At 66.6% G+C, this 57,045-nt stretch carries 51 protein-coding genes, 1 tRNA gene and 1 pseudogene (1 of these 53 only partly in view); 23 read left to right on the plus strand and 30 right to left on the minus strand.

Annotated features, from left to right (window positions below):
* From G1H10_RS26830 to G1H10_RS26840, 3 genes and pseudogenes are all read left to right on the plus strand, one after another.
* Positions 1–127 (plus strand): annotated as a pseudogene (locus G1H10_RS26830) (IS630 family transposase); the annotation flags it as partial.
* Between the two features lie 9 nt (positions 128–136).
* On the plus strand, positions 137–787 hold the full coding sequence (locus tag G1H10_RS26835; protein ID WP_163743775.1) for an SAM-dependent methyltransferase: 651 nt from the start codon (positions 137–139) through the stop codon (positions 785–787).
* Positions 788–905: 118 nt separating this feature from the next.
* Positions 906–1,265, plus strand: coding sequence for a VOC family protein (locus G1H10_RS26840; RefSeq protein WP_163743777.1), 360 nt, complete (start codon positions 906–908; stop codon positions 1,263–1,265).
* Positions 1,266–1,410: 145 nt separating this feature from the next.
* On the opposite strand, the gene G1H10_RS26845 is transcribed toward G1H10_RS26840, so the two are convergent.
* The gene (locus G1H10_RS26845; protein WP_163743779.1) at positions 1,411–2,409 is read right to left on the minus strand and encodes a carbon-nitrogen hydrolase family protein; all 999 of its coding nucleotides are present in this window, start codon (positions 2,407–2,409) and stop codon (positions 1,411–1,413) included.
* A gap of 281 nt (positions 2,410–2,690) precedes the next feature.
* The gene (locus tag G1H10_RS26850; protein WP_163743781.1) at positions 2,691–3,200 is read right to left on the minus strand and encodes a GNAT family N-acetyltransferase; all 510 of its coding nucleotides are present in this window, start codon (positions 3,198–3,200) and stop codon (positions 2,691–2,693) included.
* A 448-nt stretch (positions 3,201–3,648) separates the two neighbouring features.
* Between G1H10_RS26850 and G1H10_RS26855 the strand changes: the two genes are divergently transcribed.
* Both G1H10_RS26855 and G1H10_RS26860 read left to right on the plus strand, forming a co-directional pair.
* Positions 3,649–3,876 (plus strand): hypothetical protein, encoded by a 228-nt coding sequence (locus tag G1H10_RS26855; RefSeq protein WP_163743782.1) that lies wholly within the window; start codon positions 3,649–3,651, stop codon positions 3,874–3,876.
* Positions 3,877–3,892: 16 nt separating this feature from the next.
* Positions 3,893–4,165 (plus strand): sigma-70 family RNA polymerase sigma factor, encoded by a 273-nt coding sequence (locus G1H10_RS26860; protein ID WP_163743783.1) that lies wholly within the window; start codon positions 3,893–3,895, stop codon positions 4,163–4,165.
* Between the two features lie 276 nt (positions 4,166–4,441).
* On the opposite strand, the gene G1H10_RS26865 is transcribed toward G1H10_RS26860, so the two are convergent.
* The 4 genes from G1H10_RS26865 to G1H10_RS26880 all read right to left on the minus strand — a co-directional run bounded on the left by G1H10_RS26865 (position 4,442) and on the right by G1H10_RS26880 (position 7,944).
* A tRNA-Phe gene (locus G1H10_RS26865) sits at positions 4,442–4,517 on the minus strand.
* Between the two features lie 54 nt (positions 4,518–4,571).
* A complete protein-coding gene (locus G1H10_RS26870; RefSeq protein ID WP_163743785.1) occupies positions 4,572–6,584 on the minus strand; it encodes a bifunctional copper resistance protein CopD/cytochrome c oxidase assembly protein in 2,013 nt (670 codons plus the stop codon).
* Positions 6,585–6,588: 4 nt separating this feature from the next.
* Positions 6,589–7,248, minus strand: coding sequence for a copper resistance CopC family protein (locus tag G1H10_RS26875; RefSeq protein ID WP_163743787.1), 660 nt, complete (start codon positions 7,246–7,248; stop codon positions 6,589–6,591).
* Positions 7,249–7,377: 129 nt separating this feature from the next.
* Positions 7,378–7,944, minus strand: a complete 567-nt coding sequence (locus tag G1H10_RS26880) for a hypothetical protein (RefSeq protein WP_163743789.1) — start codon at positions 7,942–7,944, stop codon at positions 7,378–7,380.
* A gap of 190 nt (positions 7,945–8,134) precedes the next feature.
* Between G1H10_RS26880 and G1H10_RS26885 the strand changes: the two genes are divergently transcribed.
* Entirely contained in the window at positions 8,135–8,794 is a 660-nt protein-coding gene (locus tag G1H10_RS26885; RefSeq protein WP_163743791.1) for a class E sortase, read from the plus strand.
* Positions 8,795–8,940: 146 nt separating this feature from the next.
* On the opposite strand, the gene pepE is transcribed toward G1H10_RS26885, so the two are convergent.
* On the minus strand, positions 8,941–9,660 hold the full coding sequence (gene pepE, locus G1H10_RS26890) for a dipeptidase PepE (protein ID WP_163743793.1): 720 nt from the start codon (positions 9,658–9,660) through the stop codon (positions 8,941–8,943).
* A 30-nt stretch (positions 9,661–9,690) separates the two neighbouring features.
* A complete protein-coding gene (locus G1H10_RS26895) occupies positions 9,691–10,551 on the minus strand; it encodes a DUF3152 domain-containing protein (protein WP_216853698.1) in 861 nt (286 codons plus the stop codon).
* A 420-nt stretch (positions 10,552–10,971) separates the two neighbouring features.
* On the opposite strand from G1H10_RS26895, the gene G1H10_RS26900 reads away from it, so the two are divergent.
* From G1H10_RS26900 to G1H10_RS26910, 3 genes are all read left to right on the plus strand, one after another.
* Complete coding sequence (locus G1H10_RS26900; RefSeq protein ID WP_163743794.1) at positions 10,972–12,330, plus strand: dihydrolipoyl dehydrogenase family protein; 1,359 nt, start codon at positions 10,972–10,974, stop codon at positions 12,328–12,330.
* Positions 12,331–12,385: 55 nt separating this feature from the next.
* Entirely contained in the window at positions 12,386–13,120 is a 735-nt protein-coding gene (locus G1H10_RS26905; protein ID WP_216853699.1) for an NAD-dependent epimerase/dehydratase family protein, read from the plus strand.
* Between the two features lie 288 nt (positions 13,121–13,408).
* A complete protein-coding gene (locus G1H10_RS26910) occupies positions 13,409–14,299 on the plus strand; it encodes a hypothetical protein (protein ID WP_163743798.1) in 891 nt (296 codons plus the stop codon).
* A gap of 69 nt (positions 14,300–14,368) precedes the next feature.
* On the opposite strand, the gene G1H10_RS26915 is transcribed toward G1H10_RS26910, so the two are convergent.
* Together G1H10_RS26915 and G1H10_RS26920 are read right to left on the minus strand one after the other, a co-directional pair.
* Complete coding sequence (locus tag G1H10_RS26915) at positions 14,369–16,948, minus strand: ATP-dependent Clp protease ATP-binding subunit (RefSeq protein WP_163743800.1); 2,580 nt, start codon at positions 16,946–16,948, stop codon at positions 14,369–14,371.
* Between the two features lie 181 nt (positions 16,949–17,129).
* Entirely contained in the window at positions 17,130–17,711 is a 582-nt protein-coding gene (locus G1H10_RS26920; RefSeq protein ID WP_163743802.1) for a TetR/AcrR family transcriptional regulator, read from the minus strand.
* Between the two features lie 93 nt (positions 17,712–17,804).
* Here G1H10_RS26920 and G1H10_RS26925 point away from each other — a divergent pair, with 93 nt between their 5' ends.
* The gene (locus G1H10_RS26925) at positions 17,805–18,812 is read left to right on the plus strand and encodes an ATP-binding cassette domain-containing protein (RefSeq protein ID WP_163743804.1); all 1,008 of its coding nucleotides are present in this window, start codon (positions 17,805–17,807) and stop codon (positions 18,810–18,812) included.
* The gene (locus G1H10_RS26930) at positions 18,809–19,633 is read left to right on the plus strand and encodes an ABC transporter permease (protein ID WP_163743806.1); all 825 of its coding nucleotides are present in this window, start codon (positions 18,809–18,811) and stop codon (positions 19,631–19,633) included. Before G1H10_RS26925 ends, G1H10_RS26930 begins: the two co-directional genes overlap by 4 nt.
* A gap of 17 nt (positions 19,634–19,650) precedes the next feature.
* On the opposite strand, the gene G1H10_RS26935 is transcribed toward G1H10_RS26930, so the two are convergent.
* Genes G1H10_RS26935 through G1H10_RS26945 form a run of 3 tightly spaced genes read right to left on the minus strand, consistent with a single transcriptional unit; the run spans position 19,651 to position 20,779 of the window.
* Positions 19,651–20,115: an SRPBCC family protein gene (locus tag G1H10_RS26935; RefSeq protein ID WP_163743808.1), complete on the minus strand. Its 465-nt coding sequence runs from the start codon at positions 20,113–20,115 to the stop codon at positions 19,651–19,653.
* Positions 20,112–20,426: an ArsR/SmtB family transcription factor gene (locus tag G1H10_RS26940; RefSeq protein WP_163743810.1), complete on the minus strand. Its 315-nt coding sequence runs from the start codon at positions 20,424–20,426 to the stop codon at positions 20,112–20,114. The genes G1H10_RS26935 and G1H10_RS26940 overlap by 4 nt, the downstream gene beginning before the upstream one ends.
* Complete coding sequence (locus tag G1H10_RS26945; RefSeq protein ID WP_163743812.1) at positions 20,423–20,779, minus strand: VOC family protein; 357 nt, start codon at positions 20,777–20,779, stop codon at positions 20,423–20,425. Before G1H10_RS26945 ends, G1H10_RS26940 begins: the two co-directional genes overlap by 4 nt.
* 219 nt (positions 20,780–20,998) lie before the next feature.
* On the opposite strand from G1H10_RS26945, the gene G1H10_RS26950 reads away from it, so the two are divergent.
* Positions 20,999–21,595 carry a DinB family protein gene (locus tag G1H10_RS26950; RefSeq protein WP_163743813.1) on the plus strand — a complete coding sequence of 199 codons (597 nt, stop codon included), beginning with the start codon at positions 20,999–21,001 and terminating at the stop codon, positions 21,593–21,595.
* Positions 21,596–21,778: 183 nt separating this feature from the next.
* Positions 21,779–22,954, plus strand: coding sequence for a cysteine desulfurase family protein (locus tag G1H10_RS26955; RefSeq protein ID WP_216853700.1), 1,176 nt, complete (start codon positions 21,779–21,781; stop codon positions 22,952–22,954).
* On the opposite strand, the gene trxA is transcribed toward G1H10_RS26955, so the two are convergent.
* From trxA to G1H10_RS26985, 6 genes are all read right to left on the minus strand, one after another.
* Positions 22,937–23,290 (minus strand): thioredoxin, encoded by a 354-nt coding sequence (gene trxA, locus G1H10_RS26960; protein WP_163743815.1) that lies wholly within the window; start codon positions 23,288–23,290, stop codon positions 22,937–22,939. The two genes, G1H10_RS26955 and trxA, sit on opposite strands and share 18 nt — an antisense overlap.
* 87 nt (positions 23,291–23,377) lie before the next feature.
* Positions 23,378–23,800, minus strand: a complete 423-nt coding sequence (locus G1H10_RS26965; RefSeq protein ID WP_163743817.1) for a MerR family transcriptional regulator — start codon at positions 23,798–23,800, stop codon at positions 23,378–23,380.
* 143 nt (positions 23,801–23,943) lie between these two features.
* Positions 23,944–25,104: a hypothetical protein gene (locus tag G1H10_RS26970; RefSeq protein ID WP_216853701.1), complete on the minus strand. Its 1,161-nt coding sequence runs from the start codon at positions 25,102–25,104 to the stop codon at positions 23,944–23,946.
* Between the two features lie 167 nt (positions 25,105–25,271).
* Positions 25,272–26,354, minus strand: coding sequence for a hypothetical protein (locus G1H10_RS26975; protein WP_216853702.1), 1,083 nt, complete (start codon positions 26,352–26,354; stop codon positions 25,272–25,274).
* A 163-nt stretch (positions 26,355–26,517) separates the two neighbouring features.
* On the minus strand, positions 26,518–27,555 hold the full coding sequence (locus G1H10_RS26980) for a LacI family DNA-binding transcriptional regulator (RefSeq protein ID WP_216853703.1): 1,038 nt from the start codon (positions 27,553–27,555) through the stop codon (positions 26,518–26,520).
* A 68-nt stretch (positions 27,556–27,623) separates the two neighbouring features.
* Entirely contained in the window at positions 27,624–29,123 is a 1,500-nt protein-coding gene (locus tag G1H10_RS26985; protein ID WP_163743818.1) for a sulfatase family protein, read from the minus strand.
* A gap of 249 nt (positions 29,124–29,372) precedes the next feature.
* On the opposite strand from G1H10_RS26985, the gene G1H10_RS26990 reads away from it, so the two are divergent.
* From G1H10_RS26990 to G1H10_RS27015, 6 genes are read left to right on the plus strand one after another with little or no spacing between them, the layout of a single operon-like run.
* Entirely contained in the window at positions 29,373–30,914 is a 1,542-nt protein-coding gene (locus G1H10_RS26990) for an ABC transporter substrate-binding protein (protein ID WP_163743820.1), read from the plus strand.
* Positions 30,915–30,919: 5 nt separating this feature from the next.
* Positions 30,920–31,885: a carbohydrate ABC transporter permease gene (locus G1H10_RS26995; RefSeq protein ID WP_163743822.1), complete on the plus strand. Its 966-nt coding sequence runs from the start codon at positions 30,920–30,922 to the stop codon at positions 31,883–31,885.
* Positions 31,882–32,796 (plus strand): carbohydrate ABC transporter permease, encoded by a 915-nt coding sequence (locus G1H10_RS27000; RefSeq protein ID WP_216853704.1) that lies wholly within the window; start codon positions 31,882–31,884, stop codon positions 32,794–32,796. Before G1H10_RS26995 ends, G1H10_RS27000 begins: the two co-directional genes overlap by 4 nt.
* Before the next feature lie 37 nt (positions 32,797–32,833).
* On the plus strand, positions 32,834–34,489 hold the full coding sequence (locus tag G1H10_RS27005) for an alpha-L-arabinofuranosidase family protein (protein WP_163743824.1): 1,656 nt from the start codon (positions 32,834–32,836) through the stop codon (positions 34,487–34,489).
* A gap of 37 nt (positions 34,490–34,526) precedes the next feature.
* On the plus strand, positions 34,527–35,966 hold the full coding sequence (locus G1H10_RS27010; RefSeq protein ID WP_163743826.1) for a sulfatase family protein: 1,440 nt from the start codon (positions 34,527–34,529) through the stop codon (positions 35,964–35,966).
* Positions 35,967–36,019: 53 nt separating this feature from the next.
* On the plus strand, positions 36,020–37,852 hold the full coding sequence (locus G1H10_RS27015) for a glycoside hydrolase family 2 protein (RefSeq protein ID WP_163743828.1): 1,833 nt from the start codon (positions 36,020–36,022) through the stop codon (positions 37,850–37,852).
* A gap of 207 nt (positions 37,853–38,059) precedes the next feature.
* Here G1H10_RS27015 and G1H10_RS27020 read toward each other — a convergent pair whose 3' ends face one another.
* The 8 genes from G1H10_RS27020 to G1H10_RS27055 all read right to left on the minus strand — a co-directional run bounded on the left by G1H10_RS27020 (position 38,060) and on the right by G1H10_RS27055 (position 44,896).
* Complete coding sequence (locus G1H10_RS27020) at positions 38,060–39,475, minus strand: aldehyde dehydrogenase family protein (protein ID WP_163743830.1); 1,416 nt, start codon at positions 39,473–39,475, stop codon at positions 38,060–38,062.
* Between the two features lie 12 nt (positions 39,476–39,487).
* Complete coding sequence (locus G1H10_RS27025) at positions 39,488–40,600, minus strand: tartrate dehydrogenase (RefSeq protein ID WP_163743832.1); 1,113 nt, start codon at positions 40,598–40,600, stop codon at positions 39,488–39,490.
* Positions 40,597–41,457, minus strand: coding sequence for a DeoR/GlpR family DNA-binding transcription regulator (locus tag G1H10_RS27030; RefSeq protein ID WP_163743834.1), 861 nt, complete (start codon positions 41,455–41,457; stop codon positions 40,597–40,599). The genes G1H10_RS27025 and G1H10_RS27030 overlap by 4 nt, the downstream gene beginning before the upstream one ends.
* Positions 41,454–42,353 carry a hypothetical protein gene (locus tag G1H10_RS27035; protein WP_163743836.1) on the minus strand — a complete coding sequence of 300 codons (900 nt, stop codon included), beginning with the start codon at positions 42,351–42,353 and terminating at the stop codon, positions 41,454–41,456. Before G1H10_RS27035 ends, G1H10_RS27030 begins: the two co-directional genes overlap by 4 nt.
* 360 nt (positions 42,354–42,713) lie before the next feature.
* Positions 42,714–42,995, minus strand: a complete 282-nt coding sequence (locus G1H10_RS27040) for a ribbon-helix-helix protein, CopG family (RefSeq protein WP_163743838.1) — start codon at positions 42,993–42,995, stop codon at positions 42,714–42,716.
* Positions 42,992–43,276: a hypothetical protein gene (locus G1H10_RS27045; RefSeq protein ID WP_163743840.1), complete on the minus strand. Its 285-nt coding sequence runs from the start codon at positions 43,274–43,276 to the stop codon at positions 42,992–42,994. The genes G1H10_RS27040 and G1H10_RS27045 overlap by 4 nt, the downstream gene beginning before the upstream one ends.
* 127 nt (positions 43,277–43,403) lie before the next feature.
* Positions 43,404–44,345, minus strand: coding sequence for a phosphotransferase enzyme family protein (locus G1H10_RS27050; protein WP_163743842.1), 942 nt, complete (start codon positions 44,343–44,345; stop codon positions 43,404–43,406).
* 11 nt (positions 44,346–44,356) lie between these two features.
* Complete coding sequence (locus G1H10_RS27055; protein WP_163743844.1) at positions 44,357–44,896, minus strand: DinB family protein; 540 nt, start codon at positions 44,894–44,896, stop codon at positions 44,357–44,359.
* Positions 44,897–45,203: 307 nt separating this feature from the next.
* Between G1H10_RS27055 and G1H10_RS27060 the strand changes: the two genes are divergently transcribed.
* Positions 45,204–48,452 carry an AfsR/SARP family transcriptional regulator gene (locus G1H10_RS27060; protein ID WP_312856645.1) on the plus strand — a complete coding sequence of 1,083 codons (3,249 nt, stop codon included), beginning with the start codon at positions 45,204–45,206 and terminating at the stop codon, positions 48,450–48,452.
* 20 nt (positions 48,453–48,472) lie between these two features.
* Here G1H10_RS27060 and G1H10_RS27065 read toward each other — a convergent pair whose 3' ends face one another.
* Both G1H10_RS27065 and G1H10_RS27070 read right to left on the minus strand, forming a co-directional pair.
* On the minus strand, positions 48,473–48,859 hold the full coding sequence (locus G1H10_RS27065; RefSeq protein ID WP_163743847.1) for a PIN-like domain-containing protein: 387 nt from the start codon (positions 48,857–48,859) through the stop codon (positions 48,473–48,475).
* Positions 48,849–49,490, minus strand: coding sequence for a DUF433 domain-containing protein (locus tag G1H10_RS27070; protein WP_163743849.1), 642 nt, complete (start codon positions 49,488–49,490; stop codon positions 48,849–48,851). Before G1H10_RS27070 ends, G1H10_RS27065 begins: the two co-directional genes overlap by 11 nt.
* Positions 49,491–50,156: 666 nt before the next feature.
* Here G1H10_RS27070 and G1H10_RS27075 point away from each other — a divergent pair.
* Together G1H10_RS27075 and G1H10_RS27080 are read left to right on the plus strand one after the other, a co-directional pair.
* Complete coding sequence (locus G1H10_RS27075) at positions 50,157–51,965, plus strand: translation initiation factor IF-2 N-terminal domain-containing protein (protein WP_163743851.1); 1,809 nt, start codon at positions 50,157–50,159, stop codon at positions 51,963–51,965.
* Complete coding sequence (locus tag G1H10_RS27080; protein ID WP_163743853.1) at positions 51,962–53,071, plus strand: hypothetical protein; 1,110 nt, start codon at positions 51,962–51,964, stop codon at positions 53,069–53,071. Before G1H10_RS27075 ends, G1H10_RS27080 begins: the two co-directional genes overlap by 4 nt.
* Positions 53,072–53,108: 37 nt before the next feature.
* On the opposite strand, the gene G1H10_RS27085 is transcribed toward G1H10_RS27080, so the two are convergent.
* Positions 53,109–53,375: a helix-turn-helix domain-containing protein gene (locus G1H10_RS27085; protein ID WP_216853705.1), complete on the minus strand. Its 267-nt coding sequence runs from the start codon at positions 53,373–53,375 to the stop codon at positions 53,109–53,111.
* 517 nt (positions 53,376–53,892) lie between these two features.
* On the opposite strand from G1H10_RS27085, the gene mobF reads away from it, so the two are divergent.
* Positions 53,893–57,045, plus strand: partial view of a MobF family relaxase gene (mobF, locus tag G1H10_RS27090; protein WP_163743855.1) — the 5' portion only. It continues 396 nt past the right edge of the window; only the first 3,153 of its 3,549 coding nucleotides appear in the window; its start codon is at positions 53,893–53,895; its stop codon lies beyond the right edge, outside the window.

Genomic DNA, 57,045 nt, shown 5'->3' on the forward strand with positions numbered 1-57,045 from the left:
CAACGCCAAAATCCGCGCCTTCATCGACGGCTGGAACGACCGCTGCCACCCCTTCGTCTGGACCAAGACCGCAGACGAGATCCTCAAAAAAGCCAACCGTCAGCCAACTTCAAACACGGATCACTAGAGTTGCCAGGTGGATTGGCACCGGTGGCATCAGGGCTATCAAGAGGGCGGCAAGCTGCAGGAACGCCTGCGGATCGTGCAAGATCAGCTTCGCCTTGCGCTTGCCGCGGTGCCGCCCGGTCCTGTGCAGATCATCAGCGTATGCGCGGGGCAGGGACATGATGTCGTAGGCATGGTCTCCGGCTCAGAACGGCGTGGTGATGTCCGTGCATGCTTAGTCGAGCTCGACGGCCGGAACGTCGCGGAGGCGCAGAGACGGATCGACGACGCCGACCTGCAGGGTTTCGAGGTCCGGCAGGCCGACGCCGGGATCACGGACACTTACGATGGCGCTGCGCCTGCTGACATCGTCTTGCTATGCGGCGAGTTCGGAAGTCTTACTGATGACGATGTCGAGTCGACCGTCGCCACGCTTCCACAGCTATGCAAAGAGCGAGGACAGGTCATCTGGACTGCGCACCGTGCGGCGCCAGGTCTGTTCGAGCACGCATCGGCGGCATTTGAGCGGCACGGCTTTGTTCCGGTCTGGAAGGACCCAAATGACCCCTTCGGCGTTGCCAGGGACCAACTCGTCGCTCGGCCGCGTGAGTTCCGGACTGGCCAACGCATGTTCAGCTTTGCCGACGAGCAGACGCTCATCGCCCTGGGCCGCACCATTTGATCGTGGAACCTGTGTGTGCGTGTCAGCGTGGCGAGCGATGCGTTCTTCAAGGAGGCTGTCGGTAATCGACATCGTGTGCTGAGGTCGTGAGGCAAACGTCGCTGAGGAGGAGAGGCGGATGGGTGTTTTCATAGGGGCCGTGGTGCTGAACGCGTCGAACAACAGAAGGGCAGCGGCGTTTTGGGCCGAAGCCCTCGGATATGTTCGAGAGCCCCGGAATCCTGACTTCCTTCACCCGGAGGAATGGAGTCCTCCGTCGGCTACTCGACAAGATCACGGCCCTGGCGCACACGTTCATCTGGACAGGGACGACAAGATGCATCTCGACCTCTGGGTTGACCAGGACTCCGATGTGCACACCGAGGTAGAGCGGCTCGTCTCTCTCGGCGCCAAACGGGTCGACTGGGTGTATCAGGACGGCGCTCAGCACGTGGTGCTCGCTGACACCGAGGGCAACCTGTTCTGTCTCTGCGCCTGAACGGCGAGATTGTGGACGGCAACGAACACATCCTGGAGATCAGGTGATGCGGCGATCGCCCTGGGGAACGGAACGTCAGGGCGATCGCCGAATGCACACGCCTGCTTTATGAACTGTTCGTAGCCGCCCCGCGGCTGTTCGGTTGCTAGACGACGCTCCGATCATCGCTTCGTGGATCGTTGTGGACCACGTGATGTTCGTAGATGCCTGTACGGGCCTTCCGTCTCCAGGGCCGTGCGAAGTCGTTCGGATCATCGTAGATCTCGGTGGTGGTCACGGAGGGCAACTTCTCATATGAGCATTGGGCCGGCCACTCGCCTCGTGGAGAGATCACGCCCGACGGTGAGTCGGCCGCGTGGCGCGCGTCCACCGCAAAGCTGACCCAAAAGCTATTCGTGACCGCATGGGCTTGGGCTTCGGTCGCGAAGATCTGTGCTCCCGGTTCGGGAGGGCCGGCGGTAGAGAAGAGCACACAGTCGACGTCGAGCCGCTCATACTCGATGAAGATCTCCGGGAAATGCACCTCTATGCCCAACGAAAGGCCGAACCGTATGCCGTCGACATCGAACGTCACCGGCACCGACCCCGGTGAGTACATGTAGGTGATCTTCGTATTCGACAGCAGGCGCTCGTCGTAACGCGTTGCAACTTTTCCCCGATCGGAAATGACATACAGGCTCAGGTGCGGACGGTGTGGCGGCGTGAGACGGTGGATCGAGCCGACAACCGTCCAGAGCCTGAGCTTCCCCGCTAGTTCCACGATCTGGGCCAGCTCATCGCGCAACACGTCCCAGTTGGCCCGGTTCCAGTCGGCCGGGCCGATCTCCTCCGGGCCATTGACGGACATCTTGAGCTTGTGTGCCCAGCACAGTGCCCCTTCGGGGAAGTGAATCAGGCGCGCGCCCAAGTCGCGCGCCTCGCGCATCAGGCGTCGGATCTCCTGTCCACTCGCGCGTATCGCGGCTACGTCGCTGGGGTCGTCACCAATGACGACCTGTGCGACCGCAATGCGCATGCGCTTTGTCTCCGGCATGACATCTCCATTCGCCGTTGATCGGAAGTGCCGGAGGGCAGCGGTGTACGACTCGCCGGTCTTGGCAGCTCGAGCTCGGACACGGCGCTTGAAGTTCCTGTTCGCTGTCATCTGGCCTTCCATGCCTCGTACGCCGATCCCCCAGCGATCATGGCGTCCGAGACGGACAGACCAGGACAACGACCCTGAGACGCATCATCCCTTTGCCTCCGGAGAACGACCATGCTGGGGATGCTCGATGGAGGTTAGGCGTAGGGCCACGCCACGATGGACGCTACCAACCTCCGCCGCATCGGACAACCGACCCGCCGAGCCGACGCGCAAGTCCGATCGAGAGCTGCACATCGGTCCGCGGGGGAAGCGGGCGGCGCGGGTCTGTTGTCGACAGTGACCTATTCTGTTCCGTGGCTATCGGTCAGAAGTGGCTTCTCGAAGTGGACCACCGTCCAGTGCCATTCGCGACGCGTTTCCGTGCGGACGTCGTGGTAACCCAGCGCGCGGTAGAACGCTACCGCTTCCGGCTGGTTGGTGGCGGTGTTCAGCACGGTCCTCATGTACCCCAAGGCGGCGGCTCGTTGTTCAAGCGCGGTCATCAGGCGGCGACCGATACCTCGACGCCGGGTTGCCGGATGCACCCGGACGAATACAACCTCGGCGCGGTCGTCTCCGTGGTCCTGCAGCCCGCCTGTCGCGACGACGTGGCCATCAAGATCGCCAACAAGGAAGGTTCCTCTGGGCAGCCTCTCGGGGCACGCGAGTGCGGGGAAAGCTGCAGGCGGCTCGGCGGCCGCCGGGAGCGGCAGCGGAGCCAACGGATCGGCGGTGTCGCCAACGTTGGGTAGCGTCGCCATGGTCCACACCTGGGGAAGATCGCTGCGCCGGTGCTCCCGAATCGTCACCATGGAACACACCGTGGTCGCGAACACAACTCCGGCGCAACTGATTTCGCGCCACCAGTCGGCCTCGGAAGAGCGCTCGGCGAGCGAACGCTTGCCCGCCCGATGCCCGGCCTAGGACCGCCGTTGCGTGAGCACGACGAGCGCGTCGGTGTCTGCGATGATCACATCAGCGGTACATAGCCGATGCAGTCGCTGACGACGATTGACCGCTGGCAGCGCCGTACCGAGTGGTGCTCGCGCGATGAAACCTCCGTATGACGAGTGAAGTTGTCCGCTGGCTGGAACGTCTTGTGGCGTTCCCCGTCGTTATCGTCAGTGACTCGGATGACAACCGTGGGCAGAGTTGCGCTTGATCCCGTTGGGCGGGGCCCACACCGTCGCGACCGTTCTGGGCCAGGTTTGGTCTCGTCAGAGGTTGCGTCAGGCGCGTATGACAACCTATCTTGTCAGTATGCGGATCGGTGAGCCGGCTCGGAAGCATGGCGTCGATGATGACGACATCCTTCACGTCTGGCGTAATCCGATGCGGCGGGTCGACAGTGACGACAACCTCACGATGCTGATCGGTCCTGACATGGCTGGTCGCATGCTGGAGGTCGGCGTGTTGGGCATCGATAGTGACGATCCGGTGGCCATCCATGCGATGCCGCTGCGACCGAAGTTCTACGAGTTCCTCTGAGGAGGAGGTGATAACGATGCGACACAGTGATGAAGAGATCCGTGAGGCCGCCGAGCGGTTTGAGAAGTGGGCCGACGAACTGGACCCCGCCACGGCGGACGTGTCGGACGTGTCGGACTTACGGGCCGTTGCCGAAGCGGCCGATGCGGTGCGAGCCAATGAGGCACGCCTGACCGAGGCTGTTTCCGTAGCCCGTGCGCATGGGCGAAGCTGGACTCGGATAGCCGAGTCTATGGGCGTGTCCCGCCAGGCCGCCCGGCAGAGGTTCTCCGACAAGATTGGCGCGTGAACGTCACGCCGTTCTCATCTATGGCGAGTCCATGGATAAGTGAGTGTTTGCGGTACGCGGTGATCTCGATTGCGTCGTGTTCTAGATCATGGTCACGTAGCCAGTCGTCGGCCACGCTGTCTACAGAGTCCCGATCGTTGCCGGGCGCCTTTGCGCCCCTTGTCCGGGTCAGACGACAACTGAATGCTGGACAACGGGCCGTCGAAGTGGTCGTCTGTATGGCTAAAAGTGTCCGCTACCTGAGCGCCGTGCTCAACGCTTAGGCAGCGTTCCTGCTGGTGGACAGGGCCGGCATCGATCCGGCGACCTTCCGCTTTTCAGGCGGACGCTCTACCAACTGAGCTACCTGTCCTGGTGGAGCGAGTCGAGTCTAACGTATGGCAACACCGGCGTGAAAATCCCCGGGTCAGTCCACTCGCTCTCGCTTCGCGGCCTGTGCGTTGAGCTTGGCCAAGTACTCATTGTAGGCCTTGCGCTCGGCCTCCTCCTTGCCTTCCTTGCGGTCGAACCGGCGGGCTTCGCGTTCGTCGGAGCGGGCCCACTGGACGAAGATGGCGATAACGACGATGAGCGCCGGGAGTTCGCCGAACCCCCAGGTGATCTGCCCTGCGAGGATCTGGTCGTCCAGTCTGTCCGGCAGCCACGCGATCTCCGTGCCGAGCTCCTGGTAGTAGGAGCCGGCGATCAGCATCGACGACTCCATGATCGCCAGCCCGAAGATCGCATGGAACGCCATCGACAGCAGCAACACGACGATCCGGGCCGGAAATGGCGGCCGTTTCGGCAGCGGGTCGATGCCGATCAGCATCTCGAAGAAGATGTAGCCGACGAGCAGGAAGTGCAGGCTCATCAGCATGTGTCCGGTGTGGTCACGCATCGCGGCTTCGAACAGGCCGCTGAAGTACATGACGAATGAGCCGGACACGAAGAGCGTGAGTGCGACGACGGGGTGGGTCAAGACCCGCGCCACCCGGCTGTGCACGGCCGCCATGATCCACTCCCGCGGACCCTGCTCACCCCGCCTCGCCGGTTTGATCGCCCGTAGTGCCAGGGTGATCGGACCGCCCATGACCAGCAGCATGGGGCTGATCATCATCAGGGTCATGTGCTGGACCATGTGTACCGACAGCATCGTCATGCTGTACGTCATGACACCGGACAGCTCGACGAACGCGACAGTGGCGATACCGAGCAGCCATGCGATCGTCCGGCCGACCGGCCAGCTGTCGCCACGCTTGCGCAGCCGCCACACGCCGCCCAGGTAGAGCAGGACCGCGACGAAGCATCCGATCGAGAACAACGCGTCTGGATATGTCTCGGTGAACACCCGGGAGAGACTGAACTCGTCCGGTATCGGATAGCCCAACAGGTCCCGGACGGCGGAGACGCTCAGATCCTCCGGCACCGGAGGTTCGGTGCGCCCGAGCGCGACGGCGAGACCGATGGCCGCGGCCATCACCGTGATCTCCCCGGCGGCGAGCCGACGGAACTGGCGCGGTTTTCCGGTATCGAGTGCCCGCAGCGTCCGCTCGCGATGGAGGTAACCGAAGCATCCGAGGGCGGCCAGTGCGACCACTTTGCCCATCAACAGCCAGCCGTATTCCGTGCTGAACAACTCGGTGAGCGAGCTCATCCGCACCCACGCGTTCAGCACCCCACTAGCCGCGATCAGCACGAAGCATCCGAGCGCCACCGAAGAGTACACACGTGCGACGCGACGAAGCTCCCGACCCTGCTGTGCTGCGTACCAGGCCACGGCGACCAGGCCACCGACCCACAGCGCCATGGCAACCAGGTGGATCAAGATAGACGTGGTCGCGGAGTGGTGATAGTCGCCGCTGGACGAGTGGCCCACCAGCGCGGGCGGCACCAGCGTGGCGAGCCCCAGGCACAACAGCGCGATGCTGCCGCCGTGCCCGAGCGTGAGGCGTGTGGCCGGGATCATGGCGAGCGCCAGCACGACGACGGCAGCGTACGCCTGCCCTTGTTCGACGCTGGCGGTATACGAGCGGAATCCCTCACCTCCGAGCGCCTCGAGCAGTGGTTGCCCGATCAGGTCCGACAGCGTCAACAGATGCACGGCGGCAGCCGCCACCGCCCACACCAGCGCCCCCCACGTCGCCGCGCGCAGCACGCGGAGCGCGTCGCCGCCCAGCTGGCCACGTTCCGGTGGCAGAACCGTCGCCAGCCCAAGCAGACCGATGGTCACGGCGGAAGCGCCGTCGAGCACGGCCCGGGAGACGGGAAGCCCCCAACGGGTGAGGTCTCCAGGATCTCCGAGCCCGGGCACGGCCAGTGCGGTGCCGCCGCCTCCGACGATCAACGCAGCCACAAGCGTCGCCAGGCCGGCAGCGACAGCTGTGGTGCCCCAGCGGCGGACCGACGGCGGCGGGGCGGTGGGCACAGGTGTGGGGGTCATCGGATTACCTGTCTCTCTCGTCGTCCGAGGTCGGCCCGTCCTCGGACGACTCGCGCAGCCGACGCCGGCTGCGACCGACGATCAGCGCGAGCCCGGCGAGGACGGCGATGACGATTCCGCTCCAGATGGCCGCGGCGCTATCGTCGCCGTCGCCCGACGCTTGCTCAGACGCGGTTTCCGCCTCGTCGCCGTTGGCCACGTCGCCGGACATCCCGGTCGCCATCGTGAACTCGATGGTGCCGCTCACCGGGTGGCCGTCGGCGGACACGATCCGGTAGGAGATGGTGTAATCGCCGTCCGGCAGTTCGGAGACGTCCTGCCGCACACGGTTCCCGTCGACAACCGGATCCGCGGTGTGGAACTCGTTCTCGTCCGCGTCGAGCACCGCCATCTGGGTGAAATCGGGCTGGTCCTGGACGTTCTCGTTGAACACGAGTTCCACCGTCCCGGGCTGTTCCTCCACGGTGGCGCCGTCCTCCGGCGACGACGACACGAGCGAACTGTGTGCGGACGCCGTCGGTGTGCCGAGTGCGAAGGCGAGGACGGCGGTCAACGCGACGGTGACCGCGGTGCGGGCCGCCCGCGCCGTGCTGCCGCGTACTCGTCCGGTTGGTGGGCTATCGCCGGTTCGGAAATGCATGGTTGTGGGGGGATAGGTCAGCATCGGTATGTCCTTGTTGTGGCGTCGAGCGTCGACTATTCATGCGCGCGCTGTGCGCGCCACCGATGATCGACCGTTCGATCATGATCTTTCGACCTTGTCACGGCTATGACCTCGACAGTGTCGACACATCTACCCGGTCGCGTTCGAGACCATCGGCATGGCCACCCGCGGTGGGCCACGCCACGGCACAGCGTCTCCGACGAACGCGGCGTACGTGCCGCGCGACTCCCGAGGCGACGGAATCAGCGTCCACCGCGAAGGTCCGTCGGCCAGTGGCTGACACAGCAGCCGGTCGAGGTGGTGCAGCCGTGCGGTCGACGACAGTGCCGCCATTGCCCACAACACGGCTTCGAGCCCAGAGAGCAGCACGGTCAGGACGACGGCGGACACCACATGCGCGCCTAGCATCGACGCGCCACCCACGGTGGGGCCGTGGTCGCCACCGGCCATCGTCAGCAGCACATGTAGTGCCGGTTGAGACAGCACCAGCGCGGCGCCGATCTCGCCGGGGTTTCTGCGCCGGTCCGCCAGCGCGACGCACGCGACACTGAGTAGCCCGGCGGCGAACAGGAACTCAACGTGCACCGGCAGCCCGCCGCCGGCCGTCACGTGTGCGCCGGCGGGCAGGAGCAGGCATGCCGCGGACATGACGAGCCCGCGGGCCACACGCATCCGTCCTTGGCCCGGCTTCCGCACATAGGCCAGCGTATGTGAAGGTCGCGTCCTGGAGATTCGTGGGCTGGAACTGTGGCCACGGCATGGACGTTAAGGAGACGATTGGGGGGAGTGCGGTCTGGCCACGACGGATGGGAGAGCCATGCATCGTACGGCGCAGCGGGGGCGGCGGAAGGCACAGAAGACACCGCCGCGGCGGAGTGTACCGGCGATGATCGCGGGCGGGCTGGGCGAATTGATGCTCACCGCGGGCGCCATCGTGCTGTTGTTCGTTGTCTACACCCTCTGGGGTACCGGCCTGCAGACCGCGGCGGCCCAGGATGACCTGCGCGGACAGCTCGGGTTCGGCGGCGGCCAAGACAGCACTCAGCAGGGGGATCCCACCTCTCCGAGCGAGACCGACCTGGGCGACGCGTACGGCATCATTCGGATCCCGCGCTTCGGCGACGACTGGGAATGGGTGATCGTCCAGGGCGTCGAGGACGCGGACCTGAAGAACGGTCCTGGCCACTATCCCGACAGCGTCGACCCGGGTGAGTTGGGGAACTTCGCGGTTGCGGCACACCGAGCCGGACACGGCGAGCCGTTCGCCCAGTTCCCCGAGTTGCGCGTCGGCGACGTAGTCGAGATCGAGACCGCGGACGGGATATTCACCTACGAGCTCGACGACGCTCCGGACGGTGACTCCGACGGCAACAAGATCGAGATCCAGGACAGCTGGGTCGTCGATCCGGTGCCGGGGGAGCCGCGGAGCACCGAGCCCACCGAACGGCGGATCACGCTGACCACCTGCTGGCCGCGGTGGGGATCGTCGCATCGCATGTACGCGACGGGAACGCTGGTGGACGAGCAGCCGCGCGGCGACGCATGACGTGCTCGCGTCAGGACACTCACCGCAGGCCGGAGTCGGGCCGGACATCGTCACGGGCGGGTGAGGCCGGACATCGCCACGGGCGGCGTGAGGCCGGACTTCGTCGCGAGCCGAGCTCAGTCGCGACCGTAGGCGCTGCGGCGCAGTCAGACGTCGAAGCGCGGCGTCGTCTGCAGTAGTGGGCTCAGGTCGGTGCCGGTGGAGAGTTCCGCGGGATCCGCGTCGCGGCGGAACAGTCGTGCTCCTGCTTCGATCCCGCCCAGCGTGAGCAGGTCGTCATGGCGGCGCAGCCAGGTGCCCTCGCGCAGCCCCACCACCGGGGTGTCGTTCTCCTCCAGGAACTCCAGCAGTCTCCGCTCACGCGTCTCACCCATGTGCGTGTCGCCCGGGATCGTATCGACGTAGTGCGGATTGATCTGAAACGGCACCAGCCCGAGGGTGTCGAAGCTCGGCGGCTGCACGATGGGCATGTCGTTGGTGGTGCGCATGGTCGGCCCGGCGACGTTCGTGCCGGCGCTGGAGCCGATGTACGGCATGCCGGTGTACACCCGTCGCCGGATAACCTCGACCAAGCCGTGCCGGTACAGCGCTGTCACCAGGCGGAACGTGTTCCCGCCTCCGACGAAGACCGCGTCGGCACGATTCACGACGTCGGCGGGCTCCCCAGTGTGCGCGCCGACGACCTCGACGCCGACCGGGCGCAGCGCGTCCGTGACGGTCTTCGTGTAATCGTCGTGGTCGGCCAGCGCGAACGGTACGAATGCCACGGTGCGTGCGTCGCCGAGGACGTCGCGCAGCACCGCATGCGCGTGTTCCAGGGGCCCGTAGCCAGGAGCGATGGAATTGGACAGCAACAGAAGTCTCATCATGTTCTCCGCGCTTACCGTTGGTGGCCGCTAGGGGTCACGCGAAGGCCAAGGGTTGGGGCGGCAACCTTCGAGCGACTTCGTCTGTTGCACCATCACCGGTGCCGCCGCGCCGTCCTCTGGGCAGTTCACATGTCCGTGTCCGAGGCCGTGGCCGACCTCATGGTTGATCAGATACTCCCGGTACGTGAGGAGATCGTCACCGAACGTGTCCGAGCCCTTGCCCCACCGCTCGGCGTTGATCACGGCTCGGCTGCCGTTCCAGCAGGAGACCCGGCCGCGGGTGAGCAACGGATAGCACTGTTGGTCGGTGAGGTCGGCACTGGACAACGAGACCCGAATCGACACTTGACCGGAATCGACCCGTCGGAACCGGACGCTGCCGTCGTGGCCCCAGCCCCGCTCGTCGTTGAGGATGGCGTGTACCTGGTCGGCGAACGCCTCCGGGTCGAACGGCAGTCCTTCCTCGACCTCGACGATGTAGCGCCGGACGTCGCCGGAGAGCCGGTCGGGAGCCGGATCGGTACCGGACACGATCTGGTATGTGCCATCGCCCGACTGTGGCGGATCGACCCGGGCGGGCTGACGGCGCCCATTCACCTCCGGTCCCGAGACCTTGACTGAGACCGTGGGACCGATCTGCGGCTGCGGCGGCCGGTCGGTGACGGATCGATCAGCGCCGCGGCTCGGTGCGTCACCGGTTGCGGATCGGTCTCCATCGCGTTCGGTGGCGGGCACGTCGGGCGTGTCGTCACCGGCGGCCATCTGCTGGGTACCCGCGGCGGGCAGTGCCTTCCCGGCGGGCGGATCTCCGATGGGGGTGACCACGTATGCGGCCGCTGCGAACATAGCCACGGTCGCGGCGACGCAGAGCACAGGACGCGGTGCCATGCGGCGTTCCCGCCCGCGGCGATGAGCGCCTACCATGTCTCTCCTTGTTGCCGGCTCCGTGCCCGTGGCCGGCACTCATGCTAACGCCTCGAGGGCGGAGGCGTCCGATGAACTCCACCACCTGGACAGCTGCCGACCGCATCCGACGATGACGGCCGCGGCCGCTGCTGACGGCAGTCGCCGACGACAGCCGCGGCAAAACCGCGCGTACGGGATGGGAGCGGCGTGTCTCGGTCTTGACGCCGCAGTGGCTGCGGAGGAGGGTCATCTCACCGGGCCGGTAAGGGTAACGGCTCGGTGAGGGTGGTGACGCGATCGACAAACGGCGCGCGCCACACCACCCGGAAACGCCACCATGGTGGCTACGGTCGGGTAGGCAGACCTCCACGTGAGGCGTGATGTGAAGGCGGTGTGGACGCGATGAGCGAACAGGTCGATGTGATCGTCCTCGGATTGGGCGTCGGTGGTGAGTCGGTGGCCGGTTCGCTGGCTGAAGCGGGCCTCGACGTCGTCGGGATCGAAGGCAACCTGGTGGGTGGTGAGTGCCCGTACTGGGGGTGCATCCCGAGCAAGATGGCGATCCGGGCGGCGGACCTGCTGGCGGAGACGCGTCGGGTCGATGGCATGGCCGGCCATGCCGAGGTCAGCCCGGACTGGGCGCCGGTCGCCGCGCGGATCCGGGACGAGGCGACGACGGACTGGAACGACCAGATCGCCGTGGACCGGCTCACCGACAAGGGCGTCCGATTCGTCCGTGGCTGGGGCCGGCTGGCCGGTCCCGGACGGGTCGAGGTCAACGGGAGCACCTTCGAGGCTCGGCAGGGCGTCGTAATCGGCAGCGGCACCGCTCCGGTGGTCCCGCCGATCGAAGGGTTGCCGGACACGCCGTACTGGACCAACCGGGATGCCCTGGAGACCAAGGAGCTGCCGGAGTCGCTGATCGTGCTCGGGGGCGGTGCGGTCGGTCTGGAGCTGGCGCAGGCGTTCGCCCGGTTCGGCTCCCGCGTGACCGTCGTGGAAGCCGTCGACCGGTTGCTCTCCTTCGAAGAGCCGGAATCGTCCCAGCTGGTGCAGTCGGCGCTGGAAGCCGACGGTATCGGGGTGCACACCGGCAACAGCGCCACGATGGTCAGCCATGACGGCGCCGAGTTCGCCGTGACACTGGGCGACGGCACCGACCTGGCAGCGCAACGGATGCTGGTGTCCGTCGGGCGCCGGCCGGATCTGGACGCGTTGGGAGCGGACACGGTGGGCCTGGACCCGTCGGCACGCGCGATCGAGGTGGATGACCGGCTTCGCGCCGGCGAGAGGCTCTGGGCTGTCGGCGACGTCACGGGACGTGGCGCGTTCACCCACGTGGCGACGTACCAGGCGGACATCGTCGTCCGCGACATCCTCGGCCACGACGGACCGCCGGCCGACTACCGGGCATTGCCGCGAGTGACGTTCACCGACCCGGAGATCGGCGCGGTGGGCAAGACCGAGGCGCAGGCGCGCGAGGCCGGCGTGAACGTGCAGGTCGGGATGGCGCAGGTGCCGTCGACGGCGCGCGGGTGGATCCATAAGGCCGGAAACGACGGGTTCATCAAATTGGTCACCGACGCCGACCGCGGTGTGTTGATCGGCGCGACATCGGCCGGGCCGACCGGTGGCGAGGTGCTGAGCGCACTGGCGGTGGCGGTCCACGGCGAGGTGCCGCTGGAGAAGCTGCGACACATGATCTACGCGTACCCGACGTTCCATCGGGGTATCCAGGACGCGCTGCGCGACCTCTCCTGACCTCGCATGATCATGAACAGTTACCGTGCTATACGAACGGGAACCGTTCATGATCATGGGAAGGGACGGTGCACAAGTGCGGGTACTCGTCGTCGGTGGTTCCGGCAAGGTCGGCCGGATGGTGGTGCCCGTCCTGGCCCGGCACCATGAGCTGCGACTCCTGGACCTGGTGCCGCCCGCAGAGCCGGGGCACGGAGGTTTCGTCGAAGGCAGTGCGCTCGACGCCGACGTCGTCCGTGAGGCTGCTGAAGGACAGGACGCGCTCATCTACCTGGCCATGGGGCGGCAGACAGATTGGGGCACCACCCCGGACTGGGCCAAGAGCCATTTCGACGTGAACGTCACCGGTGTCCACCTGACGCTGCGGGCCGCCGCCGAGGCCGGCGTGCGGCAGGCGGTCTACACCAGCAGCGGTTCGGTCTTCTCAGAGTATCTGGCGCAGGACCACACGGCTGATCCGGTGCCGGACGCCGACGACGTCTACGGGCTCACCAAGCGGCTGGGCGAGCAGGTGTGCGCCGCGGCTGCCCGGCGGCACGGCATGTCGGTCACTGCGTTGCGTCTCGTCGCCCCGGTTCCGGACGACGAGTGGCCGACGTACGACGGGCCGCACCGAGCCGGCGCCACCGCGGCGAGTGACGTGGCGCGCGCGTATCTCGGTGCGCTGGAGCGCCCGCGTCCCGGATTCCACGCGTACATCGTCGCCGGTGACGTGGAGCGCCGTTGGATCGATTGGAGTCACACGGAGCGTGACCTGGGCTGGCGTCCGACGTCACGTCCCCCACAATGAGCCGCTCCGCCACGCCCTAAATGATCATGTGAAGTAGGTTTTCTCGTGCCGTGACAGGTCTGCAGACATGGTGGGGCACGAGAAAACCTACTTCACATGATCATTTAGGAGGGTGTTTCCGCGGGGGTGAGTGGGGTGGGGGTGGGTTATCCACAGTTGTGTGTGGGGGCTTGTGGTAGCGGGTGATGGCCGTGAAAGATCTGAGGTATGACTAGATCGAAATCCCGTTCGCGTAAGCGTCGCCATCAGCGACGAGGCCACCACCAACAACAGCAGGCGTCCGATCTCGTGCATGAGACGGGCGCTCGGGACGCCGACATCCCATTGGAAGATCTCGAAGGGATGCTGGAGAGCCGGGACCGGTTCCTGCTCGCCGAGGCGATGGCTGCGGAGCAACGCGGCGAACTGGACCGCGCGCTGGACTACGTGCAGCATATGAGCGTGCTGCCCGAAGGGCGCTGGGCCAGCCAACTCGCCGAGATGATCGAGATCGGGGAGCATGCCGAGCCGTGGCATTGGGCCAGGTTCGCGGTCGCCGCCGCGGGCCGGTGGATCACGTCGATGCCGATGCCTCTGGTGGCCCGGGCTCAGCGTGAGATCGGTGCGGCCGCAGAAGGTGCCGCCGGCTCGCCGGTGCCGGAGTATCCGGGGTGGGTCGCGGGACGTGCGGCGCTGTCCTCGGCGATCGCCGACTTCATGTTGTTCGACAATCTCATGATCGAGGTCTTTCTGGTGCAAGTCGCTCCGTCCCTCGCCGAGGGCGCCGGCGGCGGCCGAAGTTGGGCGATGACGCCGGGCAGGGTGTATGAGCTCGCCGGAGCCGACGGACTCGAGCTCCATCTGCGCGATCGTGCCGATGGAAGCGAGCAGACGGCTCGGCACCTGAGCGAGATGGTCGGTTTGAGCCGGGGTGATCTCGTCTACGGCCGGCTGGTGGAGATACCGGGTGACCCCGGTCGCATCTTCGCCGCGCCGCCGATCGCGATCGACGAGGTGGCCGCCCAGCGCCTCGGACGGATCACCGATACCGATGACTTGCTGGAGGACGAGCCGGTCGACGCGCGCTGTGCGAATCTGGGCGCGGCTGTGAGGTCGGGGAACCGATATCGACGGGCGGAAGCCGTCTCGAAGGAGGAGCCGGCGTCGACCGTCCGGGCGTTTGAGCGGCGTCCGTCCTGAAGGTGCCCGCACACGAGGGTGCCCGAAATGCCGGGCCCGGCGGAGTCTCGGTCCGCTGTTCCCGTCCGGCTAGAGATATCCGCCGGGCCCGGGCTCCTCTCGCTGTACCGGATCGCGACCGACTCGCTCCTGCGGCTGCTCTTGCTCTTCGGGTTGGGTGCGGTCGGCCGGCAGGACGGTGAAGGCCAGGTCCTGATCGACGACGCCGATGTGGATCCGTTGGCCGCCCCCGACCACGCCGTTGAGCAGCATGCGAGACAGCGTGTTGTCCACCTTGCGCTGGATCGTCCGCCGCAGTGGCCGCGCGCCGAACTCCGGTTGGTAGCCCTGCTCGGACAGCCAGCGCACGGCAGCGTCCTCGATGTCGAGGGTGATGTCCTGAGAGTGCAGACGCCGTCGGGTCTCCTCCAGCAGCATCCCCGTGATCTCGTTCAGCTGGTCGGCCGTCAGGCTGCGGAAGATGATGATCTCGTCGATCCGGTTCAGGAACTCCGGCCGGAACGCGCGGTGCAGGCGCTGCATCAGCTGCGGCCGAAGCCGTTCGGGTGGCTCGCCTGCGTGGCCCATCACGATGTCGGCACCGATGTTCGAGGTCATGATCAGGACCGTGTTCTTGAAATCCACGGTGTTGCCCTGGGCATCGCTGAGGCGGCCGTCGTCGAGCACCTGCAACAGCATGTTGAAGACGTCCGGATGCGCCTTCTCGATCTCGTCCAACAGCACCACCGAGTACGGGCTGCGTCGCACCGTCTCGGTGAGCTGACCGGCTTCTTCATAGCCGACGTACCCGGGTGGTGCGCCGACCAGCCGGGAGACGGTGTGCCGCTCCTGGAACTCGCTCATGTCCAGCCGGACCATCCGATCCTGGTTGCCGAACAGAACCTCCGCCAGAGCCCGGGCGAGTTCGGTCTTTCCGACCCCGGTGGGTCCGAGGAAGAGGAAGGAGCCGACCGGGCGGTGCGGATCGCCCATGCCGGCGCGGGAGCGCCGGACGGCCTCGGCGACGGCTTCGACGGCCTCGTCCTGCCCGACCACCCGCTCGTGTAGGTGCTGCTCCATCGACAGCAGCCGTTCCTTCTCCTCCTGGGTGAGCTGCGTGACGGGGATACCGGTGGCGCGCGAGACGATCTGGGCGACGTCGTCCTCGGTGACGGTGGAGACCTCGCGGCGGTCATCCCGGCTCTGGTCGAGGCGTCCGCGCAGCTCTTCGACCTGGTTGCGCAGCTCGGCGGCGCGTTCGTACTCCTCCCGGGCGACCGCCTGGTCCTTCTCTCGCTGCCGGTGCTCGAGCTCTTCTTCGATCTGCCGGGCGTTCCCCGGCGCGGTTCCGGCCCGCAGCGCCACTCGGGCACCGGCCTGGTCCATCAGGTCGATCGCTTTGTCCGGCAGGAACCGTCCCGTGACGTACCGGTCTGACAACTCGGCGGCCGCGATCAGCGCCTGGTTGCTGAAGCGCACTTGGTGGTGCGCCTCGTACCGGTCGCGCAACCCGTGCAGGATCTCGATGGTGTCGGCGACGGTCGACTCCGGGACGAGGATCGGCTGGAACCGCCGCTCGAGGGCCGCGTCCCGCTCGATGTGCCGACGGTACTCGTCCAACGTGGTGGCCCCGATGGCGTGCAGGTCGCCGCGAGCAAGCGCCGGCTTGAGCATGTTGGACGCGTCCATGGCGCCTTCCGCGGCACCGGCACCGAGCACCGTGTGCAGCTCGTCGATGAAGACGATGAGCTCTTCGCTGTGCGCGCGGATCTCGTCCATCGTCGTCTTGAGCCGCTCCTCGAACTCGCCGCGGTACTTGGTGCCCGCCACCATGCCGGCCAGATCGACCTGGACCACTCGACGGTTGCGCAGCGCGTCGGGCACCTCACCATCGACGATCCGCTGCGCCAGGCCCTCGACGATCGCCGTCTTGCCGACGCCGGGTTCACCGATCAGCACCGGGTTGTTCTTCGTCCGCCGCGAGAGGATCTCGACGGTCTGGGCGATCTCGTCGTCGCGGCCGATGACCGGATCGATGCGTCCCTCGCGTGCCTGCGCGGTCAGATCGCGGCCGTACTCGTCCAGCGTAGGTGTCGAGCTCGGTGCCGTCTTGGCCTCCGTGCGCGCTCCGAGACCCGCCGCCTCGGCGGGCATCGACTGCGCCGTCACGCCCTGATCGCGCAGGATGCGCCCGGCGGTCGATTCCGGGTTGGCGGTCAGCGCCAGGACGATGTGCTGAGCGCCGATGTATGAGGTGCCGGCCGCCCTGGCCAGTTGGTGAGAGTCGAGCAAGGCACGTTTGGCCGCCGGTGCCAGCGGGACGGGGCCCTCCCGCCCCTGGCCACGCGCGACGACCTCCTCGACCTTGAGGGCGATTGTGTTCGGGTCGGCCCCGGCGTGTCTCAGCAGTTCCTTCGTGGCCTCGTGCTGGGTGGCGGCCCACAACAGATGTTCGCTGTCCAGGTAGGGGCTGCCCCACTCCACGACCTGGCGGGCCGCCGTGCGTAGCAATTCGGTCGCGTCTTCGCTCAGTAGCCGACCGAGGTCGATCCGCCGGGCGAACTGCGATGGTCCGAAGCCGGCGGGTCCGGGCTGGCCGAAGAAGCGGGCGAAGAAGTCCTCCATCGGGCTATGGCCGAAGTCGGGAGGCCAGAACTCGCCGCTGGTCATGGAATCCTCCAGGAGACGTCACTGCCAATGCTGGCTACGCTTCCCGATTCGTCGCCTGACAAACGCGCCGGGAAGCTGCCGGGAGCGTGCCCGGCGCCTTCCGTAGTCATGGACGTGTAGCGGCTGCGGGAGGGTGATCGTCAACGATCGGCCGCCATCCGCCGCGGCTGATCGTTGGCGATCACGACGGGGAGACAGACGCGGCGTCGATGACCCCGGCGATGGCGCGGCGAACGTGGTCCGGCGCGTCGCCGGGATCGGGACGTCCGGCGTCAAGCCAGGCAAGGATGGCTTCCACGGCGACGACGGGAGCCAGCTGCGAGGCCCACGCGGCCCACGACGTTTCGCCGACGAGTTCGGTGATCTGTAGGCGTGCCGCCTCGGTCATCGCGTTCCGGAACGTCTCCATCTGCGCACGGAACTCGGGTTCGCGAGCGGCGTGCCGGAAAAGCAGCCGGAATCCATCCGGATCGTCGCCTGCGTAGCTGATCAGGGCATCGATCGCGGCGTCGGTATACGTGCCGGGTTCCTCCCCGACAGCCGTGGCGAGCCTGGTGCATGCGCGGTCCAGCACGCCCCGGTACAGGTCGGACTTCGACTCGAAATGCCGGTAGAGGATGACCCGTGTCACGCCGGCTTCGGTAGCGATGTCGTCCAGGCCGGTCGCGGCGAATCCACGACGGGCGAACGCGGTGGTGGCAGCAGCCAGGATCTGTTCCCGACGTTCGGCCCGTGGCAGCCGCCGTGTGGTCGCTGTCTGCACCTCTCCACCCCGCCAATCTAGTTGACTCCCGAGTGTACTGCGCCGTATGTTTACAACAGAGTGTACATATTCGGATATACATGTGGAGTCGTGATGGCGGAACCGATCATCGAGGTCGACGGCCTGGTCAAGGTCTTTCGGGGCAATGTCCGGGCGCTGGACGGCCTCAGTCTGCAGGTTGAGCAGGGCATCGTGTACGGCCTTCTCGGGCCCAACGGTGCCGGCAAGACCACACTCATCCGGGTGCTGACGACGTTGCTGGCCGCGGATGCAGGCTCAGCCTCGGTGGCCGGGATCGACCTCAACGCAGACCCGCAGGCCGTCCGTTCCCGGATCGGACTCGCGGGTCAGTTCGCGGCCGTCGACGACTATCTGACCGGCCGCGAGAACGTCGAGTTGGTCGGCCGGCTCTACGGGTTCTCCCGGCGCGACGCGCGGCAGCGGGCCGCTACCGTGCTGGAGCGGATCGGCATGCTCGACGTCGCGGACCGTCAGGTCAAGACCTATTCCGGTGGAATGCGCCGACGGATCGACCTGGCGGCGTCCCTCGTGGGCTCGCCTCAGGTGCTCTTTCTCGACGAGCCGACCACGGGGATCGATCCGGCGAGCCGTCGCAGTCTGTGGGAATTGATCAGGCATCTCCTCGACGACGGAACGACGATCGTGCTGACCACGCAGTACTTGGACGAGGCCGATCAACTGGCCGACCGCATCGCCGTCATCGACCACGGACGGCTGGTCAGCGAGGGAACGACGGCCGACCTGAAGAATCGAGTGGGCGGCACCGTCCTCGATCTGTCGGTCTCCCAGGCGGATCGTCCCAACGCCCTCGCCGTGCTGGAGGAAGCGGTGGTGGGTGGGGTCACGGTCGATCCCGGCCGCGACACCATCGTGTTGCCGGCGAGTGACGGCGTGACCACCTTGTACGACGTGCTCGGCCGTCTTGACCGGGCGCGGATCACGCCGACGGACGTGGCTTTGCACAGACCCACCCTCGATGACGTCTTCCTCGCCCTGACCGGAAGCGTCCCCGGTAATGAGGCGGCAGCAGGCGCGGCCGTCGGCGCCGGGACCGACCGTGAGACTGGAGCTGATCGATGAACACCGTCATTGCTGTGCCGAGCCTGCGCCGCACCACCGCTCACGCGGCCGTGCTGGCCAGGCGGAACCTGATGAGCAGCATCCGTCGGCCCGACGTGCTGCTGTTGTCGACGATCCAGCCGATCGTCTTCATGCTCATGTTCCTCTACGTATTCGGCGGAGCCATCGAGTTCGCTCTCCCGGGCGCGGCCAACGGTGACTACGTGAACTGGCTTGTCCCTGGCATCCTCGCTCAGTTCGCCGTCTTCGGAGCCAGTGCGACCGCGTTCGGGCTCAACGACGACCGGACCAGCGGCGTGCTCGACCGGTTCAGGTCGCTGCCGATGGCGCGGTCCGCGGTGCTTGCCGGGCGGACGACCGCCGACCTGATGCGCGCCGCCGTCATCCTGCTGCTCCAGCTCGCCGTCGGGATCCTGCTCGGGTTTCGCTGGCAGAACGGCGTGCTCGGGCTGATCGCCGGCGTGGGCCTGGCGCTCGCTTTCTGTTACGCCTGTACCTGGATCACGGCGACGCTCGGCATGGTGGTGCGGAGTACCGAGGCGATCCAGGCGGCGGTGTACATGGTGGTCTTTCCGCTGACGCTGGTCAGCTCGGTGTTCTTGCCCACCCAGACGATGCCTGGATGGCTGCAGGCGTTCGCCGAGCATCAGCCGATCACGGCAATCGCCGACGCGCTGCGCGGACTGATGCTGGGTGCCGGGGCGCTGCCGCCGGGCCAGACCGTTGCCGGGCAGGCCATGGTGGCGCTCGCCTGGATCGGCGGGATCACCGCCATCTGCGTACCGCTCGCCGTCCGTGCCTACCGGCGCGCCGCCACCTGACGGCACGCGGCGGGGCCTCAGGCGAGTGCGCGCTCGATCACCCCGGAGATCCGGCGTGCAGTGCCGGTCCAGCCGCCGCCCGCGGTTCCGCCGCCCATGATGCGTCGCGACAGCGCCTGGTACGGGTCATCCGGATCGAAGCCGTCGTGGACGATGAACAGGCGGGTCCCGGTTCCCTCGGGCTCGAGGGTGAACGTGACCACCGAATCCAGGGAGCTGACGTCGTCGGGCGCAGCGCGCCAGGCGATGCGGAGCATCCGCTCATGTTCGAAGTCGAGAACCTCAGAGTGTCCGACGCCCCCGAAGCCGACGGCGGGAAAGGGGGTGGTATGGAAGGTGAAGCGGTGCCCGATCTCCAGCTTGAAGTCGTTGGGCATCAGCCACTGGGCCATCAGGTCGGAGTCGGTCAGGGCCACCCATACCTTAGACGGCGGGTGCGGGAGGAACTCGTCGACCCGGATGGTCCTCGGGTCGTCGGTCACATCTCCTCCAGGACGTCACGCAGCGCCTTTGCGCGTGCGCGCCAGAAACGCTCGTACGGGTGCAGCCATTCTTGCAGTTCCATCAACGGCTCGGCCTCCAGCTGGTAGTGGCGTTCCCGGCCGACCTTGCGTTCGCTGACCAGCCCGGCGTCGCGCAGGATCTTCAGATGCTCGGACACGCTCGGACGACGCATGTCGAAATGGGAGGCCAGATCGTTGACGGTGCGCGGGCCGTCGAGAAGGAGGCGCAGGAGTTCGCGCCGCGCCGGACTGGCCAGCGCGGCGAAAACGTCGTCGGTGAGGGTGGTCATGCAGCGGATAGTACGAACCCGTTTCCGTCCGGGTCACTGAAGGTGGCCTGCCGTCCCCAGGGCTGGTCGACCGGACCCTCGATCTCGACGCCGGCCTGCCGCAGCCGGGTGCAGTCGGCGTCGATGTCGTCGGTGGTGAGCAGCACACCCTGCAGGCTGCCCGGTGTCATCTCGGGGTGGCCGCCGAGGACGAGTGTGGTGGCGGCGCCGGGTGGCGTGACCTCGAGCCAGCGCACCGGCCCCATGACGTCGTCGCCGATGACGTCGAAACCGAGCTGCTCGGCGTAGAAGGCCTTCGCTCGATCGTGATCGCTGACGGGGACGTTGAACGTCCGAACATGTGTGATTGTCATGGTGGTGAGATTAGGTAGGGGATCGCCTACCTGTCAAGCGTAGGTAACCTCCTACCGGTTTGCCGGCCGGGCGATGTTGTGGATTCCGGCTTCCAGGCGACCGTGGTGGTTCGGGCGACTGTGGCGGCTCTGGCGACCGAGGGCTCTGGCGACCGTGGGCTCTGGCTGCGGCTGAATGGACGCGGCTGAATGTCGGTGCCGGCCGGTACCGTGCGGGGCATGGACGATGACCATACGGCAGGCCGGGATCTTGCCAGCGAGCTGCAGCGCTACCTGCAGCAGGGCCGCGACAACCTGGTCGCCAAGCTGGAGGGCCTTTCCGAGTACGACATCCGGCGTCCGATGACGCCCAGCGGCACCAATCTGTTGGGGTTGGTGAAGCATCTGATCGGCATCGAGCTGGGATACTTGGGCGCCTGCGTCGGACGTCCGGCGCCCGTCACCCTGCCGTGGGTCGAGGACGGCTCGGTATGGGAAAGCGCCGACATGTGGGCCAAGGCCGACGAGTCGCGGCATTACCTCGTCGATCTCTATCGGACGGCGTGGCGGCATTCGGATGAGTCGATCGAGCGGCTGGGACTTACCGCCGCCGCTCACGTCCCGTGGTGGCCGGAGGAACGTCGGGACACCACGTTGGGTGCACTGCTGGTGCGGACGGCGACGGAGACGGCCCAGCACGCCGGGCATGCGGACATCGTCCGGGAGATGATCGACGGCCGTGGTGGCAAGGACCATGACGACATGGGCGACGCCCGGTGGTGGTCGGACTACGTCGGCCGCATCCAGAACGCGGCCGACGCCTTCCGCAACGGGTGAGATCGGCCAGCCAAGGGGTCGACCGGCGCGTAGCGCGGTCAGCCAGGAGTAGAATCTTCCAAATATATTTGGAGTAATGGATGACCGTGTGTGGCCAGCGCCTAGCTGTGGTGTTCGCCGGTTGCAGGACAGCATGCCGGAGGGGCTACCAGCGGATTTCGCGGTCGCGGTAAGGAGCAGCTGATGGCGATGGATGATCCGGCACGCCTGCGTGAACCGATCTACCTGGACTACAACGCGACGACACCGGTCGATTCGCGAGTGGTGGACGCGATGCTGCCGTACCTCACCAGGTACCCCGGCAACCCGTCCAGCGGCCACTGTTGCGGGACCAGTCCACGGGAGGCGGTCACCGCCGCGCGGTCCCAGGTCGGGTCGATCGTCGGAGCGAGCGGTGCTGATGTGATCTTCTGCGGTAGCGGCTCGGAGGCGAACAACCTGGCCATCCGCGGCACCGTGCTGGCCAGCACGGCTGCACGGCGACACGTGGTCACCCAATTGACCGAGCACCCCAGCGTGCTGGCGGCGTGCCGGTCGCTGGAACGGCTGCATGGCGTCGAGGTGACGTATCTCCAGGTCGACGGCGACGGGCGGGTGGACCCGCAAGTACTGTCCGAGGTGATCACGCCCCGGACCGTCCTGGTGTCGATCATGCATGCCAATAACGAGACCGGAGTCGTCCAACCGGTGGCGGATCTGGCACGTATCGCCCATGATCGCGGCGCGCTGTTCCACACCGACGCCGCGCAAACTGTCGGAAAGGTACCTGTCAGCGTGCCTGACCTCGACGTGGACCTGCTCACCATCGTCGGCCACAAGATGTACGCGCCCAAGGGCATCGCGGCGCTGTACCGGCGGCCGGGGGTGTCGCTGGAGCCCATCGTCTACGGCGGGGGTCAGGAGCACGGCCTACGCGCCGGAACCGAGAACGTCGCGGGCGTCGTCGCGCTCGGTACGTCCGCGGAACTCGCCGCGCGCGAGTTGGCCTCCGGTCGTGCCGAAGAGCTGCGGGAACTTCGTGATCTGCTCTTCCGCCATCTGGAGGAGCGGCTTCCTGGCCGCGTGCAGGTCAACGGAGACCGCGAGCATCGGCTACCGCATGTTCTCAACATGAGCCTCGACGGCATCGATGCGGACGAGCTTCTGTCGGCCACGTCGTCGTCGCTCGCGGCGTCCACCGGATCCGCGTGCCATGCCGGTGGCACTGAGCCGTCACCGGTGCTCACAGCGATGGGCGTCGACGACCGTCGGGCCCGCGGCACGCTGCGACTGTCGATCGGCCGCTGGACGTCCGTGGACGACGTCGAGCGCGCCGCCCACCTGATCGCTACCGCGGCTGCGTCATATGGGGCGCCGTAGGGCGTCGTCGATCTCGGCGAGCAGGCGTGCCTTGGGTCGTGCGCCGACGACGGTGTGCACGACCTCGCCGTCGCGGAACAGGATCAGCGTGGGCAGTGACAGCACCCGGTACGACGCGCCGGTGACGGGGTTCTCGTCGTTGTTGATCTTGCGGATCAGCAGTGAGCCTGCCCGTTCGCGGGCGATCTGGTCCAGCGTCGGCGCGAGCATATGGCACGGTGGGCACCACTCGGCCCAGAAGTCCACGAGCACCGGTACGTGCTGATTCAACACATCCTCGGCGAACGTGTCGTCAGTGATCGCCAGGGCTTGGCCGGAGAGGTCAGTTGTCCGCATCGGCTTCCTCCGAATCTGTGTGTGCTGGCTGAAAGTGCGAGCGTCACCTGTGGGACCGGCGCGATGTCACCGCTAGGAGCGAGGTGTTCAGGGCTGGGGCGCCCTCTCGTCGTCCAATCGCGCGGCTATACGATCGCCTACTTCGCATGGACTGGGTTGCCTCGCCAGGGCTTCGGTGAGCTTGCCCACCAGGCTCTCCCGCGCCGCGCTGAGGCGTTCCAGGCAGGCGTCGACCTCGGCGAGCTTGCGCCGATAGGTCTCGATCGAGTCGGCACAGTCGTCCCCGGACTCGTGCCCGGTGCGCAAGCACTCGACGAACGGCCTGGTGTCGTCGAGGCTGAAGCCGATGCTCTGTAGCATCTGAATCTCTCTGACGAGCCGGAACTCTTCCTCGCCGTACTCCCGATAGCCATTCGGGGAGCGTTGCGCGCTGAGCAGCCCTTGCGATTCGTAGAACCGCAGGGTTCGCGTCGTCGTTCCGGCTCGTTTGGCGAGATCACCGATTCGCATGACTTCGACGATAGACCTTGACGTTGACGTCAAGGCAAGCATCGAGAACGCCGCATACAGGTGTCCGCCCCGGCGGTGGGTGTCACCGGGGCGGACACATCACACAGTTCGGATACCCGGCGTGCCGGGTCGAAGAGTCTCGACTAGCCGTTCTGCAGAGACCTGAATGACTCGAGCCAGAACCCGGGAGCGGCCATCCCGGACCCGCGCGACGCGACTGTGTAGGGCGCGAAGACGCTGTTGAGCAGCCACGGATCCTTGTTCGGGCTCCAGTTCCGGACCATCAGGTTGTCCTGTTTGAAGCCGTAGGTGGCGACGGCGAGCCGGCCGGTCTCCCGATACATCGCCATCTGGTCATGCAGGAACGTGGCCTGCTCCATGAACCACGCGCTGCTGGTGAGGAAATCGTGCCATTGCCGCTCGCTGAACGGCTCCTCGATCGCGGCGCCGATCACCTCCCAGACCTGGGTGTCGGTGTGGAATCCGTACTTCTGGGCGAACTCGGGCGAGATCGTGTCCTGCAGATGCTGTTTCCAGTACCAGACCAGCGAGAACTCGGTGACGAGGAAGGTCTGGTCGGCGCGCATCCGCGGAAGGATGTAGTCCAGGAACGCCTGCACATTGTCGCCATCAGGGACGTGCGGGTGAATGTCCACGCCTTCGATCTCCGGCGTCTCCCGGACGAACCGCATCCAGCGCTCGGTTGCCGGCGTCCGGCGGTTCTCCAGATCGAGCCGGTTCAACGCCCCCATGTAGAGCGTTGTCGCGCAGTTTTGGCCGCACTGCTCGGCACGGTGGTCGATCACGTGCCGGGCCACGGTCTCGTAGAACTCGTTGAGCCGGTGGTCGCGCTCTGCCGGCAGGCTTTCGATGAACGGCTCGTTGCCGATCGTGATGATGTCGACCTTCCCCATGACGGTCGGCAGGACCTGATCCAGCCGGTCCAGTTCGGCGTCCATCTCCGCGCTGCCGGGTTCAGGGAACGATGCGTTGTTGTAGGGGAACTTCAGACTCAGGATGGTGTCGTATCCGCGCTCGGATGCGTCCGTGATCGTGTCGATGGCGAAATGGTCGGCCGGATCGCCGTCGTCCGTGGCGGGCATGGGGAAGAACCCGCGGACCCATTGTGCGCGGGCCAGCTGTAACTCCCGGTAGTCCAGTGCGTCGAGATTCTGGTTGAAGTTCGCGCCGAGCGCGCCCTGAGCGTGGTCGAGGGGTTTGCCGATGCTGGTGTCGTCCTCCTTGTTAAGGGATGGGTCGCCGTACGCGGCGAGATGGGGCATGGCCAGGGCGGCTACGGCCACGGTCGTGGCGGTTATCGATAGACGACGCGACATGTACATCACTCCCGGAGTGCCTCACGGATGGGTCCTGCACGATGCATCGATGCAAGACACGACGTCGAGCTGTCGAAACCTCCCTTCATGTGGATCGGGCGATCTGATGGCGGACGTGACGTGGGCGGTCCGTGCTAGACGTTCTGCAGCGATCTGAAAGCGTCCAGCCAGTACCCGGGAGCGGCCATGCCGGAGTCGCGGGACTGGGCCGTGTAGGGGGCGAACACGCTGTTGAACAGCCACGGATCCTTGTCCGGCCCCATGTTCGTGGTCATGTCTTCCTGCTGCCTGAATCCATAGGTGGCGACCGCGAGCCGGCCGGTGTCCCGGTACAGCCTCATCTGTTCCTGCAGAAACCCGGACTGCTGCATGAACCAGTCACAGCTGGTCAGAAAGTCGTGCCACTGATGTTCACGGAACGGATCGTCGATCGCGGCCTGGACCACCTCCCAGATCTTCGTGTCCGGAGCGAAGCCGTATGTCGAGGCGAAGCCGGCCGAGACGGTGTCGCTCATGTGCTGCTTCCAATACCAGACCAGCGAGAACTCGGTGACGAGGAAGGTCTGCCCGGCGCGCATCCGCGGAAGGATGTAGTCGACGAACGGCCGTGCGTTCTCGCTGCCGGGGATGTGCGGATGGATGCTCACGCCTTCGATCTCCGGCGTCTCGCGGACGAACGTCATCCAGCGTTCCGCTGCCGGCGTGCGGTTGTCCTCCAGATCGAGCCGGTTGAGCGCGCCCATGTAGAGCGTCGTCGCGCAATTCTCGCCGCAGTGCTCGGCGCGGTGGTCGATCACGTGCCGGGCCACGGTCTCGTAGAACTCGTTGAGTCTATGATCCCGCTCTGCCGGCAGGCTCTCGATGAACGGCTCGTTGCCGATCATGATGATGTCGACCCTGCCCATGACGGCAGGAAGGACCCGGTCCAGCCGGTCCAGTTCGGCGGCCGCCGCTTCGCTGCCTGGTTCGGGGAACGATGCGTTGTTGTAGGGGAACTTCAGGGTCAGGATCGTGTGGTACCCGCGCCGAGCGGCGTCCAGGATGCCGGCGATACCAACGTGCTCGGCGGGATCGACGTCGTCGACCTCCGGCATCGGCAAGAAACCGCGGACCCACTGCGCGCCCGCCAGCTGTAGCTCCCGGTAGTTCACCGCGCCGAGGTTCTCGTTGAAGTTCGCGCCCAGGGCGCCGTGAGCGGTATCGAGAGGTCTGCCCATGCTGGAGTGATCCTCCTCATCGAGGGATGGTGCGCCGTACCTGTGGCGCGGGAGATCATCGAGGCGACGGTGTCCGTGCCATCGATCCACGACACCATGTTTGCGCTAACTTGGCTTTGCGTCAAGACCCGAAGGGCTCAGTGCTCGGTCAATGCGCCCCGGATCAGCGGCGCGGCGGCGCCGTGGAGGAGCGAACCACCAGCTCAGGATGGACCAGGCGGCTGGCCGCCGGGGCCGGCGGAGCCCCGGCGGGTGTCTCGATCATGGCGAGCAGATGATCGAGACACCGGCTACCGACGGCGCCCAGGTCTTGGCGGACCGTCGTCAGCGGCGGCGAGAAATACGGCGTGATGTCGAGGTCGTCGTACCCGACCACGCTCAGATCCTCCGGCACCCTGCGCGCGAGCTCCTCAGCGGCACGGAGGACACCGGCGGCCATCTGATCGTTGGCGGCGAAGACGGCGGTGGTGGTCTCGTCGGACAGGAGTTGACGCGCGGCTTGATAGCCCGATTCCGGAGACCAGTCGCCCACCACAGGCTGCGGTACCGGTCGGCCGGCTCGCTGCAGCATCCGCTTCCAGGCTGCCCGGCGGCGTTCCGCCGGATTGGATCCGGGAGGCCCGGCCACGTGGTGGACCGTCCGGTGCCCGAGCTCGAGGAGGTGGCCGACCGCGGCGCGTGCGCCGGCCGCCTCGTCCATGCCGAACGTCGGATGCTCGTGCGTCGACCTGCTGTCCGCGATGACGACGGGCACCTCCTCGGGCAGCTGGAGGTGCGGCGTGTCGAGGACGCGCGCCTCGATCACGATCACGCCGTCGACGGCGCGGTCGGTGAGTCCGCGGACGGCGGCACGGACGTCCTGCTCGGTGGGTGTGTCCACCACGGCCAGGCTCACCGAGTATCCGCTGGCCTGCGCGCCGGCGATCACCGACTCGACGATGCGGATGTTGCCCACGGCAGTGAGGTTGAAGGTCACCACACCGATCGTCGCGAACTTGCCCGTGGCCAGGGCTCTGGCGGCGACGTTGGCGCGATAGCCGAGCTGTCTCATCGCCGCCTCGACCTTGTTCCGCGTCTCGGCCGTCACCCGGGTGTTCCCATTCGCCACCCGGGAGACGGTCTGGCCGGAGACGCCGGCGAGCCTGGCGACGTCCGCCATCGACGCCCCCTTGGACGCCCGCGTGCCTGGTCGTCGAGTCACGCTGCGCGGTCTCCTCTCCTTGGCCGGCTGTCGCTGAGCACACGAGCATTCTGCCGTGCCGCGACGGTTCACGCCTGGTGGTGTACGCCCTCGAAATCGCTCAGCGACGTGTCGTAGTCCTTGCCGCCGACCTGATACATCGAGGTCATCCAATGGTGGAAGTTGTCCCCGGATGCCCGGAGCCGCTCGTAGAGCCGATGCAGCAGATCGACGCGGATCTCGTTCAGCTGGGGATCGTCGTAGCGATTGGTCAATTCGTGTGGGTCATCCTGCAGATCGTAGAGCTCGTTGACGCTCTCCGGGTTGACCACCAGCTTGTAGCGTCGCGTGCGCAGCATGCGCTGCGGGTACGGGAAGTGGTGGCCGTGGAACTCGGCGGTGATGTCATCGCGCCAGTCCGCCGGCTCGTCGCCGGTGGCCAGTGGCACCAGGCTGCGGCCGTCGGCGTCCGGGTCGGGATCGATGCCGGCGAGATCGAGGATCGTGGCAGTGTAATCGACCAGGCTCACGAAGGCGCCCGTCGAGTGGCCTCCGGGTGAACCCGGCACCCGTAGCAGGCCGGGAATCCGGTAGATGTCGTCGTACATCGCCGGACCCTTGTCGTGCAGCCGGTGTGAGCCGGTGAACTCGCCGTGGTCGGCCGTGAACGCGACGGCGGTGGAGTCCCACAGGTCGAGGCGGCGCAACGCGTCGAGCAGGCGGCCGACCTGCTGATCGATGAGCGTGGTGTAACCCCAGTACGCCGCGATCAGCCAGCGCCAGGTGTCCTCGCCGAGCGTGTCGTACGTCCAGTGCTCCGAGTAGCGGCGCTGTACCAGCGGCTTGTTCTCGAACGTCTCCGCCAGCGACGGCGGGAGCTCGACATCCTCCGGCGAGTACATCTCCAGGTACTCGCGGGGAAGCAGGTACGGCAGGTGCGGTCCGTAGAAGTGTGTGGCCATGAAGAAGGGCCGGCCGTCGCGATGGTGGTCCCGGGCGTACTGCTCTAGTCGCTCGATGGTCCGGTCGGTCAGGAAATGCTCGAACGTCGCCTCGGCCGGCTGGTGGACGACGCCGGCCAGCAGGTTGCCCGGCTCGCCGTTCGGGAACACGCCGCGGACCTCGTCGCTGATCGTCGGCGACGGGAAGCCCTGGCGGGCGAGCCATGCCCGGTAATCCGGATGTCCGATCGGGTTGTGCCAGCCCGGGTAGTGAGCACCGTCGAATCCGAAGTCACCGGGGCCGCGATTCTTGCCGACATGCCATTTGCCCTCGATGCCGACGTTGTAGCCGACCTCGCGTAGCCGCCGGGAGAACGGGGTGAACTCGTCGGAGAGCTCCTCGGCATAACCCACGTTCCGTTCGTAGTTCGCCAGCAGGCGGTGGCGGAACGGCATGACGCCGGTGAGGAGGCTGGCGCGGGCAGGGGTGCAGATGGCGGACGGAGTGAAGCACGCATTGAAGCGGGTGCCCGAAGCGGCGAGCGCATCCAGGTGAGGTGTCCAGACGTGTGGATTGCCGTAGCACCCCAGCGTATCGGTCCGGTGCTGGTCGGTCATCAGGAACAGCATGTTCGTCGGCGAACTCATAGACCCTCCGATCGTGTTATCGCAAACATATCTTCTTCCAGGTCGTAGCGCGAATAGCGAGGCCACATTGGTTTCTGGTCCTGATAGTCCACATCTCTTCGGGTCTTGACGGCAGCCTGGAACGGTCGTAGGTTAGCGCAAACATGAATCCGTGGCCATGCGCCCCGGCTATGCATCGTTTACCACGGCCCTGAACTGGGCCGGCGGAAGAGTCCGGTACCGAGTCGACGACGACTAAGAGGAGTCCCCATGGGGCAGCATCACCGAATTCTTGGAACCCGTCACGGGGCTGCGCGCGTCGGACGTGACATCAGCCGACGCAGGTTCATCGGTGGTTCGAGCGCCGGTGTGCTGGCGGCCGTCCTTGCAAGTTGCACCGGGGGCGGCCAGTCGAGTGAAGAGAACGCGGCGGCCGGCGGAGAATCCAGCGGGCCCGGCGGGCCGCTGCAATGGTGGGATCAGTTCCGGCCGTTGACCGAAATGTTCGAGCGGGACCTCTTCGGCCCGTACATGGAGGAGCACCCGGACGTTACCATCGAGCGTCGTCAGATGGATGCGCCCGACCTGGGCCAGGCGCTGCAGGTCGGCCGGCGGAGCAGCCAGCTGCCCGATGTCCATTCCGTCGCCGGCCTCGGCAGCTCACCCGCGGCGTTGGTCAGCGAGGGATGGTTCCAGCCGATCGGAAGTCATGCGGACTTCGAGGGCAGCCCGGTGGCCGATCAGATCTTCGACGGCATCCACCGGTTCGACGGGGAGATCTACTCCTTCGCGCCCTTCTCCGGCCGCCGGCACGAGGCGGCGCCGTGGTTGAACACGGAGCTACTGGCTGAGGCCGACGTCGACCCGGAGCAGAGTCCAGCCACGTGGGACGACTTCCGCGCCGCGGCCCGTCGTGTCCAAGACGGTACCGGGGACGGCGTGCACGGCGTCTTGATCCCGACTCAGGACCCGATCTATCTGGATGCGCTGGTGCACCGGCTCGCCACGGCCGCCGGCGCACCTGGCCCGGGTGCCATCGATTGGGCGACCGGGGACTACATCCATGACTCGCAGCCGTACCTGGACGCCGTCGAGTTCCTCGTCTCATTGCAGGCCGACGGTGTGGTCCATCCCGCGTCCGCCTCCATGGGTCCGCGCGACGCCCGGGCCCGATGGGCCGCCGGCGAGGCCGCCATTTATCCGTGGGGGCCCTGGTTCATCGGCGGCCTGCTGGTGGAGGAGCCGGAGGCGGTGGAGCGCGGCGTCGGCGTGTGGCACGTCCCCACGCCCGAGACCACTCGCAACTTCGTGTACTCCAGCCCGGCTCCCGGCGTGTTCTGGGTGTCCAGCGAGTCGGACCAGCCGGAGTTGGCCGCAGACCTCCTCCTGCAGATGACGACGCGGGAGTTCCAGGCCAAGCTGGCCGCCGCGATGGACCAGCCTCCCGCGCTGCTCGATGTGGTGGCGGAGGCGGACGTACACCCCACCTACGCGCAGAACGTGTCCTTCTTCGAAGAGGACGTCCGGATCGGACCGGTGCCGGAGGTGGCCACACCGGGTGTGTGGCGGGTGCTCGCCGAGATGCGCGACATCCACCCCAACCTCGGTGAGATCGTCCAGGCCGTGCTGACCGGTTCGACCGACGACGTCGCCGGCGACCTGAGGCGATACAAGGACGAGCTGAGCGCCGAGCGAGAGCGTGCCCTGGAGGTCGTCCAAGGCGAGGGGGTCGAGGTCGACCTCGACGCGTGGGTCTTCTCCAACTGGGACCCCGCCACGGATTACGACCAGCAGGCCTACGCCGAGCGCTGACCACGATGGCGACGATTCAACAGCCGAGCCGCACCACACCGCCGGGTCCGCTTCCACAGCGCCGGGGACGGCTGCGCCGCATCCGCCAGGACTGGTGGATCTACCTCTTCCTGCTGCCCACCATTCTCGGCTACGGCGCCTACACCGTCTATCCGCTGGTGGCCTCGTGGTGGTACGCGTTCCTCGACTGGCCGGGGTTCGCGGCGACCGGAACGTTCGTCGGCATCGAGAACTTCGAACGCCTGCTGGAAGACGACCTGTTCTGGAACGCGTTCTGGAACTCGATCGTCTTCCTCGTGGTAGCTGTGCCGCTCCGCGTGGGGCTGGCGTTGGCCCTGGCGTTGGTGCTGAACCGGGCGAAGACGCCGTTCAAGGGGTTCTTCCGTACGTTGTTCTTCCTGCCCGTCGTCACCACCGGCGCCATCATCGGCATCGTGTTCACGCTGCTGCTCGACGCCGGAGGCCCGGTCAGCCTGGCCATGGTCAAGTCCGGGCTGCTCGACTCGCCCGCCAACTTCGTCGCGGATCCCGACACCTCGCTCTACGCCGGGATCGCGGTCTGGGTGTGGAAGTGGCTGGGCATCACCATGATCTACTGGCTCGCCGCCCTCCAGACCATTCCGCGGGATGTGCACGAGGCCGCCATGATCGACGGCGCCGGCGGCTGGCGGGAATTCCGGCACGTGACGCTGCCGCTGCTGGTGCCGTTCCTGGTCATCATCACCCTGATCGACACGGTGGCGGCGCTCAACGTCTTCGACCTGATGCAGACCCTCACCGGTGGCGGCCCGTCGTTCTCCTCCGAGGTGATCGAGATCTTCATCTTCCGCACGGCCTTCCAGGCCACCGTCCCTGAGCTCGGCTACGCTTCGGCCGCGGCGGTGCTGTTCGGACTGCTGACGATGGCCATCGCCGTCGTCCAGGCTCTCGGCTTCCGCTGGGCTCGGCGCCAGATGGGAGGGGCACGATGACGCCTCCGCGCATCGAGACCGCACCCGAGTCCGGCCGCGGCCTGGCCGCGCCTCCAGCTCAGAAGCGCTCGTCGCGATTCCTGCGCCGTCCGCGCCCGGGGCAGACCATGGTGTTCGTCGGGCTGCTGGTGCTGGCGGGACTGTGGATCTACCCGTTCATCTGGCTGGTCTCGGCGTCGCTGAAATCGTCGTCGGAGATCTTCGGCCGCGGGCTCAACCTGTTCCCGGAGGACCCGGTCTGGGAGAACTACAGCCAAGCCTGGACCGAGGTCGGCTTCGACAGGTACTTCCTCAACAGTGTGCTCATCACCGGCGGCACCGTCCTGCTGATCGTGATCCGCAGTGCCCTCGCCGGGTACGTGCTGGGCAGGTTCGACTTCATCGGCAAGAAGCCGCTGATCGCCGTCTTCCTGATCACCTTCTTCCTGCCCGAGGGTTACACGATCATCCCGATCACCCAGTTGACCGACCAGCTCGGGCTGCTCAACACCCACCTCGGTGTGATCCTGGGTCTCGGCGCCGGGGGACAGATCGCCTCGACCCTGCTGTACGCGGGCTACTTCCGGCAGCTGCCGAAGGAGTTGGAGGAGTGCGCACGCCTGGACGGGGCCGGACACTTCAGGATCTTCTTCCAGGTGATGTTCCCGCTCGCCTGGCCGATCACCGCCACCGTGACCATCCTGACGTTCCTGTTCGCCTGGAACACCTACCTGCTGCCGTTGGTCTTCACGCTCAGCGAGCCCGGTCTGCGGACGCTCGCGGTCGGCATGACCGTGTTCGTCGGCGAATACGACACCGACTGGTCCGGGATGGCCGCCGCCGCGGTCATCTCGCTGCTGCCGGTGATCGCCGTCTTCGTCGTCCTGCAGCGGAAGTTCGTGGACAGCATCGCCGGAGCCGTGAAGCAATGACCGGAACAACCGCATGACTGGATTGGAGCCTTCTCACATGCCTGACCCCCACCATCAGGACCGTGCCGCCGGCCGGGAGGCGGTCGTGACCGTCGACACTCGCCACCCGGTCGGGAAGGTCGAAGACGACATCTACGGCCACTTCCTGGAGTCCGCCTTCTTCGGCAACATCGAGGGCGGGGTGTTCGACGAGGGCTCGCCGCTGTCCGTTCAGGAGCCCGGTCACCTGAACGGTATCCGCGCCGACGTGCTGGAACTCTGCCGGGAGCTGCAGCCCGGCGCCATCCGCTGGCCCGGCGGCAATTTCGCCTCGCCGTACCACTGGATGGACGGCATAGGCCCACGCGACGAGCGTCCGACCCGGCTCGAGCTCGCCTGGGGAGAGCTGGAGACCAACCGGTTCGGCACCGACGAGTTCCTGGCCTGGTGCGAGGCGGTGGGCGCGGATCCGTACCTGGTTCACTCCGCCCGCGACGTCGACGAGGCGGTGCGCTGGGTGGAATACACCAATTCCGCCCGGGAGACGACGCTGGCGCGGCGACGTGCCGAGAACGGGCGCGCCGAGCCGTGGAAGGTCAAGTACTGGGGCGTGGGCAACGAGGTCTACGGCCGGTGGCAGATGGGCCACCGCAGCGCCGAACAGTACGCCGCGGATGCCCTTGAGCACGCCCGCTTCATGCGCGCCGTGGACCCCGACATCAGACTGATCGGCGTCGGCTTCCACCAACGCCAGGATTGGACCGAAGAAGTGGTCGCACAGGTCGGCCGGTTTCTGGACTACCTGTCCATCCACCTGTACGGGGCGAGCACCCGGCTGTGGACGGGGGACGACTACGACGACGTGGTCGCGCAGGCGCTCTACTTCGAACAGGAACTCAACACGTATTCTCAGCTGGTCACCGAGATCGCCACGAGCGCCGGGCTGGACCGTCCGCCGGCCCTGACGCTCGACGAGTGGACGATGCGACACCTCGAGCCCGCGGACTGGCCGCAGCCACAACCCGGCGATGACGGCGGCGTCGCACCCCGCGAGACACCCGAGCCGAACGGGCCTGTGGACCGTTTCCGGGTCAACCGATACAGCCCGCGGACCATCGCTGACGCGGTCTTCTGCGCCGGAGTGTTCCACGCCATCCACCGCACGGCTGGTCGTCCTGCCCCGGTGTCGATGGCCAATCCGGTGAACCTGGTCAACGCCAACGGCCTGGTGGTCGCCCGTCCCAAGGGGGCGCTGCGGTCGGCGATCTACCACGTCTGGCATCTGTACCGGCATCACACCGGCCGGACGGTGTTGCCCAGCGAGGTGGACGGCCCGGCGCGGTCGACGACGGTCACCCGGGGCGACGAGCGGGACCGTACCGGCCGCCACGTCTCCACGCCGATGACGGTGCCGTATGTCGACGTGTGCGCCACTCGCGCCGACGACGGGTCGGTGCGCCTCGCCGTCGTGAACCGGCATCGTGACGAGACGGTGCGGGTGCGGCCTGTGTTCGACGGTGCCGCGGACTCCACGCCGGGGCGAGCGCACGTCCGTACGCTCGGCGGCGACATCCCCGACCTGTACGCGGTCAACGATCTGAGCGCGCCGGATACCATCGGCGTCCGCGACCTCGGAGAGGTGGAGGCGACCGGCGGCGCCTGGGTGCTGCCGCCGCACTCGGTGACGGTGCTGACACTGGGAGGCGAGGCGTGAGTACGGATCGCCGAGGAGGTGGGCGGTCCAGCGCCCGATGAGCCTCCCCAACATCCTGCTGATCTGCACTGACCAGCAGCGGTTCGACGCCGTCGGCGCGTATGGGAACCCGGACATCGCGACGCCGAACCTGGACCGCCTGGCCGAGCAGGGCGTGCTGTTCGAGAACTGCTACGTGCAGAACCCGGTGTGCGGACCGTCCCGAGCGAGCCTGATGACGGGGCGGTACGTCCCGTCGCACGGGCTGTACGCCAACGGCGTCGACCTGGAGCCGCACGAGGTGTTGTTCAGTCGGCTGTTGGCCGAGTCCGGCTACGACTGCGGGCTGGTCGGGAAGTTCCATCTGGGCGCCTGCCAAGGGGGCCGGTCCGAGCCACGGCTGGACGACGGCTTCCGGGTCTTCCGATGGGCGCACGACCCGTACCCGGGGTCGTCGGAGAACGCCTATCATCGCTGGCTGAAGGCGCGCTTCCCGGATCTGCACGAGGCGGTGGTGCGTCGCGACGGCCCGTACACCTGGGACACACTGCCGACCGAGGCGCACTACAGCCACTGGATCGGGGAGGAGACCGTCGACTTCCTCAGCTCCTCCCGGGAGCTGGACAAGCCGTTCTTCTTCGTCGCCAACTTCTTCGATCCGCACCACGGGTTCGGTGCGCCGGAGGAGTATGCGCGGCGCTACGATCCGGCGGCGCTGCCGCGGCCGGTCACCCGCGACGGTGAGCTGGACGGCAAGCCGCCCATCTTCACCGAGGCGTCCAAGGTCTCCTACGGCGGGGCCGCCCGTGGCTACGTGGACTACACCGAGGACGAGTTGATGGAGGTCCGGCAGGCGTACTACGCCATGGTCTCCCTCGTCGACGACGAGGTCGGCCGGATCCTGGACGCACTGGATGAGACCGGCCAGGCCGACAACACGATCGTGGTGTTCACCAGTGATCATGGCGAGATGCTCGGCGACCATCAGCTGATGCTGAAGGGCCCGTTCATGTACGAATGTGCGGTCCGGGTGCCGCTGATCGTGCGCTGGCCGGGTGTCACCGAGCCGGGGAGCCGCCGTACCGAGCTGGTGCAGTGGATCGACCTCGCGCCGACGTTCCTGCAGGCCGCGGGGGTGGAGGTCCCGCAGCGGATGCAGGGTGAGAGCCTGCTGAAGCTGATCCGCGACGACGACGCGACGGGCTGGCGGGACTGGGCACTGTGCCACTACCGGAACAGTGGGCACCCATACGATCCCGCGGTCCACGTGACGATGCTGCGCCACGATCGCTGGAAGCTCGTCGTCCATCACGGCGCGCCGGCCAGCGCGCGCGGGCGCACCGGGGAACTGTACGACCTGGAGACCGACCCGAGCGAACTGACCAACCTCTGGCACGAGGACGCACACCGGGACATCCGCCACGAGCTGCAAGAGATGTTGATCGACGTCATGGTCGCCGTCGAGGACCGCGGCAATCCCCGGTTGGCGAATTGGTGACCACGCCCGTCCGAACGACACATAGAACCACTGCGAAGCACGAGAGGGAATCCGTGACGATCGACTCCGAGTATCCCCGTCCGTTGCTGGTCCGTTCGGCCTGGCAGGACTTGTCCGGTGCGTGGGGATTCGCGACGGACGAGAAGGACGCCGGCCGGTCGAGCGGCTGGCACCACGATCCCACCCCGTTCACCCGTACGATCACCGTGCCGTATCCGCCGGAGAGCGAGTTGTCCGGGGTGCACGACCGGGACTGCCCAGCGGTGGTGTGGTACCGCCGCGACGTGCGCCTGAACCGGGCGCCGGGACCGGACGAGCGGCTTCTGCTGCACTTCGGCGCGGTCGACTACCAGGCACATGTGTGGTTCAACGGGGTGCACGTCGGTGAGCACGAGGGCGGTCACACGCCGTTCACGCTGGACGTGACCGACGCCGTCGTCGTCGGTGAGGAGCAGGTCGTCGTCGTCCGTGCCGAGGATGAGCGCGACGACGCGACCCAGCCGCGCGGTAAACAGGACTGGCGCGACGAGCCGCACGCCGTCTGGTATCACCGGACCACCGGGATCTGGCAACCGGTCTGGGCGGAGGTGGTGCCGGCGCTGCACGTGCGACGGTTGCACTGGATGCCGGACGTGCCCGCCGCCGCGGTGACGCTTGAGGTGGAGCTGTCCCGCCGGCCGGAGACCGCCGTCGACGTGCACGTCGTTCTCAATCTGGGCGACGAGGTGCTGACGGACCAGACGTTCCGTGCTACACAGCGAGACAGTCGATGGACGATCTCCGTCCCCGCCGCCCGGCATCAGTTGGAGCAAGCCCGGCTGTTGTGGAGCCCGGAGACGCCGACGCTGCTGGATGCGCGCGTCGAGCTACTCGATGGCGGCTGTCGCGTGGACGCGGTCTCGTCCTACGTCGGCATGCGCAGCGTCGGGATCAAAGATGGGCGGTTCCTGCTCAACGGGCAGCCGCGTTTCTTGCGGATGGTGTTGGCGCAGAATTACTGGCCGGACTCGCATCTGGCCGCGCCGTCTGCCGACGCGCTGCGCCGCGACGTGGAACTGGCCAAGGAACTCGGGTTCGACGGCGTCCGGATCCATCAGAAGATCGAGGATCCGCGATTCCTGGCCTGGTGCGACCGGCTCGGCATGCTGGTGTGGAGCGAGCTGCCCAGCGCCTACGAGTACGCGCCGCGGACGGTCGAGCGGCTGACCCGGGAGTGGCTGGAGAACGTGGCGCGGGACCGTAGTCATCCGTGCGTGGTGACGTGGGTTCCGTTCAACGAGAGCTGGGGCGTCTGGCACGGCCTGGACGTCGCGGAGCAGCGGCACGCCACCACCGCGCTGTACCACCTGACCAAGGCGCTGGACGGCACCCGGCCGGTGATCTCCAACGACGGATGGGAACACACCGAGAGCGACATCTGGGGTCTGCACGATTATGCGCCGACGGGAGAGTCGATCCGCCGCCGCTACGCCGACCGGGACGGGATCGCCCGCATCCTCGGGGACCGTCCTCCGGCCCGGCGCACCGCGTTGCTCGGCGATCCGGTCCACCGGGGGCAACCCGTCATGCTGACGGAGATCGGCGGGCTCAGCCTTCGGCCGCGGGCCGAGGAGGCGTGGCACGGGTATGGCACGGTCGGCTCGGTCGAGGAGCTGGCCGAGGGGTTTCGAGGGCTGGTGGATGCGGTACTCGACAGCCCCGAGCTGGCCGGCTTCTGCTGGACCCAGTTGACCGACACCGAGCAGGAGCGGAACGGTCTGCTCACCGAAGACCGCGAGCCTAAGCTCCCGGCGGAGGTGGTCCGGAGCATCGTCGCCCGGCCCGCCCGGTCGGTACCTGCCGAGGCGATCGACGCCGCGCGCCGGGCGGCCAGAGCCCCCGGCTGACGAGATGTGTCGGACCGTATCGGGCGGCTAGGCATCTGCTTCGGGCCGGCCGGCGGGCGGTCGTGGCGACCGTAAGCTTCCATACGGCTCGAGCGGAACAGCAGCGAGCTTCCACACGATCGTTATAGGGACATCAAGCTTCCACGCTGCTGAAGGGGCGCGGCAGTAGGCTTCCACGCTGCACCCTGTGGGCGACCGTGATGCTCGCTACGGCTTGAGGACGATCAGCTTCTGCCGGACCATCCCCTCGACCGCGTACTTCACGCCCTCGGTCCCCTGGCCGGATTCCTTCACGCCGCCATAAGGCATGTGGTCGGCGCGGAACGACGGGGGCATGTTGACGAGCACGCTGCCAGCCTGCGCCTGCTGTGCGTAGCGCATCGCGGTGCCGAGGTTGGACGTGTAGATGCTGGTGTTGAGTCCGTAACGGCTGGCGTTGACCGCGGCGATCGCGTCGTCCAGCGTGGCCACCTCCACGACGGTGATCACCGGTCCGAACACCTCGTCGCAGACCAGCCGATCGTCCGCGGCCGCGCCGACGACGACGGTGGGTGCGACGACGCCGTCCATCTCGGTGCCGCCGGCCACCACCCGCGCGCCGCGATCCTGGGCGTCTTGGACCCAGGCCAGCACTCGCTTGGTGTCGTCGTCGGTGATCAACGGCCCCACGACGGTGCCCGGGTCGGTCGGATCGCCGAACGGGACATCGGCCACCGCATGCGCGAGCCGGCCGACGAACTCCTCCGCGACGTCAGCGTGCACGTAGACGCGCTGCAGCGAGACGCAGGCCTGCCCGGAGTTGGCGAACCCGCCGGTGACCGCGTCCGCGACCGCCCGCTCCAGGTCGGCTTCAGCGTCGACGACCATGGCGGCGTTCGAGCCGAGCTCGAGGACGTGTTCCTTGCGCGGAGACTGAGCCTTCAGCTGCCAGCCGACCCGCGAGGACCCGGTGAACGTGACGACCTCCACCCGCGGATCATCCTGCCAGGCGCCGACGACGGCCGGAGCGTCACCCGTGACCAGATTCAGCCAGCCCGCCGGCAGCCCGGCCTCGACGAACGCCTCGACCATCAGCCCCGCCGTCATCGGCGCCCGGTCCGACGGTTTGAGGACCACCGGGCAGCCGGCCGCGAGCGTGGGCCCGACCTTGTGTGCGACGAGATTCAGCGGGAAGTTAAACGGTGTGATCGCGGCGACGATGCCCCGCGGCTCCGACCGGGTGAACGCGAACGTGCCGGCGGCGGCGTCGACCGCGTCCAGCGGAACGGCCTCACCGGGCAGCCGCGTGGCCTCCTCGGAGGAGAGCCGGAAGGTGAACACGGCCCGCGCGACCTCGGTGCGCGCCGCGCTGATCGGCTTGCCGGTCTCGGCGCGGATCATCTCGGCGAACACATCCGCCCGTGATTCGACGAGGCCCGCGACGGTCCGCAGGATCTCCGCCCGGCGGCTGACCGGGATCGGTTGGGTGAAGGCGTGCGCCGCTGCGTCGACCGCGCGCGTCGCCTCCGGCGCTCCGGCCTCCGCGACCCGACCGATGTCCGCTCCGGTCCATCGGTCCACGATGGTACGGCTCTCCGGTGCGGGAACCCAGGTGCCGTCGATGAACAGGTCTTGCTGCCGCATCTCGATGTCTCCCTAGCTGAGCGTGGTGCTGCCGGCGGACACGGTGGATCCGGTGGCGGTGAACTCTTCTGCCCGGCCGTCGATCTCCGTCAGCACCGCACGGGTGAACTCGGCGGTCGTCGCGGTTCCGCCCAGGTCCGGGGTGGAGATGCCGCCCGCCAGCACGGCCTCGAAGGATGCCTGCAGGTGGTGGGCCGCGTCGGCATGGCCGAGGTGGTCGAGCATCATCACCACCGACCAGATCTGCCCGACCGGGTTGGCCACGCCCTTCCCGGCGATGTCCGGGGCGGAACCGTGCACCGGCTCGAACAGCGACGGATAACGGCGCTCCGGATTGAGGTTGGCGCTCGGGGCGACACCGATCGAACCGGTGAGGGCACTGCCGAGGTCGGAGAGGATGTCGCCGAAGAGGTTGGAGGCGACCACCACGTCGAACGTCCACGGCTTGAGCGCCATCTTGGCGGCGAGCGCGTCGACCAGCACGGGTTCCAGCTCGACTCCGCCGACGTCGGCGACGGTCTCGGCGACGACCTCGTCCCAGAACGGCATGGTGTGCACGATCCCGTTGCTTTTGGTCGCCGACGTCACCAGCCCGCGTCGGCCGCGGGCGAGCTCGGCGGCGAACCGGGCCGCACGCGCGACGCCCTGACGGGTGAAGATGGCCTCCTGGATGGCGGTCTCGTTCTCCCGCCCGCGGTACATCCGGCCGCCGACCTCGGAGTACTCGCCCTCGTTGTTCTCCCGCACAATGACGAAGTCGATCGGCTCGGTGGTGGACAGGGGACCTGTGACACCGGCCAGGGTGCGCACCGGGCGCAGGTTGATGTACTGCTCGAAGCCCCGACGGATCGGGATCAGCAGCCCCCAGAGCGTCTCCGTGTCTGGAATGTCCGGCACGCCGACCGCGCCGAGCAGCACGGCGTCGTGCGCGGCCAAGGTCTCCAGGCCGTCGACCGGCATCATCCGGCCGTGCGCCCGGAAGTACTCCGACCCCCAGGGATAGCCCACCAGGTCGAAGGTGAGCCCGTGGGCGGAGGCGACCGCATGCAGGCAGTCCAGCGCGGCCGGCACCACCTCGGTGCCGATCCCGTCCCCGGCGATGACCGCGATGCTCTGCTGTGTCACTCGATGGCTCCCGTCTGTGTTGCTTGTGAGGGCTGGGTGGCGGCGACGGTGATGACTTCGATGCCGTGATCGACCAGTGCGGTGTGCCGCTCGTCGTCGAGCCCGTCGTCGATCACGATCGTGCCGATCGCGTCCCACCCGCAGATCTTCGCCAGTGCGCTCGTGGCGAACTTCGAGGAGTCCGCGACGAGCACCACCCGGTCGGCGATGTCGATGAGCGCCCGCTTGGTGACCGCGTCGTAGTCGTTCGCGCAGAACGCGCCCTTCTCGTTGAGCCCGGAGGCGGCCAGAAAACACGTCTCCACGTGCAACGTCGACGCCGCGCTGACGGTGGTGGAACCGGCGAAGGAGAGCGAGTCGCGGTGCAGCAGACCGCCGAGCGCCGCGATGTCCACACCCGGCTTGTGTGCCAGCGAGGTGATCACCGGCAGCGATGCCGTCACCACGGACAGCCGCATGTCGTCCGGGATCTGCTGCGCCAGTGACGCGACCGTGGTGCCGGCGTCGAAGGCGACGGCGCTGCCGGACTCGACCAGGTCGAGCGCGCGGGCCGCGAGCCGGGTCTTCACGTCGCCCTGCCGGGCGGCGCGGGTGGTGTAGGCGCTGCCGATGAAATCGCGCTGCGGGAGGGTGCTGACCCCGCCGTGGAAGCTGCGTAGCCTGCCGTCGTCTACGAGCGTGCCGACATCGCGCCGGATGGTCATCTCGGAGACGCCGAACAAGGCGGAGAGTTCGGCGACGGTGCAGTAACCCTGGTCCTCCACGACGCGCACCAGTTCCTTGCGCCGCTCCGGCGCCGAGAGGCCGTGCAGCTGTCCGGCCGGCCTCGCCATCGGTGTCTGGCTTCCGTGCGTCATGCCTGGGCGGCGTCGACGATACCGGTCAGCTGCTGCAGGCGCGGGATGGATATCTGGGCCAGCATGCTGGGTGTGTCCGCGGAGCCGACGAGGTCGGCCCAGACGGCGCGGCCGGCGAGGAAACCCTTGGCGCCGCCGCGGACGGACTCGCGTACCGCGTCCGCGAAGTCTTCCCGGGCGATGCCGTTGGACAACACCACCCAGTCGGTGCCGACGATCTCCGTGATGGTGCGAGCCTGGTCCGCGACCCGGGAGAGATCACCCGGGACATAGCCGGGCACCTGTGCCTTGTACAGATCGGGGCGGTATGGGGCGATCTCCTCGGCGGCGGCGAAGATGGCCTGGTGTCGTTCGGCTTCGCTCGGCCACGGCGAGCCGTCATCGGTGGCGACGATCGCTTCCACCAGGCTGGCGACGCCGGCGTCCCGGGCGACCTCGACGGTGCGGGCGACCACATCGGCGCGTTCCTCCTTGCCGGTGCCGGGGCGCCAGATCACCAGGAACTTGATCGCGTCTGCACGCACCCGGTGCAGGAACTCGACCGTGACCTGCTCGTCGAACGTCGTGTTCCGCACGGGACCGCCGGTCTGCTGGTCCAGCGCGTCGGCGGCGACGATCAGGCCGTACGCGTCGCTGACCCAGTCCGGTCGGTGACCGTCGATGGCGTAGGGGCGGTCGAGTAGCACAGCAGATGCGTGCGGCGCGAGGACCTCGGTGGCCTGGCGCTTGAACCGGCGCAGCTCGTCGTCGTCGACCCAGGAGCCGTCGGCGCGCTGGCCGAACATGGCCCGCAGCGATTCGCGCTGGTCGAGTGCGAGCATCGCGTATCCGCCGGCGGCGGTGCGCAGTTTGGGCTTGCCGGTGGCGATGGTCCCAGGTGTCGCGGCGTCGTTCATCTCATCCCTCGGGCGAATCCGATACAGCACGCGGGCGTCACCGCTGCATGTTTATACTTTCACACTGATGTTGGAAAAACAACGCCGTACCTGTGGGCATATGAACATCGCACGCGTGTGTCGGGTCGGGCGCGAGTTATGGGTCCGTGGATGGCGGCCAGACACGGTAGGGGCGAACCGCGGCGCGACGACGGATGTTTCCGCTGGTGTACTCAGGCGCCTCGACATTCCGACCCGAGACGGCGTCATTTTCCGGAAGCAGCGCGATGACGCGGCTTTCGGGCAAGGCAGACGCGAAGCATGCGCGGTCTGGCGTCGAGGCTCCGCCCGGTGTCCGGCGTGGTCAGGCGTCCGGCCTGGTCAGGCCGTTTTCTGGGTGAGGGTGTCGATCACCCGGTGCACGTCGGCGAGGCGCACCGTCGGCGAGCGTTCTGCGCTGCTCAGGCCGGCATCGACGAGGTCACGGATCACCTCGCTCGGCGTGACTCCCCGTCGCTCGGCCTCCTGGTGGAGCCGCTCGGTGAGGTTGCGCGACATGCGGACCGAATGCACGACCGTGGCCTTGCGGGGCTCCCGACGGACTTCGGCTGTGGACCAGTCGCGACTTTCCAACGCCACGTTGGCCTTGTCGATCTTGCTCATCGCTCCTCCTTCTCGATGATGCGGGTGATCGCGTCGATCTCGTCATCGTCGAGGTGCCGTGCGCCGGTGACCGTGTAGGTGTCGTCGTCGTCATCCTCCACCAGAGCCACGGCCAACCAGGCGCCGTCGCGGTCCTGGCCGGCGACCTGCAATGACGAGCCGAAATGGCGGCGGACGGTGGGCGTGCTGTACAGGACGTCGGTCACCGCCAGCGGCGGTATCCCGGATGTGGCCAGATTCTCGTAGGTCTTCTCGACGAAGAGATACGAGTCCATGACCATGCGACCAGTGTATGACAACTGTAAACGCCCTGGAAAGATGACGTCCTGACTCTTCATTCGGCTCCCGATGGCGGAACAGCGTATCGCCGTGGATCGGTGGGGTGACGGCCACACCGATCCACGACGGTCAGGCGTCGTGCACGGCGTTCAACAGCTCGTCGAGGACCCGTCGGGTGTGCGGCTCGGCCAGCATCTCCTCGACCCCCGCTGCCGCCTCCGCGCGATCAGCGGAGCCCGGGTCAGCGTGGAGCCAGGTAGCGGCCGCGGATTCGGCGATGTGCCCGAGTTGGGCGATGAGCATGGAGAAGTGTCCGCGACGCGTCACCTCAGCCGGTCCGCCGGCGTCGTGGTACGCCGCCATGAGGGCACGAGCACGGTGGGGCGCGGAGCGGGCGAACTCGAAGAGGACACACGCGAGCTCCTGGCTCTGGTTGGCCGGGCCACTGCTCTCCCAGTCGATGACGCAGACGCCGCCGGCCGCGGTAGGTCGCACGTTGTCTGCCCAGAGATCACGGTGGCAGGTCCGCAACTCCGCGGATGGCTCGACCCAGGACTCCAGCGCGACCAACTCGTCGCGGAGATCCGACAACCGCCTCGCGAACGGCGCCCTCGCGTCGCGGAGGTCCGCGACGAGTCCGTCCCACGCAGCGGCACCGACCGGTCGGCTGTACCAGTCGGCGACGGGGCCGTGGGCGGACTCCGACATCACATGAATGGTGGCCAGGACGGATCCCACCATGACCGGATCCAGTCGCGGATCCGGGCCGCCCAGATCGACCCACTCATACACACGCAGCTGGGTGCCGTGCACCTGGGCGAGGACGGATCCCGCCACGGTCCGCCGCAGCTGCGGTGCCGGAATTCCGGCGCGCACGGCAGCCTCCTGGAACGCGGCCGCTGCTCGGATGTCGTTCTCCTGGACAGGGTAGAGAGGCACCTTCACTGCCCAGCGGCCGTCCGACGTGTCGAGGCGCCATACGACCCCTTGCTTGCCGCGCGCCACCGGCTGGTCCGACAGTCTGGCTGAGCGGCCGAGACCAAAGCGGTGGGCGATCTCCGCAGCGTCCATGGTGAACGTCGTTACTCGCCGGTGAGCCCGTCGATCGATTCGCGGATCAGGTCGGCGTGGCCGTTGTGCCGCGAGTACTCCTCGACCATGTGGCAGAGAATCCATCGCACGTTGGGCGCCCGACCATCGGGCCAGGTGCGCTTGGCGAGTTGGTCGAGACCGCCCGTGGCGAGCGCCTGTTTCGTGAGCGCGCGGGACCTGGCGACTGCGTCGTGCCACAGCGCGAAGAGCTGCTCAGGTGTGTCCTCGGCGGCCGAATTCCAGTCCCAGTCCGGGTCCGCCTTCCAGTCCACCGCCTTCCACACGGGCAGAGGGTCGTTCCCGTGCAACCATTCGGAGAACCAGTAGTTCTCGACCCAGGCCAGATGCTTGAGCATGCCGCCGAGCGTCATCGACGACCTGCCGACCGTCGCGGACAATCCGGTGGCGTCCAGCCCCGTGCACTTCCACTCAAGGGTGGCGCGGTGGAACTCGAGGAACCCGAGCAGCGTGCCGGACTCGTCGGCGGTGAGAGGCGGTTCCGGGCGACCTTGCTCATCGATGTCGGTCATGTGCGACGAGTCCAATCTGGGAATCTTGGTCGTGGCTTCTGCCGGGCCGGAGCAAGCTGATCGGGGACGCGCTGAGGCGTCGGTCGGCTGGCGCACGGCCGGCGGTTACCGCAGGAGCATACATTCGGGTCGTGATCACAACCTGAATGTCGTTCGTTGCCACGTCAGTGCCGTACGTCGTCCGCATTCTGGATGGTTGTCGATCCTCAGAGGCTGAAGGGCGGCATGATAGCGCTCGGAGGTTGCCGTGCGCTTTGAGGTGCTGGGCCCGGTCCGGGCCGTCCACGATGCGCGGGTCTTGGGACCTGTGTCGGAGCATCGACGTCGCCTTCTGGCTGCACTGCTGATCCGGGCCAATCGACCAGTGAGCACGGACATCTTGGCCGAAGCGCTTTGGGGTGACGACCTGCCGGCGAAGTCCGCCAAGGGCCTGCAGATGCACGTACATCGCCTCCGGCATGTGCTAGACCGTCCGGATCGGTTGGTCGGCGTGGCCGGCGGCTACGTGCTGGAGGTGGGCCCGGACGAACTCGACGCGGACGTGTTCGCCCGGCTGCACACGGAGGCTCGGCAGGCTCGGGAAGCCGGTGATCTGGACACGGCGGTTGCGGGATTCCGAGCGGCGCTCGCGTTGTGGCGGGGCCGCGCGTATGCGGATGTCGATGGCCTCGCGGTGGTGGGTTCGGAGGCGAGGCGCCTGGCTGAAGCTGGTGTCATCGCTCGGGAGGAGTTATACGACGCCGAGCTGGCGCGTGGTAGCACACGCGAGATCGTGCCGGAACTGATCGAGTCGGTGGCGGAGTTCCCACTGCGAGAACGGTTCACAGCCCAGCTGATGCTGGCGTTGTACCGCTCGGGGCGGCAGGCGCGGGCGTTGACGGCGTTCCGGGCGGCCCGACAGCGGCTGGCCGACGAACTGGGGACGGAGCCCGGCCGCGAACTGCGCGAACTGTACGACGCGATCCGTGCCGAGGATCCCAGCCTGCTGCATGACCACGGAGACGGGACGGTCTCCGCGGTGGATGACGGATCGTCGGTGACCGGGGGAAGGATGATCCCCGGGCAGCTGCCGCCGCCGCCCGGCGCGTTCGTCGGGAGGGAGGCAGAGCTGGCCGAACTCGAGCAGGTCGGGATGGCGGATGACGCCCGTGTGGTGGTGATCTCCGGCATGGCGGGGGTCGGGAAGACGGCTCTGGCGATTCGCTTCGCCAACGAGGTCGCGGATCGGTTCGGAAACGGTCAGCTGTACATCGATCTTCGTGGCTACTCGTCCGCGCCGGCTCTGGAACCCATGGAGGCGCTGGCACGGATGATGCGTGGACTCGGGGCGGAAGCGGTACGGCCCACCGCGACGCTGGAGGATGCGACAGCCGAGTATCGGTCCCTGATCGCGGGCCGGAAGATGCTTGTCCTGCTGGACAACGCGGTCTCGGCCGAACAGGTGCGGCCGCTGTTGCCGGCGACGCCTGGATGCCTGGTGCTGGTCACCAGCCGGAACCGGTTGTCCGGTCTGGTGGCTCGGGAGGGTGCCCGACGGATCAGTCTCGGCGTGCTGCCGTCGGCGGATGCCTGGACCCTGCTCACGCGGATACTCGGGCAGGAGCGACTGTCCCGGGCGCCGGAACACGGCACGGCATTGGTCGAGGCCTGCGCGGAGCTGCCCCTGGCGTTGCGGATCGCCGCAGCTCAGCTAGCCGATGAACCGTACCGCGGGCTGGACGACTACCTGGCGGAGTTTCATGAACGCGGACTGGCGGCTCTGGCGTTGGACGACGACGCGGAGTTGTCCGCAGTGACGGCGGCGTTCGACTCGTCGTATCGGCGGCTCGACCATGACACCAAGCGCCTGTTTCGCCTGTTGGGGCTGGTTCCAGGGTTGGATTTCACCGTTGACGCGGCGGCTGCGTTGAGCGGTGCGAGTGTGGCCGGAGTGCGGGTGCATATACGCCGTCTAGTCAACGCCCACCTGCTGGACGAGCACGCTCCGGGCAGGTACCGGTTTCACGACTTGGTGCGAGATTACGCTCGGTATTGCGCTGAGCATCAAGACTCGACGGATTCGCGCACGGACGCCCTTGAACGGTTGTACACCTGGTACTACCTGGGCAAAGAAGCCGCCACCGATCTGGGCTTCGCGAACGGTCGAGAGGGACAGCCGGCAGTTCCGCTCTCGGAGGCCGTTCCGGAGATTGTCTTCTCCGACGGGCAAGAGGCGGCGGATTGGCTGCTGGCCGAGTTCCACAACATCGTCGCCGCCGTGTGGTCGTCGTTGGGGAGCGAACGTGTGCATTGGTCGTGGCACCTCATGCTGGGTCTAGCGCCCTTCATGGGGCACCGGGGCTTCCTCGCTGAGGTGCTCGCGCCGATGCAGTCCGCAGCCGACGCCGTGCGCGCCGCTGGCGATGGCGATGCGATCGCGCCGACTTTGGGTGCGCTCGCGATCGTCCGAAGCCACGCCGGTCTGCCGGTGCCAGACGATGTGCTGACCGAGTTAATCGCACATGCCGAACGCCTCGGTCGCCCGTCGTTGCTCGGTGACAGTCTCGGCATCGCTGGCCTGGTCAACCTCCGCCGGGGAGACATCGATGCTGCCGACGAGGTGTTCACTCGTGCGCGCGCCGCTTTTTGCGAAGCTGACGATCGGGACGGGCAGGGGCAAGTGCTCAACCACCTGGCCAACATCGCCGTGCTACGCGGCGACCTTTCCCGCGCCGAACGGCTGCTGGAACAGAACCTCCTGTTGCAGGACGGAGCACCTGTGTCGTGGCTCCTGATTGCGATGATAGAGCTGCTCAAAGTCCGGACCATGCTCGGCCGGATGGACGGCCTCGAGGAGCTGGACGGACAGGCCGAGCAGGCGCTCAGAGAGCTCGGTGACCGGTCGAAGGCGGCGATGCACACCATCAACCGAGCCCGCTGGGCCCGTGTGACCGGTCGGGCAGAGCAGGCACGAGAGCTGGCGGCGACAGCGAAACAGGTCGGTGACGACCTCGAGTTCGTGCGTCATCGTTGGGAGGCGAGGCTCGAGCTGGGCATGGCGTATCTGTCGTTGCGCGATCCAACTGCGGCCAAGACGGAGTTCGAACAAGTCATGGAGATCGTGCACGCGGCCGGAGTGCGCGAAGCCACTGCCCCGGCCGCGTGCGGGCTGGCCGAGTGTGAGCTGGCCGCCGGCGCGCTGCGGAAGGCCGAGGAGCATGCCCGGGAAGCGGTCGAAGCCGCCCGCGGATGGAGTCCCGTCCAGTTGGCGGAGGCATTGGTCGCCCTGGCGCGGATAGAACTGGCGGACGGTCGGGTCACAGATGCGATCACCCATGCTGACGAGGCGCTGGCCATCCAACGCAAGACCGGGCACTACCTCGGTCAGGCGCACGCGCACCGGGCGGTGGGGGAAGCACATATTGCGGCTGATGATCCTGCCTCGAAATCCCGGGGGATCGACCACATGCGCGAAGCACTGCGTATGTTCAAGAGTGTTGGCTCCTGGGAGGCCACTGACGTGCGGCAACTGCTACATGCGACTGCTAGGCCTGAGTCTCGGGCTTCCGATGCCTAGGATCCGGTGTGGATACCCGGTCAATCAGTGGGCCAGCGTTTGATGACCTCATTCTCGTAGACCACCCAGATTTCCGGCCCGGCATGGCTTGTGACGTCCCAGATCCTTGTTCGTGAGTTCTCGAGCCACCGCACCATCTGCGTGATGCTGAGGTTGCCGTTGCTGAGACGGAACATCACACCGTGCGTGAGCGCAGAGCGTTCCCATTCGCGGTATCGGATGCGTCGGTCCTTGGTCAGCAGCGACCAACCGCGCGAGATTCCCTCTTCGATCCAGTCTTCATCTGGGATGTCCTGGGCGTCATCCGCGTAGTGGTCGGCAATGCGGTGGATGATCCAGCCCCGGTCTCGTAGGTGCTGTGCCACGAGTTTGCCGAGGCTGCGGTCGAGGAAGAACTCAGGCCGCAACTCTGCAGATCGATTCGACGGTCGCAGGCGAAAGATCGAACTCCTCGGCCACGACGGTCATGGGTTCGCCTGCGCGCCACAGATCGACAACCGCGTGTACTGGAACCTTCTGGTCTGCCACGACGGGAGCGCCCCAGGCAAACCTCGGATCGATGATCACCTCGGCCGCATCGGCATACCGCCGGAGTCTGAGTCTGCCCGGGGATCCGTCTTGGTCGAAGGTGATGTCTCGCAGATAGTCTTCAAGCACTTCCCGGATTGGCACCTGTTTGTCGCCTACTCGGGTGTACTCGTCCGGGGAATGGTGGATGAACAGGTCGACTCCGTCGGTGACGATCCGCTTGGACGCCAAAGCATACGGAGTGTCGAAAGCGTCGCGGACCTCAAGGGCGGCTTGCCTGATCACGGCTTTCGACAACCCGAGGTCGCGAAGTGAACGGAGGACGAATGCCTCGATCACGGCGACGAAAGGCATGGTCGGATATCCACGTTTGCGAGCGGGAACCTCATGCACCAACGGACCGCCAGGTGCATCATCCTTGAGCCACGACTGCAGCGTCGTGCGTGGGATGCCCAGATGCCTCGATGCTTCAGCAGCCGTCAGCAGGGGATCGGCAAACTTGTCGACCATGTCCGGCCACCTCCCTAACGACGCCTGATCTTAGGCACTCCCAGCATGACATGCGTCACCGACCGGGTCCCTACATTTCCGTGGGTAGCGCAGACCATTGGAGATGTCGCGGACTGTGTGGCGGACTGCGCTTGACATAGCAGAGGCTCACCGGAACCGATGAGCCTCTGACCTCCATGTTGGCGGTCCTGACGGGACTTGAACCCGCGACCTCCGCCTTGACAGGGCGCTTCAGTGGCTCCCTGAGCTGGGCTGACATAGATCGATATGCCCGCAAACAGGGTTTTCACGATCGCTCACCGGTAGTCCACGGTGAGTGTTCTCGAGCATCTCGCGGACTCTTTGCGGACTGGATGATCTAGGTCGAGTCGGCCGTGTTCGCCGCTCTGGAGCGTGCGCTAGGGCAAGAGGGCCGTTGGGGTAGTGCTGCTCCTGTTCCAGCGGGCAGCCTGAGCCTGGCAGCGAAGCCTTCGCTCGTCCTCGTCTTATCGTGCCATCACCCATGCCAAGACGCGCCCTCATCGCCCCTATTGTCAAGTTGGTTCTCGCCGGTAAGCTACAGATTCTCAGCATTCGGGTGGGGATCTGACTGCGGCAGCCGATCGTTCGGGTCGCAGCCTCCCGCCATTGTGGAAGCGCTGGAGTCTGGACTGGGGGAGCATCGCGATGCCGAAGACGCGGGTTCACGAGCTCGCCGCAGAGCTCGGGCTTGAAGTGAAGGTCGTCTTGGCGCGTCTGAAGGAGATCGGTGAGTATGTGCGTAGCGCGTCTTCTACCATCGAGGCTCCGGTTGCGAACAAGCTGCGGGAGTCTTTCGGTGTGCATGACCAGAGACCCGAGCCTGGAACTTCGCCGGCGCTCCGAACACAGGATCGTCCGCATCAGGCGGCAGCGGCCTTCGATGCCACCACGCCTTCTGCGAGGCAATTTGGGTGGCGCGCAGGCGCGGTCAAGCGACCACAGCATCCCGACCTGCTCAATAATATTGAGCGGGTAAGCAAACGGTTCCCCGCCTTCCGCGACCACATTGACGCGCTTGCCCGCCTCGGCTCACAGATTGTATACGCTGGCATGTGCCTCCAAGAAGCGTTCAGGGGTTGTGCAGTTGCGCATGTGCGCTTCAGCGGCGCTATCGAGGCGGGCTTTGGTTTCACACGAGAAGTGATGCTCTTCTACAGCCCTTACGAGGATCTCCAAGCGCGGACATTCGAAGCTGCCGTTCGTGAACTCAAAGGCAGCGATAGATCGGTGACGCCGGACACGTTCTTCATGTGGTCACCGGATCAGCGGTTAAGAGTCAAGCTCAACGATTGGTCGCGGCCGTCGCGACTCGCAATTCCACTGTTGATTGAAGCAGAAGACGACCTATCGCTAATCACGCTTCTGCGTGACTACGTATACGCGCGGGACCTGTTCTATATCACCACTCCGGTCCACGGCGCGAGTTTCTTCGGACGGAAGACTCTCCTGCAGTCGCTCCGCGGTGACGCGCTCAGTCAGCGTGTCAGCGGAATCTTCGGCCTGAGGAAATCGGGGAAGACGAGCATTCTGATGCAGTTAAAGGAGCAGCTGCAGGAGGACAAGGTAGTTACCATACTGATGGATCTCGAGACATTCCCGTCCCCACCCGAAGACCCGACAGACGATCTGGTAGCGGAACTGCGCCGTAGACTCATCGCGGAGTTGAAGGCTCACAATCTGCGCACACGGGAACTCTCCGAGACATCCTCACGTCCGACCATCCTTGAGCTGAAGAACGCGCTGCAAGATGTTCTGAAAAGCCTGAACCGAGACGGAAATCGCGTACTGCTGCTGCTCGACGAGATCGAATATCTTACTCCGGCCGATCGGATCGATATAGCAGAAGGCGACATGCCGCGAATAGCGCAACTGCTGTCCGCCTTGCGAAGCATAGTTCAAGAAACCGAAAACTTCACGTTCATCCTCTCGGGTCTGACAAGCGCGATCATTGAAGGTGGACGACTTTATGGTCGCCCGAACCCCTTGTTTTCGTGGGCAAAAGGAATCTACGTCAAACCATTTTCGCGAGAGGAAGCGGACGACCTAGCTGGCACCGTCGGTGGGAAGATGGGGATCCAAATCGAGCCTGGGGCCCTTGAAGCACTACATGAAGCATCGGGAGGTCATGCGTTCCTATATCGGAACTTGAGTTCTGCGGTGGTAGCCAACCTTCCGAAGAATGATTTCCAGCGCACGATGACCCGTGCCGCGGTACTCAGGGAGCTCGGCGACTGGAAAAGTCGCGTTCGGGGGAACATCGAGGAGATGATTCAACACGTCAAGCGCTACTACGCCACCGAGGCAGTCCTGCTTGAACTGCTAATGGAGCACCCGAACGACTTCAGGGACCTAGTGGATAGCGAGCCGGTCGCAGTTCGCAGGTTGAAAGACCTTGGACTTATTTACGAGACGAACGGTGAGTTCGAGGTCAATGTAATTCTGGAGCTCCTATGAACGAGGTCGACTACTCTCAATGGCTCGAGTCCATTTTCCGAAAGGTGCGGCGTTTCTCGGTCCTGTTTCTCCAGATTGGTGCCAGCAGCGAACCAGCGCGGCGAGCACTGAGGGCGTCAAACCTGACGGTTATCTCTGTCGCTGAATACCTAGTTTGTGAGAGTGCCGATGCGCATCGTTTGATCGTCATCGACGAGCTTGAGTCCATGCTACGGTCAAGCGCTGAGATCTCCATGGGAGCTTTGCGAGAGCGTGTTCTTGCTGATGTCGACTCAGGTTGTGGGGTGATTCTCCTTTCGCGTGCACCCCGCGTTGCTTTCCCGCCGGTTCCCGGGAGTTCGCTTCTGGATGACGCGAGTTTCGGCCATGCGCCGTTGGATGGAGTGACGGCACCTGGTCAGTTACCCACGTGCGTAATCGACGGCGTCGCGGTTGATGAGGTCATCCGCACGGCACTGACTGAGCTTGGTCCGGAGGTTTGCGCCTCCCTAGACAGGGTCGTCTATGAGAATCTGCTCGTGGGTAAAGCCGCACTTGATCAGCTCGACGCAAGGGAGCTTGAGGCACTCGACGGCGTTGGTTTCACGTCGATCCGCAATCAGAAGCGATCGTGGAACTTCCCAAAGTACCTGAAACCCTTGAAGGAATCACTTGATGCTGTACTTGCGGGCCATGTCGAGCCGCAAGCCCAGCTCGCGGAAATTGGCAGTGGGCTGTGGCAGATCGAACGGATGATTCGACGCGCTGTACGCCAACGTGCTGTTGCCGCTTGGGGAGACAAATGGCGCAGCCAATGTCTCAATGGAGCCCTTCCGCGCGTTGTCCTCGAGCGAGCGACTGACTCGGCATACTACGGCGCAGTTTCGTTGAAACAACTCCGCGACCCGCTGGAGTGGCTGACACTCAGCGAATTGCTTAGCCTAAAGGATCGCAAGGAGATCGGAGACCTCGGGTTGAAGCCGGCCATGTGGCGCCACTTTGCAACACAGATTATGCCGATCCGAAATCGGCTGGCGCATATGCGAATGCTCCGACCGGAAGACTCTGCCGAAGTGGCGAAGTGGCTTCGCGTGCTGGAGCTGAAGCTATTTGTCGAGGGTGCCTAAACTGATTTTACGCGCGTTCGTGCTTCCATTGATGCCGCTATTGTGTGTCGCTGTTGCGGGCTTGGTCGACGAATGCTTGGACGTCGTGGTGGGCGTAGAGGACGCGTCGGCCGATCTTGAATGAGCGTGGGCCTTTGCCGACGTGTCGCCAGTAGCGGATGGTCTCGACCGGTGTCCGCAAGAGTTCGGCAACTTCTGTAGTGGTTAGGTATGCGTGGCCGTCAGCGCTGTCGTACGCACTCATGGTGCGCTGGATTGAACGCTGCGGCGCTCCGGAGGCGTGTAGCGCGTCATTGATGGTCATCTGCTCTCACCTCTGCTGGCCATTCTTGATGTGGCTTGACTCTGTGGAGGTGAGGTACGCGAGTCGTCCCCAGACGCCTTGCGGTGCCGTCGATTCGACGGCACCGTGGATCTAGTCTTTCGCGGTGCCGCCACCTTGGCGGCAACGTCCGACCTGCGATGTTGTCTCGGTTCGCATAACGCGGCGTAAGGAGGCATCTGGTCGATTAGCTCCACAAATCGGATGCGACAGGTTCCACGTTACCGGAGGCGACCGATATAGTCACGCGTCTCGTCACGCCGATTCGCAGCGCGCTGACGCGCGTACAACAAGCCCGGCGCAGATGACCACCGCGAGGCGATGGCCTCGTCACCGCTGTGTCGGCCGCCCCTGCTGGTCTCCGTCGCCTCTGACATCGTCTTGCCAAACTTCTTGTTGATCTTTAGACGCGTCTTGCAGATCGAGGACCGCCGGGCCGTGGCGCGCACTTGTACGGCATGGAAACGGTGCGGGACAGGGCCGAGCGGTGACGGTGTCGATGCGGGTGATGTCGGCCGGTGCCGGGTTTGCCTACTTGCTCAAGTCCGTGGCTGCGGGTGACGGTGACCGGAAGCTGGGGACGCCGTTGACGCGGTATTACGCGGAGAAGGGCACGCCGCCGGGGCGGTGGCTCGGGTCAGGGGTGGCTGATCTGGGTGATGGGCGCCTAGTTCCTGGCGACGTGGTGGGTGAGGAGCAGTTGCGGCTGTTGCTGGGCGAGGGCCGTGACCCGGTGACGGGTGAGGCGTTGGGCCGCGCGTACCCGCAGTACACAGCAGCGAGCGACAACGCCCCCTCCTGGACTGCGCGAGCCGCCGACGGGTCGTCGGCACGTGTGCGTTCCGGCACGCCCGGATCGAGCAATGGCGATGATGTCGGGCATGGTCGGCGGCGTGCGGTGGCGGGCTATGACTTCACGTTCTCGGTTCCGAAGAGCGTGAGCGTGCTGTGGGCGCTGGCGGACGCGGACACGCAGGAGGTGATTGCGGCGGAGCATCATGGCGCTATCGCAGACGTCATGGCGTTGGTCGAGCGTGACATCGCGGCGACGCGTACGGGTCATGCCGGGCCGGATGGTGCGGTGGCGCAGGTGGATGTCACGGGTGTGATCGCCACGGCTTACGATCATTTCGACTCGCGTAGCGGTGATCCGCAGTTGCACACGCACGTGGTGATCTCGAACAAGGTCCGCACCGTGCGCGACGGCGTATGGCGATCGCTGGACGGGCGGCCCTTGCATGCCTCGGTGGTCGCGCTGTCCGAGCATTACCGCGCGGTCTTGGCCGATCGGTTGACGCGTGCGCTCGGCGTGCGCTGGGTGCAACACCTGCGTGGCCCGGATCGCAACCCCGCCTGGGACATTGCGGGTGTGCCGGATGAGCTGCTGCGGGAGTTTTCCACCCGCTCGACGCAGATCGACCGCGCCAAGGACGTTCTCCTTGCGCAGTATGTCGCGGCGCATGGCCGACAACCCAGTGCGCAGACGGTGATCCGGCTACGTGCGCAAGCAACACTGGCGACGCGGCCGGAGAAGACCGTGCGTTCGCTGGCCGAGCTCACCGTCGAGTGGCGACACCGCGCCGAGGCGGTGCTGGGTGAGGATGCGACAGTGTGGACGCGCCGCATCCTCGCATCGCAACGCCCGCGCGCGACGGTGCAACATGAGCGAGACGTCGCACCGGACGATGTTGCGGCGCTCGCCGACGCCGTCGTGCGATCTGTTGGGGAGAAGCGTTCGACGTGGCTACGGTGGAACCTGCACGCCGAGGCCTCCCGGCAGATGATGGGCATCCGCTTCGCCTCGACTGCGGATCGAGACGCGACGATGACACGGGTGGTCGACGCCGCCGAGCAGCGTTCGCTGCGGCTGACCCCACCCGAGGCCGCTTCGACGCCGGAGGAGTTCCTGCGTGCCGACGGCAGCTCGGCGTTCAGGCCCAGGCATGGCGCGGTGTTCACCTCGGCCGAGCTGCTCGACGCCGAAGACCGCCTGCTCGCGCACGCGAGGACCTCGACCGGGCCGGTCATCGACGAGGGAGCGGCCGCGATACTCCTGCGCCGTGGTCAGGGTCGGCGGTTGGCGGGTGATCAGCGCCGCGCCGTGACGCGGGTGGTCTCATCTGGGCGGGTCGTGGATGTGCTGGTGGGTCCGGCCGGGGCGGGGAAGACCAGCACGATGACCGCGCTCCGCACGGTGTGGGAACACGTCCACGGCCACGGGACGGTGGTCGGGTTAGCCCCGTCGGCGGCGGCCGCGCAGGTCCTCGCCGACGATTTGAGCATCGCGTGTGAGAACACCGCGAAATGGCTGCACGAACACCGCCACCGGCGCGCCACGCTGGACCGGAACCAGCTCGTCATCATCGACGAGGCATCCCTGGCCGGCACGTTCACCCTGGATGCAATCGCCTCGCACGCCGCCGATGCCGGAGCGAAGATCCTGCTGGTAGGCGACTGGGCACAGCTCGGCGCGGTCGAGGTCGGCGGCGCCTTCGCCCTGCTCGCCCGCGACCGGGACGACGTCGCCGAGTTGAACGAGGTCCGACGATTCCGCCACGACTGGGAGAAACACGCCTCGCTACGGCTGCGCTCTGGCGATGCGGACGTGATCGACAGCTACCAGGCCCATGGCCGCATCATCGACGCCAGCACCGATCACGCGCTCGACGCCGCCTATTCCGCGTGGCGGGCCGACGTCACGGCTGGCAGGGCGAGCATCATGGTTGCAGACACGCACGACACCGTGACCGCGTTGAACACCCGCGCCCGCGCCGACCGCATCGAGTCCGGCCGGGTGAAGCCGGGCGGCGATGTGGCGTTGCGCGACGGCACCAGGGCCGGCGTCGGCGACCGTGTGATCACAAGACGGAACGAGCGCCGTCTCACCACCGGCGACCGGTGGGTGAAGAACGGCGACCGATGGACGGTGACCGCCACGCACGCCGACGGCTCCATCACAGTGCGCCGGGCCGGACGTCAATACGGCGCCACGACTACGTTGCCCTCCGCGTACGCGGCCGAGCAGGTCGAGTTGGCCTACGCCGTCACCGCCCACCGCGCCCAGGGCGCCACGGTGGACACCGCCCACGCCATTGTGACCTCGGCATCCATGACCCGAGAGGCGCTGTATGTCGCAATGACCCGCGGACGCGAACGCAACACCGTCTACGTCGCCACCGACCAGCCCGACCTCGAAACCCACCTGAAGACACCGGACGAGGAGCTGACCGTCCGTCACGTGCTCGAGGCGGTCCTGCAGAATGTCGGCGCGGAGGCCTCCGCACATGAAACCCTCGCCGCCGAGCAAGACCGCCACACGAACATCGCCCAGCTGGCCGCCGAGTACGACACCATCGCCGCAGCCGCCCAACGAGAACGCTGGGTCTCCCAACTCACCCGGTCAGGCCTCACCCCTGACCAGGCTGATTCTCTGTCCCGATCGGCGGCTCTCGGCCCGCTCACCGCTGCCCTGCGGCGGGCCGAGGCCCACAACATCGACCTCGACCGCGCGCTCCCGCAACTGGTCAGTCAGCACAGCCTCACCGACGCCCACGACGTCGCCGCCGTGCTGCACAAGCGCCTCACCACCGCGCTCGTACGCCACCAGCCACGCATCCATAGCCGTACCCGTGCGGGATTCGTTGCCGGGCTC

Origin of the sequence: Phytoactinopolyspora halotolerans, assembly GCF_010550675.1 — a bacterium.
In the GTDB taxonomy this organism is placed as follows: domain Bacteria; phylum Actinomycetota; class Actinomycetes; order Jiangellales; family Jiangellaceae; genus Phytoactinopolyspora; species Phytoactinopolyspora halotolerans.

What these genes read in the sequence shown, in the direction of transcription:
- G1H10_RS26840 (WP_163743777.1), top strand. Translation starts at nt 906, where the DNA reads ATGGGTGTTTTCATAGGGGCCGTGGTGCTGAACGCGTCGAACAACAGA.
- G1H10_RS26845 (WP_163743779.1), bottom strand. Translation starts at nt 2,409, where the DNA reads ATGACAGCGAACAGGAACTTCAAGCGCCGTGTCCGAGCTCGAGCTGCC.
- G1H10_RS26850 (WP_163743781.1), bottom strand. Translation starts at nt 3,200, where the DNA reads ATGGTGACGATTCGGGAGCACCGGCGCAGCGATCTTCCCCAGGTGTGG.
- G1H10_RS26855 (WP_163743782.1), top strand. Translation starts at nt 3,649, where the DNA reads ATGCGGATCGGTGAGCCGGCTCGGAAGCATGGCGTCGATGATGACGAC.
- G1H10_RS26860 (WP_163743783.1), top strand. Translation starts at nt 3,893, where the DNA reads ATGCGACACAGTGATGAAGAGATCCGTGAGGCCGCCGAGCGGTTTGAG.
- G1H10_RS26870 (WP_163743785.1), bottom strand. Translation starts at nt 6,584, where the DNA reads ATGACCCCCACACCTGTGCCCACCGCCCCGCCGCCGTCGGTCCGCCGC.
- G1H10_RS26875 (WP_163743787.1), bottom strand. Translation starts at nt 7,248, where the DNA reads ATGCTGACCTATCCCCCCACAACCATGCATTTCCGAACCGGCGATAGC.
- G1H10_RS26885 (WP_163743791.1), top strand. Translation starts at nt 8,135, where the DNA reads ATGATCGCGGGCGGGCTGGGCGAATTGATGCTCACCGCGGGCGCCATC.
- pepE (WP_163743793.1), bottom strand. Translation starts at nt 9,660, where the DNA reads ATGAGACTTCTGTTGCTGTCCAATTCCATCGCTCCTGGCTACGGGCCC.
- G1H10_RS26895 (WP_216853698.1), bottom strand. Translation starts at nt 10,551, where the DNA reads ATGGCACCGCGTCCTGTGCTCTGCGTCGCCGCGACCGTGGCTATGTTC.
- G1H10_RS26900 (WP_163743794.1), top strand. Translation starts at nt 10,972, where the DNA reads ATGAGCGAACAGGTCGATGTGATCGTCCTCGGATTGGGCGTCGGTGGT.
- G1H10_RS26905 (WP_216853699.1), top strand. Translation starts at nt 12,386, where the DNA reads ATGGGAAGGGACGGTGCACAAGTGCGGGTACTCGTCGTCGGTGGTTCC.
- G1H10_RS26915 (WP_163743800.1), bottom strand. Translation starts at nt 16,948, where the DNA reads ATGACCAGCGGCGAGTTCTGGCCTCCCGACTTCGGCCATAGCCCGATG.
- G1H10_RS26925 (WP_163743804.1), top strand. Translation starts at nt 17,805, where the DNA reads ATGGCGGAACCGATCATCGAGGTCGACGGCCTGGTCAAGGTCTTTCGG.
- G1H10_RS26930 (WP_163743806.1), top strand. Translation starts at nt 18,809, where the DNA reads ATGAACACCGTCATTGCTGTGCCGAGCCTGCGCCGCACCACCGCTCAC.
- G1H10_RS26940 (WP_163743810.1), bottom strand. Translation starts at nt 20,426, where the DNA reads ATGACCACCCTCACCGACGACGTTTTCGCCGCGCTGGCCAGTCCGGCG.
- G1H10_RS26945 (WP_163743812.1), bottom strand. Translation starts at nt 20,779, where the DNA reads ATGACAATCACACATGTTCGGACGTTCAACGTCCCCGTCAGCGATCAC.
- G1H10_RS26950 (WP_163743813.1), top strand. Translation starts at nt 20,999, where the DNA reads ATGGACGATGACCATACGGCAGGCCGGGATCTTGCCAGCGAGCTGCAG.
- G1H10_RS26955 (WP_216853700.1), top strand. Translation starts at nt 21,779, where the DNA reads ATGGCGATGGATGATCCGGCACGCCTGCGTGAACCGATCTACCTGGAC.
- trxA (WP_163743815.1), bottom strand. Translation starts at nt 23,290, where the DNA reads ATGCGGACAACTGACCTCTCCGGCCAAGCCCTGGCGATCACTGACGAC.
- G1H10_RS26965 (WP_163743817.1), bottom strand. Translation starts at nt 23,800, where the DNA reads ATGCGAATCGGTGATCTCGCCAAACGAGCCGGAACGACGACGCGAACC.
- G1H10_RS26975 (WP_216853702.1), bottom strand. Translation starts at nt 26,354, where the DNA reads ATGGGCAGACCTCTCGATACCGCTCACGGCGCCCTGGGCGCGAACTTC.
- G1H10_RS26985 (WP_163743818.1), bottom strand. Translation starts at nt 29,123, where the DNA reads ATGAGTTCGCCGACGAACATGCTGTTCCTGATGACCGACCAGCACCGG.
- G1H10_RS26990 (WP_163743820.1), top strand. Translation starts at nt 29,373, where the DNA reads ATGGGGCAGCATCACCGAATTCTTGGAACCCGTCACGGGGCTGCGCGC.
- G1H10_RS26995 (WP_163743822.1), top strand. Translation starts at nt 30,920, where the DNA reads ATGGCGACGATTCAACAGCCGAGCCGCACCACACCGCCGGGTCCGCTT.
- G1H10_RS27000 (WP_216853704.1), top strand. Translation starts at nt 31,882, where the DNA reads ATGACGCCTCCGCGCATCGAGACCGCACCCGAGTCCGGCCGCGGCCTG.
- G1H10_RS27005 (WP_163743824.1), top strand. Translation starts at nt 32,834, where the DNA reads ATGCCTGACCCCCACCATCAGGACCGTGCCGCCGGCCGGGAGGCGGTC.
- G1H10_RS27010 (WP_163743826.1), top strand. Translation starts at nt 34,527, where the DNA reads ATGAGCCTCCCCAACATCCTGCTGATCTGCACTGACCAGCAGCGGTTC.
- G1H10_RS27020 (WP_163743830.1), bottom strand. Translation starts at nt 39,475, where the DNA reads ATGCGGCAGCAAGACCTGTTCATCGACGGCACCTGGGTTCCCGCACCG.
- G1H10_RS27030 (WP_163743834.1), bottom strand. Translation starts at nt 41,457, where the DNA reads ATGACGCACGGAAGCCAGACACCGATGGCGAGGCCGGCCGGACAGCTG.
- G1H10_RS27035 (WP_163743836.1), bottom strand. Translation starts at nt 42,353, where the DNA reads ATGAACGACGCCGCGACACCTGGGACCATCGCCACCGGCAAGCCCAAA.
- G1H10_RS27040 (WP_163743838.1), bottom strand. Translation starts at nt 42,995, where the DNA reads ATGAGCAAGATCGACAAGGCCAACGTGGCGTTGGAAAGTCGCGACTGG.
- G1H10_RS27045 (WP_163743840.1), bottom strand. Translation starts at nt 43,276, where the DNA reads ATGGTCATGGACTCGTATCTCTTCGTCGAGAAGACCTACGAGAATCTG.
- G1H10_RS27050 (WP_163743842.1), bottom strand. Translation starts at nt 44,345, where the DNA reads ATGGACGCTGCGGAGATCGCCCACCGCTTTGGTCTCGGCCGCTCAGCC.
- G1H10_RS27055 (WP_163743844.1), bottom strand. Translation starts at nt 44,896, where the DNA reads ATGACCGACATCGATGAGCAAGGTCGCCCGGAACCGCCTCTCACCGCC.
- G1H10_RS27070 (WP_163743849.1), bottom strand. Translation starts at nt 49,490, where the DNA reads ATGGTCGACAAGTTTGCCGATCCCCTGCTGACGGCTGCTGAAGCATCG.
- G1H10_RS27075 (WP_163743851.1), top strand. Translation starts at nt 50,157, where the DNA reads ATGCCGAAGACGCGGGTTCACGAGCTCGCCGCAGAGCTCGGGCTTGAA.
- G1H10_RS27080 (WP_163743853.1), top strand. Translation starts at nt 51,962, where the DNA reads ATGAACGAGGTCGACTACTCTCAATGGCTCGAGTCCATTTTCCGAAAG.
- G1H10_RS27085 (WP_216853705.1), bottom strand. Translation starts at nt 53,375, where the DNA reads ATGACCATCAATGACGCGCTACACGCCTCCGGAGCGCCGCAGCGTTCA.